The organism is Arthrobacter sp. H35-D1 (genome assembly GCF_030063185.1).
In the GTDB taxonomy this organism is placed as follows: domain Bacteria; phylum Actinomycetota; class Actinomycetes; order Actinomycetales; family Micrococcaceae; genus Specibacter.
This window is the reverse complement of the sequence record NZ_JASISP010000001.1, coordinates 56400-113381: the sequence shown is the minus strand read 5'-3', so window position 1 is coordinate 113381 and position 56982 is coordinate 56400. Positions and strand designations below refer to the sequence as shown.

The 56982-nt window shown below is 63.4% G+C and carries 50 protein-coding genes and 1 pseudogene (1 of these 51 cut by a window edge); 21 read left to right on the top strand and 30 right to left on the bottom strand.

Features of this window, described 5'->3' with window-relative positions:
* Positions 1–409: 409 nt before the first annotated feature.
* The 4 genes from QMG25_RS00525 to QMG25_RS00510 all read right to left on the bottom strand — a co-directional run bounded on the left by QMG25_RS00525 (position 410) and on the right by QMG25_RS00510 (position 4193).
* Positions 410–1099, bottom strand: a complete 690-nt coding sequence (locus tag QMG25_RS00525) for a GNAT family N-acetyltransferase (protein WP_283456251.1) — start codon at positions 1097–1099, stop codon at positions 410–412.
* A gap of 221 nt (positions 1100–1320) precedes the next feature.
* Positions 1321–2592: an ATP-binding protein gene (locus tag QMG25_RS00520; RefSeq protein ID WP_283456249.1), complete on the bottom strand. Its 1272-nt coding sequence runs from the start codon at positions 2590–2592 to the stop codon at positions 1321–1323.
* A gap of 306 nt (positions 2593–2898) precedes the next feature.
* On the bottom strand, positions 2899–3165 hold the full coding sequence (locus tag QMG25_RS00515) for a hypothetical protein (RefSeq protein WP_283456247.1): 267 nt from the start codon (positions 3163–3165) through the stop codon (positions 2899–2901).
* Between the two features lie 77 nt (positions 3166–3242).
* On the bottom strand, positions 3243–4193 hold the full coding sequence (locus QMG25_RS00510; RefSeq protein WP_283456245.1) for a LysR family transcriptional regulator: 951 nt from the start codon (positions 4191–4193) through the stop codon (positions 3243–3245).
* A gap of 71 nt (positions 4194–4264) precedes the next feature.
* Between QMG25_RS00510 and QMG25_RS00505 the strand changes: the two genes are divergently transcribed.
* The gene (locus QMG25_RS00505; RefSeq protein WP_283456243.1) at positions 4265–5215 is read left to right on the top strand and encodes a DMT family transporter; all 951 of its coding nucleotides are present in this window, start codon (positions 4265–4267) and stop codon (positions 5213–5215) included.
* A gap of 621 nt (positions 5216–5836) precedes the next feature.
* Here the strand turns inward: QMG25_RS00505 and QMG25_RS00500 are convergent.
* The gene (locus QMG25_RS00500) at positions 5837–6565 is read right to left on the bottom strand and encodes an IclR family transcriptional regulator (protein WP_283456241.1); all 729 of its coding nucleotides are present in this window, start codon (positions 6563–6565) and stop codon (positions 5837–5839) included.
* A gap of 273 nt (positions 6566–6838) precedes the next feature.
* A complete protein-coding gene (locus QMG25_RS00495) occupies positions 6839–8230 on the bottom strand; it encodes an MFS transporter (RefSeq protein ID WP_283456239.1) in 1392 nt (463 codons plus the stop codon).
* Positions 8231–8385: 155 nt separating this feature from the next.
* Here QMG25_RS00495 and QMG25_RS00490 point away from each other — a divergent pair, with 155 nt between their 5' ends.
* From QMG25_RS00490 to QMG25_RS00480, 3 genes are read left to right on the top strand one after another with little or no spacing between them, the layout of a single operon-like run.
* Positions 8386–9336, top strand: coding sequence for a LysR family transcriptional regulator (locus QMG25_RS00490; protein WP_283456236.1), 951 nt, complete (start codon positions 8386–8388; stop codon positions 9334–9336).
* A 39-nt stretch (positions 9337–9375) separates the two neighbouring features.
* Complete coding sequence (locus tag QMG25_RS00485) at positions 9376–9867, top strand: DUF2127 domain-containing protein (RefSeq protein ID WP_283456234.1); 492 nt, start codon at positions 9376–9378, stop codon at positions 9865–9867.
* Entirely contained in the window at positions 9864–10802 is a 939-nt protein-coding gene (locus QMG25_RS00480) for a ketopantoate reductase family protein (RefSeq protein WP_283456232.1), read from the top strand. The genes QMG25_RS00485 and QMG25_RS00480 overlap by 4 nt, the downstream gene beginning before the upstream one ends.
* 83 nt (positions 10803–10885) lie before the next feature.
* Here QMG25_RS00480 and QMG25_RS00475 read toward each other — a convergent pair whose 3' ends face one another.
* The 4 genes from QMG25_RS00475 to QMG25_RS00460 form a co-directional block, all read right to left on the bottom strand.
* Positions 10886–12667: a plasmid pRiA4b ORF-3 family protein gene (locus QMG25_RS00475; protein WP_283456231.1), complete on the bottom strand. Its 1782-nt coding sequence runs from the start codon at positions 12665–12667 to the stop codon at positions 10886–10888.
* 66 nt (positions 12668–12733) lie between these two features.
* Positions 12734–14044 (bottom strand): hypothetical protein, encoded by a 1311-nt coding sequence (locus QMG25_RS00470; RefSeq protein WP_283456229.1) that lies wholly within the window; start codon positions 14042–14044, stop codon positions 12734–12736.
* Between the two features lie 183 nt (positions 14045–14227).
* Positions 14228–15154 carry an NADP-dependent oxidoreductase gene (locus QMG25_RS00465; RefSeq protein WP_283457331.1) on the bottom strand — a complete coding sequence of 309 codons (927 nt, stop codon included), beginning with the start codon at positions 15152–15154 and terminating at the stop codon, positions 14228–14230.
* Positions 15155–15242: 88 nt separating this feature from the next.
* Positions 15243–16415 carry an alpha/beta hydrolase gene (locus QMG25_RS00460; protein ID WP_283456227.1) on the bottom strand — a complete coding sequence of 391 codons (1173 nt, stop codon included), beginning with the start codon at positions 16413–16415 and terminating at the stop codon, positions 15243–15245.
* Between the two features lie 156 nt (positions 16416–16571).
* Here QMG25_RS00460 and QMG25_RS00455 point away from each other — a divergent pair, with 156 nt between their 5' ends.
* Complete coding sequence (locus tag QMG25_RS00455; protein WP_283456225.1) at positions 16572–17186, top strand: hypothetical protein; 615 nt, start codon at positions 16572–16574, stop codon at positions 17184–17186.
* Positions 17187–17458: 272 nt separating this feature from the next.
* The gene (locus tag QMG25_RS00450) at positions 17459–18178 is read left to right on the top strand and encodes a queuosine precursor transporter (protein ID WP_283456223.1); all 720 of its coding nucleotides are present in this window, start codon (positions 17459–17461) and stop codon (positions 18176–18178) included.
* 48 nt (positions 18179–18226) lie between these two features.
* Here QMG25_RS00450 and tgt read toward each other — a convergent pair whose 3' ends face one another.
* The 4 genes from tgt to QMG25_RS00430 are packed head-to-tail and all read right to left on the bottom strand — an operon-like array spanning position 18227 to position 21708.
* The gene (gene tgt, locus QMG25_RS00445; RefSeq protein WP_283456221.1) at positions 18227–19588 is read right to left on the bottom strand and encodes a tRNA guanosine(34) transglycosylase Tgt; all 1362 of its coding nucleotides are present in this window, start codon (positions 19586–19588) and stop codon (positions 18227–18229) included.
* A gap of 56 nt (positions 19589–19644) precedes the next feature.
* Entirely contained in the window at positions 19645–20361 is a 717-nt protein-coding gene (locus QMG25_RS00440; protein ID WP_283456219.1) for an SRPBCC family protein, read from the bottom strand.
* Between the two features lie 46 nt (positions 20362–20407).
* Positions 20408–20947 carry an NUDIX hydrolase family protein gene (locus QMG25_RS00435; RefSeq protein ID WP_283456217.1) on the bottom strand — a complete coding sequence of 180 codons (540 nt, stop codon included), beginning with the start codon at positions 20945–20947 and terminating at the stop codon, positions 20408–20410.
* A gap of 56 nt (positions 20948–21003) precedes the next feature.
* Positions 21004–21708, bottom strand: coding sequence for a hypothetical protein (locus QMG25_RS00430; RefSeq protein WP_283456215.1), 705 nt, complete (start codon positions 21706–21708; stop codon positions 21004–21006).
* A 47-nt stretch (positions 21709–21755) separates the two neighbouring features.
* On the opposite strand from QMG25_RS00430, the gene QMG25_RS00425 reads away from it, so the two are divergent.
* On the top strand, positions 21756–22343 hold the full coding sequence (locus QMG25_RS00425; RefSeq protein WP_283456213.1) for a YdeI/OmpD-associated family protein: 588 nt from the start codon (positions 21756–21758) through the stop codon (positions 22341–22343).
* A 5-nt stretch (positions 22344–22348) separates the two neighbouring features.
* Here QMG25_RS00425 and QMG25_RS00420 read toward each other — a convergent pair whose 3' ends face one another.
* Positions 22349–22822 carry an Lrp/AsnC family transcriptional regulator gene (locus QMG25_RS00420; RefSeq protein WP_283456211.1) on the bottom strand — a complete coding sequence of 158 codons (474 nt, stop codon included), beginning with the start codon at positions 22820–22822 and terminating at the stop codon, positions 22349–22351.
* Positions 22823–22935: 113 nt separating this feature from the next.
* On the opposite strand from QMG25_RS00420, the gene QMG25_RS00415 reads away from it, so the two are divergent.
* On the top strand, positions 22936–24228 hold the full coding sequence (locus QMG25_RS00415; RefSeq protein WP_283456209.1) for a trans-sulfuration enzyme family protein: 1293 nt from the start codon (positions 22936–22938) through the stop codon (positions 24226–24228).
* A 49-nt stretch (positions 24229–24277) separates the two neighbouring features.
* On the opposite strand, the gene QMG25_RS00410 is transcribed toward QMG25_RS00415, so the two are convergent.
* The gene (locus tag QMG25_RS00410) at positions 24278–25366 is read right to left on the bottom strand and encodes a glycoside hydrolase family 76 protein (protein WP_283456207.1); all 1089 of its coding nucleotides are present in this window, start codon (positions 25364–25366) and stop codon (positions 24278–24280) included.
* A gap of 135 nt (positions 25367–25501) precedes the next feature.
* Between QMG25_RS00410 and QMG25_RS00405 the strand changes: the two genes are divergently transcribed.
* From QMG25_RS00405 to QMG25_RS00390, 4 genes are all read left to right on the top strand, one after another.
* Positions 25502–26281: an SDR family NAD(P)-dependent oxidoreductase gene (locus QMG25_RS00405; RefSeq protein WP_283456205.1), complete on the top strand. Its 780-nt coding sequence runs from the start codon at positions 25502–25504 to the stop codon at positions 26279–26281.
* Complete coding sequence (locus QMG25_RS00400) at positions 26278–27531, top strand: acyl-CoA dehydrogenase family protein (RefSeq protein ID WP_283456203.1); 1254 nt, start codon at positions 26278–26280, stop codon at positions 27529–27531. The genes QMG25_RS00405 and QMG25_RS00400 overlap by 4 nt, the downstream gene beginning before the upstream one ends.
* 80 nt (positions 27532–27611) lie before the next feature.
* The gene (locus tag QMG25_RS00395; protein WP_283456201.1) at positions 27612–29297 is read left to right on the top strand and encodes a thiamine pyrophosphate-binding protein; all 1686 of its coding nucleotides are present in this window, start codon (positions 27612–27614) and stop codon (positions 29295–29297) included.
* Between the two features lie 30 nt (positions 29298–29327).
* Positions 29328–29621, top strand: a complete 294-nt coding sequence (locus QMG25_RS00390; protein ID WP_283456199.1) for a DUF503 domain-containing protein — start codon at positions 29328–29330, stop codon at positions 29619–29621.
* Between the two features lie 189 nt (positions 29622–29810).
* Here the strand turns inward: QMG25_RS00390 and QMG25_RS00385 are convergent, their stop codons facing one another.
* From QMG25_RS00385 to QMG25_RS00370, 4 genes are all read right to left on the bottom strand, one after another.
* Positions 29811–30653: a nucleotidyl transferase AbiEii/AbiGii toxin family protein gene (locus QMG25_RS00385; protein ID WP_283456196.1), complete on the bottom strand. Its 843-nt coding sequence runs from the start codon at positions 30651–30653 to the stop codon at positions 29811–29813.
* On the bottom strand, positions 30650–31186 hold the full coding sequence (locus QMG25_RS00380) for a hypothetical protein (protein WP_283456194.1): 537 nt from the start codon (positions 31184–31186) through the stop codon (positions 30650–30652). The genes QMG25_RS00385 and QMG25_RS00380 overlap by 4 nt, the downstream gene beginning before the upstream one ends.
* A 516-nt stretch (positions 31187–31702) precedes the next feature.
* Entirely contained in the window at positions 31703–32785 is a 1083-nt protein-coding gene (locus QMG25_RS00375; RefSeq protein ID WP_283456192.1) for a HigA family addiction module antitoxin, read from the bottom strand.
* A 13-nt stretch (positions 32786–32798) separates the two neighbouring features.
* A complete protein-coding gene (locus QMG25_RS00370) occupies positions 32799–33098 on the bottom strand; it encodes a type II toxin-antitoxin system RelE/ParE family toxin (protein WP_283456191.1) in 300 nt (99 codons plus the stop codon).
* A 151-nt stretch (positions 33099–33249) separates the two neighbouring features.
* Between QMG25_RS00370 and QMG25_RS00365 the strand changes: the two genes are divergently transcribed.
* A complete protein-coding gene (locus tag QMG25_RS00365; RefSeq protein ID WP_283456189.1) occupies positions 33250–34674 on the top strand; it encodes a hypothetical protein in 1425 nt (474 codons plus the stop codon).
* A 581-nt stretch (positions 34675–35255) separates the two neighbouring features.
* Here the strand turns inward: QMG25_RS00365 and QMG25_RS00360 are convergent.
* Positions 35256–36068, bottom strand: coding sequence for a DUF1684 domain-containing protein (locus QMG25_RS00360; RefSeq protein ID WP_283456187.1), 813 nt, complete (start codon positions 36066–36068; stop codon positions 35256–35258).
* 119 nt (positions 36069–36187) lie between these two features.
* Between QMG25_RS00360 and QMG25_RS00355 the strand changes: the two genes are divergently transcribed.
* From QMG25_RS00355 to QMG25_RS00345, 3 genes are all read left to right on the top strand, one after another.
* Complete coding sequence (locus QMG25_RS00355; RefSeq protein ID WP_283456184.1) at positions 36188–36739, top strand: SRPBCC domain-containing protein; 552 nt, start codon at positions 36188–36190, stop codon at positions 36737–36739.
* 148 nt (positions 36740–36887) lie between these two features.
* Entirely contained in the window at positions 36888–39695 is a 2808-nt protein-coding gene (gene ppc, locus QMG25_RS00350) for a phosphoenolpyruvate carboxylase (RefSeq protein ID WP_502866331.1), read from the top strand.
* A 203-nt stretch (positions 39696–39898) separates the two neighbouring features.
* Positions 39899–40204, top strand: a complete 306-nt coding sequence (locus QMG25_RS00345) for a hypothetical protein (protein ID WP_283456182.1) — start codon at positions 39899–39901, stop codon at positions 40202–40204.
* A 60-nt stretch (positions 40205–40264) separates the two neighbouring features.
* Here QMG25_RS00345 and QMG25_RS00340 read toward each other — a convergent pair whose 3' ends face one another.
* Positions 40265–41191 (bottom strand): pseudouridine synthase, encoded by a 927-nt coding sequence (locus QMG25_RS00340; protein ID WP_283457329.1) that lies wholly within the window; start codon positions 41189–41191, stop codon positions 40265–40267.
* Between the two features lie 210 nt (positions 41192–41401).
* On the opposite strand from QMG25_RS00340, the gene QMG25_RS00335 reads away from it, so the two are divergent.
* Both QMG25_RS00335 and QMG25_RS00330 read left to right on the top strand, forming a co-directional pair.
* Positions 41402–42880: a WXG100 family type VII secretion target gene (locus QMG25_RS00335; RefSeq protein ID WP_283456181.1), complete on the top strand. Its 1479-nt coding sequence runs from the start codon at positions 41402–41404 to the stop codon at positions 42878–42880.
* A complete protein-coding gene (locus QMG25_RS00330; RefSeq protein ID WP_283456179.1) occupies positions 42877–43530 on the top strand; it encodes a hypothetical protein in 654 nt (217 codons plus the stop codon). Before QMG25_RS00335 ends, QMG25_RS00330 begins: the two co-directional genes overlap by 4 nt.
* On the opposite strand, the gene QMG25_RS00325 is transcribed toward QMG25_RS00330, so the two are convergent.
* Both QMG25_RS00325 and QMG25_RS00320 read right to left on the bottom strand, forming a co-directional pair.
* Complete coding sequence (locus tag QMG25_RS00325; RefSeq protein ID WP_283456176.1) at positions 43513–44358, bottom strand: DNA-formamidopyrimidine glycosylase family protein; 846 nt, start codon at positions 44356–44358, stop codon at positions 43513–43515. The two genes, QMG25_RS00330 and QMG25_RS00325, sit on opposite strands and share 18 nt — an antisense overlap.
* Positions 44351–49333: a DNA glycosylase AlkZ-like family protein gene (locus QMG25_RS00320; protein ID WP_283456173.1), complete on the bottom strand. Its 4983-nt coding sequence runs from the start codon at positions 49331–49333 to the stop codon at positions 44351–44353. Before QMG25_RS00320 ends, QMG25_RS00325 begins: the two co-directional genes overlap by 8 nt.
* Positions 49334–49557: 224 nt before the next feature.
* Between QMG25_RS00320 and QMG25_RS00315 the strand changes: the two genes are divergently transcribed.
* On the top strand, positions 49558–50127 hold the full coding sequence (locus QMG25_RS00315; RefSeq protein WP_283456171.1) for a hypothetical protein: 570 nt from the start codon (positions 49558–49560) through the stop codon (positions 50125–50127).
* 20 nt (positions 50128–50147) lie between these two features.
* On the opposite strand, the gene QMG25_RS00310 is transcribed toward QMG25_RS00315, so the two are convergent.
* The 5 genes from QMG25_RS00310 to QMG25_RS00290 form a co-directional block, all read right to left on the bottom strand.
* Entirely contained in the window at positions 50148–50882 is a 735-nt protein-coding gene (locus tag QMG25_RS00310; protein WP_283456168.1) for a DUF4232 domain-containing protein, read from the bottom strand.
* A gap of 165 nt (positions 50883–51047) precedes the next feature.
* On the bottom strand, positions 51048–51755 hold the full coding sequence (locus QMG25_RS00305; protein WP_283456167.1) for a YcnI family copper-binding membrane protein: 708 nt from the start codon (positions 51753–51755) through the stop codon (positions 51048–51050).
* A 72-nt stretch (positions 51756–51827) separates the two neighbouring features.
* Positions 51828–52475 carry a hypothetical protein gene (locus QMG25_RS00300; protein ID WP_283456164.1) on the bottom strand — a complete coding sequence of 216 codons (648 nt, stop codon included), beginning with the start codon at positions 52473–52475 and terminating at the stop codon, positions 51828–51830.
* 71 nt (positions 52476–52546) lie between these two features.
* Positions 52547–54172, bottom strand: a complete 1626-nt coding sequence (locus QMG25_RS00295) for a sensor histidine kinase (RefSeq protein ID WP_283456162.1) — start codon at positions 54170–54172, stop codon at positions 52547–52549.
* Positions 54163–54894 (bottom strand): response regulator transcription factor, encoded by a 732-nt coding sequence (locus tag QMG25_RS00290; RefSeq protein ID WP_283456161.1) that lies wholly within the window; start codon positions 54892–54894, stop codon positions 54163–54165. The genes QMG25_RS00295 and QMG25_RS00290 overlap by 10 nt, the downstream gene beginning before the upstream one ends.
* Positions 54895–55347: 453 nt before the next feature.
* Between QMG25_RS00290 and QMG25_RS00285 the strand changes: the two genes are divergently transcribed.
* Both QMG25_RS00285 and QMG25_RS00280 read left to right on the top strand, forming a co-directional pair.
* A complete protein-coding gene (locus QMG25_RS00285; RefSeq protein ID WP_283456159.1) occupies positions 55348–55695 on the top strand; it encodes a hypothetical protein in 348 nt (115 codons plus the stop codon).
* A 15-nt stretch (positions 55696–55710) separates the two neighbouring features.
* A pseudogene (locus tag QMG25_RS00280) lies at positions 55711–55803 on the top strand (excalibur calcium-binding domain-containing protein); the annotation flags it as partial.
* A gap of 99 nt (positions 55804–55902) precedes the next feature.
* Here QMG25_RS00280 and QMG25_RS00275 read toward each other — a convergent pair.
* Positions 55903–56982, bottom strand: the 3' portion of a protein-coding gene (locus tag QMG25_RS00275) for a M20/M25/M40 family metallo-hydrolase (RefSeq protein WP_283456157.1). 456 nt of this gene lie beyond the right edge of the window; the window shows 1080 of its 1536 coding nt (coding positions 457–1536); its start codon lies off the right edge, out of view — the gene reads right to left on this strand; the stop codon is at positions 55903–55905.

Here is a 56982-nt window from a genome sequence, read left to right as displayed (position 1 = left end):
AATTAGGATCTGGAGTGTAGGGTCCAGGGCTGCCCGTATTCGGTGAAACCCGCAGCTCGTCCGTGATGCAACGGCTCAGATGGCCAAAATTCTCAATTTCGTGTCACTTTCCTGATAGGGGCCGGCATTGCTGGATGCAACGGCCTGCAGGGGGAGGTGCCAAAAGATCCCGGGGACTGCGATCAAGCCGACAGAGACATGCCAGACTCTGACAAACGGCGTTGTGAGGTTTCGTTTGGCTTACAGGGGAGGTCCCTTCGGGCTTGAGAAGTTGTCACGCATTGGGTCCGCCATCCCTTCACCTGGTATTTTTGCGGGCGGGTGTTACCGGAACCTGGTGGTTGCGGAGGCAAACTGGTTTTTGATTGGGAGATTTGTGGTTGCGCTTGAGCAGGTGAGGGACCCCGTCTTACGGGACACTTTGGCTAGGCCTATACGAGGCACCCCTTACGGATACTGCAACGCGGAAAATGTCATTTCCAGAAGGCGTCAGCACTTGCCGTGAACCTTCATCAGAAAGGCGCAGTTCGCCGAGCCTGGCTGCCAGAACCCGCAACATGACCGCTCCGTCTTGGATATATGTAGTCCCGAGATCTTCGAATCCCCACCGTTCGTACATCAGGCGCGCATCCTTGGCCTGGTCGTAGACGCCTAGAACAACGTCAGATTCAACGCGGTTATCGACTGTCATGGCAAGACAGGACTTGGCAATGCCTTGACCCCGATATTCGGAGTCGACAGCAAGCTCGTGGACTACGATCACGTTTCGGGGGCACACGACCATACCCTCAATACGACTATCGGAGCTGGCCATCGATGAGAGAGCCCCCTCCCATGAGTCATCACCCTCAAGACCGTGCACTAGAGCAAAACCCACAACTCTCCCGGCGCATCGGGCTATCGTAAGTCTCCCGCCAACGTGTGCAACTTGCCCTGGGCCCCAGACGACAATTTGAGATAGCTCGTCAGGATCTTCAAAATACGGAGTTGCAGAGAACGATGAACTAAAGACGGCTGCGACCTCCACCCAAACTGGTGAGGGGGCAACATCGTCAAAAGACTCGAACGTTAGCTGCACCGCAGCAGAAATTTCAGGCATGAATTGAGCCTAAAGTTGCGGGGGAAAACTACCAAAAGACTAGGATTGGAAGGGCGAAGATGTCGGCAAATGGACAACATCTTCCGTGTCTCGTTCCAAAAGACAGCGTCCATGCGCCGCATTCGATTGGACTTTGTTCATTCAGCGTTCCGCTCGCGGGCGCGGCACCTCGAACGTCGGCGCGAGCGGCTTCACACCTTTCTGTGCCCGCATGCTGCCATTCAGGCGGTGAGCAACGCGAGCGGGATGACCGCCACGCCATCTTGTCGGCGATAGGCGTGGGCGCCGGTGTTGATGACGACGAGGTCGACGATTTGGTCGGGGAGTGACTCCTTCAGCCAGAGAAGGTGACGAACGTCGTGGTCGGTGATCGAGGACTTTAGCTTCACTTCAAAGCCCACGGCTTCTGCGTGCCCTCGGTGGACAATGAAGTCAATTTCGCGGCGCCCGTCATGGTCGCGGAAGTGGGAGACCTGCGCATCGTTTGCCGCTGCGTAGGTCTGGAGGCTAAGAGCTACGAGTGCCTCGAAGAAGTCGCCGAGGCGAGTTCGGTCCCCATTGTTGGTCGTGGGCTCAGCGGCAGACATCAGTTTAACCTCGTTGAGGTTGAGCAGGCGCGCGGAGAGTGCCGGGTCGGCGAGAAAGTGCTTCGGCGCGAGGGCCGCTCGTGCCAGGAGCTTCCGGCGGGGCGACCAGGCGTCGACTTGATCGAGCAGAGATAGGCTGCTGAGAACGTCGCGGTAGGCGATCGACGTTTTTTTCGTCGGTCCTGCTGGTTCTCCCGGATCGAGACTGGCGCCGATCTTCGCAAACGTGGTTGCGGACGCGGTGGCCGAAGCATACCCTCGCAGCCAACCCCGCAGAAGTTCCGGCCGCCGGATGCGGTGTCCCTGTTCAGTGAAGTCGTGAGTGATGACACGCTCGATGTAATCATCCAGCCAAACTCCACGGGCGCGATCACTCACCTGCCGAGCCTGCGGGAAGCCCGAAGCAACGATTTCGCGGACATAGTCGCGCAGTTCGACGTCGCTTGAACCGTGGATGTCCGGGGTGTTTGCACTGAGCAGATCGCGGACCCGGACGGTGGGCGTTGCCAAGTTGCGTTCCGCGATGGAGAGGGGCCGCATCCGGAATCTGATGATACGGCCGGCTCCGGAGTGGAGGTGGGGGCCCACGGGTGCAGCGCTGCCAGCCAGGATGAATCGTTCGCCGGTCGAGTCACTGTCGACGAGGCGGCGGACACGGTCCCAGACCTCGGGGACATGTTGCCACTCATCAATGAGGACGGGGGTGTCCACCCTGCTCAGATACTTGGGGTCCGCTTGGATTAGCTGCCGCATTTCAGGGAGGTCCAAGTCGAGAATTGTCTTCGCCCGCTCCTTCCCGGTGGAGGTCTTGCCGATCGCACGAGCCCCATCAATGGAGATTGCAGCGAACGAAGGGAAGAGCTCATCGATTGAGTCATCAATGATCCGTCTCTTGTACCCATCCATTGCGATGATTCTCCCGCACTTCTTGACTAGAACACCATATTGAATGCTTCTAAGATACTTTTTTGAGCATCACTAGTCTACCTTATTGAGTGGTTTTGCTCTACCGTTCTGAGGGGTACGGGTTCACTGCTTGGGGGTCCCGCAAGAGGTTCCCGTACGGAGCGCCGTCTCGAGTGGCAGAACATCATGCTGGAGGCCGAAACTACGCGCTTGAAACGCCCCGATGAGACCCCGTTCTCCTCGGGGCTTCTGTTTTGCCCGGAAATCAGATTCGGGACAGACCTAGACATGCACCCCGGCTGAGCCTCATTTGCTCGGGCGGCCCGTCTTGGGTCGATGTAGGCCGAGCACCAGAAGGATGATGCCGACGCCCGCGACGATCAGCCCGATGGAGAGCCACATTCGGTTACCGGTCATGAAACTTCCCGGGATCAGGTTCACTCCCTGCCCGGCGAATACTCCACCGATGATCACAGCGATCAAACCGATGGCGATGAGGGCGATGCGCCCGACACTGCTGTTCACGTTACCTAGTTTACCCTTGACCACTTCGCGCTCATCGGAGAATGTCATCAGATCGGGGCTGCAGCAGCGCACTTGTTGCAATCAGGACGCTTCGTCCAATGGTCCCAAAAGCCATTCCTAGGGCACTAGCTGGGTAGGCGCCGCTCTAGCTTCCCTTCCGAGAGGCGGCGGGTTTCCTCGGCAATCTTGGTGATGCGGTCGATCACGGTGCGGGTGCTCACTCGGGTTCGTGCTTCGGGCCTCGTCAGGATATCGATGTGGCGACCAAGGACAAGGCCCTTGATCGGGCGCAGCACCACGTCCTCCCGAAAATATGGAATCAGTCCGGTGTACCGAGGCAGCAGGCCCACCGTGCGGGTCTCGGCGATAATCGCCGCCACCAAATTGAACTCATTGACACGATGCGTAATCTTGAGCGGGGTGCCCGCAGTGGCAAACATCGCCTGGACAATGAGTGGTTCCAAGGCGAAGCCCTCGTGCGCTGCCACCCAGGTTTCCCCCACCAGATCAGCCAGGGACACCGTCTCGTGCTTGGCCAATGGATGTTCCCGGGGGATGGCCAAGTCGATCGGTTCCTGCAGCACGGGTGTGACATGCACCCTGCGGGTCGGCCAAGGATCTGAGGCTAGCGGACGGTGGGCGATCACCACATCATGGTCGCCGACCAAATCGACGAACCCGTTGATCGATACGTCCTCGTCCCGGCAACGCACCATCGGCCCGTCGGAATCGCTGAGGCTGCTTGCGATGAGCGCCGGGAACCAGGCTAGTCCGGCACTGTGAAAAGCCGTGACCGAAACGGGCTCTCGACGTGCCAGGAGATACTCGGGGACTGAATTCTCGGCGCGCGCGAGGGATTCGAGCACTTCGCTTCCGGCATCTGCAAGGCGTTCCCCCGCGGGTGTGAGCACCAGCACGCGGCCCCTCTGCTCAGTCAGGGGAATCTGGATTCCCCGTTGCAGCGAGGCAAGCTGTTGGGAGACCGCGGACGGGGAGAGGTGCAGCGCCTGAGCCACCGCAGTGACCGAGCCCCGGTCCCTGAGTTCTCGCAACGTTCGAAGATGATGCACTTCCATGAAGCCCAGCTTACGGGATATTGAAGACAGTGCCCGTTGTTCTGTACGAATCGGCTCCCTACAGTAAAAGCATGTCCTTCGCTCCCCCCTCGGCCCGCCGCCTGTTTCCCGACTTAATACTCCTGATCGTCGCAATAATGTGGGGCGGCAGCTATCTGGCAACCCAAGATCTGGCGGTGGCCTCGTCTGCCGCCGCGGTGATGTGTGCCCGCTTCGTACCCGCAGCGGTGATCTTGTTGTGTGTGAACCTCGCCCGACCAAAAGTTCGGCTCCGTGACTCGACACTCCCCGGCATCCTGCTTGGAACCCTCCGCGCGGCGACCATCGCGCTGGAAACGATCGGTGTCACGCTCACAAGTGCCACAAACGCAGGACTCATCATCGCTCTGTCCATTCTCCTCACCCCGATCCTCGAATCCACGCTCACCAAAAGACGGCTTTCACCGTCCCTGATCGCAAGCATCCTGCTTGCCCTCATCGGCATCACGCTCCTCGTGGGCGGGCAAGGCTTCTCCGGGTTCAACCTCGGCGACGGGCTCATGCTCATCGCGGCAGCAACACGAGCCCTGCTCGGTGTTGCCGAGGCACGGTTCACCGTCGGCAGGAACACCGACGTGCTGGGATTGACCACGGTTGAGATCATGTTCGGCGCGGTCATATTCGCTGCGTGGGGCGGAAACTCGCTGCTGGAGCATCTCCCTGGCTTTAGCGTCGCGAATTGGCTCACCATTGCCTATCTGTGTCTCGGCTGCACCATCTTCGCGTTTCTGGGGCAGCTGTGGGCAACGAAGCACACCTCGGCGTCACGTGCAGGCATGCTTCTGGGCACGGAACCAGGATGGGCGCTCCTCGTCGGAGTGCTCCTCGCCGGAGACAAGATTGGCACACTCGGATACATGGGTGCCGCAGTGCTCCTCGTTGCCACTTGGTGGGGTGCACGCGCCGAACAGCGTTGGCGCGGAAGCAATCCGTCTCCCCAAAGGGCCCTAAGGCCGATGGTGCGAGAAACCGCCGACGAATGACCCTTCCATGGGCGGGGAGGGGCGCACCCGGGCATTTCCTGCGTGATACCCGACCCCGCATTACCTGTCACGTTCCGTGGCACGCGGAGGGACGAAGCACCCTCAACATTTCGCTGGCGCTACATCAGCGGAACGAGGGCCCTCACGCAAACGCAATTTTTTCGTTAAGAAAGCACTATCAATTGAGGGTAAATCCATAGGTAATGCAACTCCCGTTTCGTCGGGGTGTTGCAACGATCGCTAGAACTCAAGCTGCTTGAATTACGTGGCCGCCGATGGGCAGTTTGCCATGGCCGCTAACACACCAGCCACCAGAAGACCCCGTTATGGACCTGTCCAGATGAAGCAAAACTGTTATTCGTCGACAGCCACAGTGTCCGTCCAAGGTTCGCTTGCGGAACACAAGCACCAGCTCTATTCCGTATGGCCCCGTCAGATGCGGGTGATGGGCGCTGGTGACATGGCGTCCGGAGGGGTGACACGCAAGTCCGGAGCCTATAGTGGGTGGCTGGCGCGGCAGAAATGCTAAAGACAGCACCGTGGGTATCGCCGGCCCCGTAGTGGCAGCTGCGCTCTTTTAGGGAAACATTCCCGCGGATAGCGGGGGCCGGGCGGCCCCCGCTACTGGAGTTGCGCCTCGATGGCCCGCGCGCTGGCGACCAGTCGGGCGCCTATGGCCGCGGGATCGATGCCATCCCCCAGAAAGACCATGCAGATGGAGGCCGGCATGCTGCCGGGGACATGGATGGGTGCGGCGATGGCAGAGACCCCGGGGAGGACCTCGTCATGGCTCGTGGCGAACCCGGCCGTGCGGGCGGCACGCGCCTCGGGCCGGTAGGGCAGTCCGGGCGCAAGGCGCGCCCATGCGTCCTCGCTGATGGCGGACTGGATGGCGATGCCGGGCGCGCCGGAGCTGAACGAATGGCGCGTTCCCGGTCGCTGGGCGAGGGTGGCGCCGGAACGTCTGGGCTCCACGGTCAACAAAGTAACGGAATCGCGATGGTCCCACACTGCAATAAACGCTGTCATGGACAGCTCGTTGGCCAGCTCCGTCAGTTCCGGGAGGGCAGCGGTTTGCAGGTCTCGGGAAACGCCGCGGGCGAGTGCCGCGAGTCCCGGCCCCGCTTGGACGCGGCCGGCTTCATCCCGCATGAGCAGTGCGTGGTCCTCGAGCGTGCGCAAAATGCGGTAGGCGACAGAGCGGTGCACGCCCAGGGCCGTGGACAGTTCGGCAATGGTCATGGGAGCAGCGGCCTCGGCCAGGATTTCCAGGGCTCGGATGCCGCGGGACAGGGTTTGCGAATGGGCCGGTGTCTTCGCCGGGGCGTCCTCAACTGCGTCTGTGCTCACGTCATCATCCTCTTTAGTCGCCGTCCTCTTCGGTCGCCGGCGACGGGTAGCCAAGCAGCGGTGGGGCTCCGTGTCCTGGAAGAACGAGCGCCCGGTCGGCGGGGTGTGCCCGACGCCACCGAAATAATTGTTCCGTGTTGGGAACTCGTGTTCAAGTATAGAACTCACGGAGAGACGCTGTGGACCGAGACAGCAATGCGACGGCGGCACCCGCACAAGGTGGGTGCCGCCGTCGTCCGTGTTTTAGGGGGGCGGTTACTTTGGAGGCGGGGATCAGGCCTTAGCAGAGGCTGCGCCCTCTGCCGGTGTGCGCTTGTCGAAGATGGTGGCGCCCACTTCCTGCTCCGCCTGGTTGGTGACGCTGAGGTTGATCCCGGGGCGGTCCTTGAGGATGATCACCGCGGCCAGGCCGATAAGTGTCATGAGCAGCAGATATCCGGAGATGGCCAAGCTGGTGCCGGTGGCCTGAAGGAGCGCTTGGGCGATTGTGGGGGCAAAGGCGCCGCCGATGATCGCCCCGATAGCGTAGGAGATCGAAACGCCGGAGAAGCGGACCGAGGCCGGGAAGATCTCGCTGTACCAAGCGGCCTGCGGACCGTAGGTCAGGCCAAGGCCGAACGTGAACAGAAACAAGGCCAGGAACAGCGCCCAGAGTTGGCCGGTGTTGATGAGCAGGAACAGCGGGAACACGGTCAGTGCCTGGGCGATGAAACCGATTACGTAGGTGCGCTTGCGCCCGTATTTGTCGGCCATGCCACCGGCCAGTGCCGTGAAAATGAGCCACGTGGCTGCGGCGAAGGTCATGGCGAGCAGCACGGGGGTCCTTTCCAAGCCCACAATGCCGTCCGGATTGGTGGCGTAGCTGGGGATGAATCCGCCGGTGGCCATGTAGCCGGCAGCGTTGTTGCCGGCGAAGATCAGGGCTGCCAGGACCACCAGGCGCCAGTGTTTGCGGAACAGCTCGATGATGGGAACCTTGGGCTGCTGCTTCATTTCGGCGATCTCCAGGAACACCGGGCTCTCCTCCACTGCCCGGCGCACAAAGTAGCCCACACCGATCAGGACGACGCTGAGCAGGAACGGAATGCGCCAACCCCACTCCAGGAATGCATCCCCCGGGGCGATCACGCCGGTCATCAGCGCCATGACTCCGGAGGCGATCAGCAGGCCCAGCGGCACACCCAGCTGCGGGAAGGAGCCAGCCCGCCCGCGCTTGTCCGCGGGTGCGTGCTCCACGGCCATCAAAACGGCGCCTCCCCATTCGCCGCCCGCGGAGACACCCTGCAGGATGCGCAGGATCAGCAACAGCACGGGTGCCAGCACACCCGCCGTCGCATAGGTGGGCAGCAGGCCGATCAACGTGGTGCACCCGCCCATCAGCAGCAGGGTCAGCACCAGCATGGCCCGGCGGCCTATTCTGTCGCCGTAGTGGCCTGCAAGGAAAGCGCCAAGTGGGCGGAACAGGAAGCTGATGCCTACGGAGGCAAAGGAGAGCAGCAGCCCGATCTGGGGCCCGGCTGGCTCGAAGAACAGCTGCGCAAACACCAAGCCAGCGGCCGTGGCGTAAATGAAGTAGTCGTACCACTCGACGGTGGTGCCGATGAGGGTAGCCATTGCCACGCGACGCTGCGTGCGCCGGGTGTCGGCGAAGGAGTGTGTACTCATGGGTTCATGTCCTTGATCTTGCTCCGGGAAAACTGTCCGACCCGACGGGCGCAGGAGCGCGGCGACGGCGGGGCGGAATCAGTCTGGATGTAACTAGTGTCACACCATGAGAACCCTGCGTAAACTTATAAAAACAGCAAAACATGTTCGGTTTAATGAAAGAAGTCGCTTTGGTCAAGTTCACCTTCCGCCAGTTGGAACTGTTTGTGGCACTCGCGGACTACCCCACATTGAGCGAGGCCGCCGCGTCCCTGCACTTCTCGGAGTCCGCTCTTTCCCAAGCCATTACGCGGCTGGAAAGCTCCGTGGGCGAGCAGCTGTGCATCCGCCGCAAATCCCGCGGCTTGCATCTGACGCCTGCCGGAGAACACTTTGCGGTCCGGGCAAGGACGCTGCTGAAAGATGCCGAAGATCTGCTGGCGGAGATGAGCGGCGCAACGGGGGAGTTGAAGGGGCCGGTGAAGCTGGGCTGCTTCGCCAGTTTCGCCGCCAGCGTGCTGCCAGCCATCTTGGACGGTTTTCCCAAGCGCCATCCAGGCGTCACGGTAGATGTGGTAGTTGGAACGCACGACGAGTTGCTGCCGGCGTTGGAGAGCGGCCGGCTGGACCTGGCGATTGTCTATGACATGGAACTGCCGCCCGGATTTCGACGCCGGACCATCTATGAGACGGAGCTCCAAGCGGTGCTGCCCGTTGACCATCCGTTGGCGCAGCATGAATCCGTGGATTTGGCCGAACTGGTCGCGGAACCGCTGATCATGTACGACTCCAGCCCCAGCACCGCCAACACCCACCGGGCCTTCGCCGAGCGCGGGCTTCGGCCCACCATTGTGGCGCACATGCCACAGGTCATCCTGGTCCAGGCGCTGGTAGCCCGTGGCTTGGGCTACTCGCTCCTGATGTCACGGCCGAACTGTGCGCCAGTCAGCTTGGAGGGGCTTCCCCTGGCTGTTCGCCCGTTGGCACCGCCCAGCAGCCAGACCAGCATGGCGGGCATCTGGCCCGGCCACCTCAGCCTCAGCCCCAGGGCACAGGCCGTCCTTGACTTCGCCGTCGAAGCGTTCGGCACAGCGGATCCGATTGCCGCGCAGCCGTCGCCCGGCTGACGCTGCTACGCTCCAAACAGTTTTCGTTGGGAGAATGCCGTGGCTAAATTGAGGATCACCGACTGGTGGGACAAGCTTTTCGTCGTCGGGATCATCTTCAAGGGCCTTGACGGCGTCCTGGAGCTGGTTGTCGGCGCGCTCCTGCTGTTCGTTCCGCCGGACAAGCTCAAGCAGCTGGCCATTTTGGTGACCCAGCCGGAGCTGACAGAGGACCCGGACGACTTCATCTCCAATCATATTCTCCAGGGTGCGGCCGGGCTCACCGACCACGTGGTGCTGTTCGCGGCGCTCTACCTGCTGGCGCACGGGGTGGTGAAAGTGGTTTTGGTGGTGGCGCTGCTGCGGGACAAATTATGGGCTTATCCGTGGATGATCGCCCTTCTTGCCGTCTTCATCCTGTACCAGCTCTACCAACTGACGCAGACGCCGTCGCTGGGGCTGGCGGCCCTGACCGTGTTCGATATCCTGATAGTGGGGCTCACCTGGCACGAATACGGGCGGCAGCGCCACCGGAGGATAGAGGCGGCATGAAGATTCTGATCGTTGGCGCAGGGGCAACCGGCGCATACTTTGGCGCCCGTCTGGCTGCGGCCGGCCGCGACGTCACATTCCTGGTCCATGAGAAACGGGCCCAGTTCCTGGCAGCACGCGGACTGCGCATCTTAGGCATCGACCCGGAGCTGCGGATCGAGCCGAAGCTTCTCACGGCAGGGCAGCTGCAGGAGACGTTCGACGTCGTCGTCCTCACCGTCAAGGCATCCGCGCTGGCCCGGGCCATTGCCGATCTTGCCCCCGCCGTGGGGCCGAACACCATCATTGTCCCGTTCATCAACGGCATGGCCCACATGGATGCGCTGGCCGCCGCCTTCGGTGCCGAAAAGGTGCTCGGCTCCGTGGTCCATCTTGTGGGCACCATCAATCATGATCGCGACATTGAAGTGTTCAACCCGATCTCCCGTTGGACCATCGGCGAGCAGGACGCCGGGAAAACGGGCGAACTTTCACCGCGAGTGCAGGCGCTCCTGGCTGAAATTACCGTACCCGGCATCACTGCCGTTGCGGTGCCAAACGGGCTTGCCACCATGTGGGAAAAGTGGGTTTTCATTGCGACTGCCGCAACTGTGACGTGCCTGATGCGCGGCCCGGTGGGCGACATTGTGCAGTATCCCGGCGGCAGCGACTTCATCGAGGCGGTGCTTGCGGAGGCTGCCGCAATGTCCGCCGCGTCGGGCTTCCCGGTTTCAGCGGAGGAGCTTGCCGGTTCCCTCGCCTTCCTGACCGCGCCCGGGTCCCTGTTCACGTCCTCGCTGTATCGCGATGTCACAGCCGGGCTGCCGCACGAAGGCGAGCACATTGTTGGCGACTTTGTGCGCCGCGCGCAAGAGCTGGGCGTGGATACTCCGCTGCTCAATCTGGCGCTGTTGCAGCTGCGCGTGCACGACGCCGGAATGGTCCGGCGCGGCTGACGGGCATGAAGTACGACGGCGGCTGGTGCCTTTCACAGGGAAGGCACCAGCCGCCGTCGTACTTCAGGGGAAAAATCGGTGAACTACTGCACTGTCCGCAGCGCTGCCAATCGTTTGTTGACCAGTGCCTTGTCGAATGCGGCCGGGTCGATGTTTTGGCCCTTGCGCAGCCCCAACCAGTCGCGAATGTGCCGGTGCTCAGGATCGCTGGGATCCTGGGAAATGGCAATCTTTTCCATCCAGCCGTGCGGCCCGGCGGAGTCTTCCTGCGGCGGATGCCCGCTGCCGGCAACGCACTGCGGCAGGATTCCCGGCCCGGCCGCGGGCAGAATTTTCGTCAAGGAAACTGTGTGCTGCCAGTCGTCGCCAAAGTCGTAGCTGTAGCTGAAAGTGTCCAGGGCCAAGCCAAGCAGAGTGTCCAACGGCACGCCCTGCTCGTCCAGGGGAGGTTCGCCCCAATGGTCCAGCTCGAGATTGTCCGGGGCGTAGCGGACGCTGGCCGGGTGGGTGCCAATCACGAACTCGTGCAGGTGGGTCTCGTTCCAGGCGAAGAGGCACTGGATGGTTTCGTGGAGCTCATCGAGGCCAAACTCGGCAGGGACGTTCACGCTGCGCCACACGGGCGGGGTGATCCCGTCGATCTGGACCCTCAGCTGGTAGGTGGCCTTCGACGGCATGCGGGAGCCCCTCGAATGCTTCACGATGTGCTCATCAAGGAGGCGCAAAAGCTGCTCCACGGCATGGCGCAGCACCGGCGGAACCACGAGGTGGCTGCCAATTACCACCAGTCCCTCGGCGGCAAGCCGCCGGATTTCTGTTTCCACCAATACAGCTGTGTAGTCCCGGCGGTCGCCTACCGGCGTTTTCCCCAGGACAGTGGAGGTCTCCGGTGGATGCGAGGACGCGGCGGAGGCGAGGATCTCGGCAATTTCGGTCCGCACCGGGCTCTTCGGGTTGTCATCGTCGTACGGGACCAAGACGTCGTATGCAAGGAAGTAGGCCAACATGACGGCGTACCGGGCCCTTTCATCGGGATCGCTTTGAAAAACCCTGCCCAGGCCTGTCACAGTCACCCGTTGCCTCGAAACGTGGATCAGCTCGGCGTCGGCCAGGGCGCGCCAGTAGTCCATCAGGCGTGGCAGCTGGGTCATGGAGGTCATGGGCATCGGGGCGTCATGGCCCGCTCCCGGTGTTGCCGCCCGGGTGGCGGAACCCACAGCATTTTTGTCCACACAGGCGGCCGCCGCTTGGATGTCCTTGCGCTTGAGCAGGCCTGAGGTGGTGACCTCGCGGCCCTCCCCAATCCAAGCCAGCAGGGCCGTGGCCCGGTGGACAAACACCAGCTCCTCGGCGGAGGCGGCGGATTCGCCCGGGGTCAGGAACGGCCGGGACACGCGCTGGGCATACTTCGAATTTGCGGCCAGCGCAGCTTTCGGCTCTGTCATGGTGATCAGCTGCTGCAGCTGGGCCGGGGTGCCCAGCCACGACCCGGTGGTCAGCAGGAACTTCAGGTAGCTGTTGAGCGCCAGCGACACGGCTGCACGCATTTCCGGGTGGAATCCTCCGGCCGAATCCAGAATCCTTGAGGTCAACTCGACGTCCAAGTTGCCGGCCTCCGGGGCTGGAATGCTCTGTGCGTAGTTCTTGAAGAAATTCATGAGCAAGTCGGACAGCCGCTGAATCTCTTCGGCGTCGACACCGGCTTGGCCCATCCATGATGTGAATCCGGGGAGCAACGGCTCCAGTGTGCGCTTGGCCACGGCGTCGGTGAAAGACACCACGTTAGTGGTTGCGGCGGTGTCTGCGGCCGCCTTTGCCGGATTGCCGAAACGGGACTTCTTGGGGGTCTTTGACTTCTTGGCCACCGGGTTCCTTTGGGAAGGGGACGGGAATCAACTACAACCCTAGCCGTGCGGCGGCTGGAGGACGGGTCAGCGGCCGCTCAGCAGCGCATCCAGGTCCGTGGCGGAGCCGGGGCCAACGGTTTGGATGCTGAAATCCGCCCGCAGCATCTCGGCGAGCTCTGGCCGGAAAGCTGCTGGAACTTCCACGTGCGTGCCGACCGAGACCAGACCCTCTTCAGCCCAGTGGGAGATGTTTTGGACCAAGAACAGCAGATCGGCATCCATGGTTTGGGGCTCTGCCACGGCTGCCGCCACAAAGTCTGATCCGGGCGGGGTTGCGGAGGCGCACTCGACCAGCAGCATGGACATGTCAAGGTGCCAGTCCTCGTAAATTCCGTGCTCGGAGCCGTCAAGGGTGACCATGAAAATGAAATGACTTAGCAGGTCGCGCATTTTCTGGACCATGGCTTCGTCGGTGCTCAAGGAGCCGACGACCCCCTCGTTGAGATGGACGTGGGGCGTCTCAATGGTGACGAGTCCGGTGACCTGCAACAACTCCCAATAGACGTTCAGCCTGGCAAGTGCGTGTTCCTTGGAGGGTGTCAGCTTGGCGGCACCGGCCAGGCTTCCCAGACCGCCATGGGTCAACTCGGCGGCGGCCTCGAGGCGTTCCTTCTTGCCCAGGACGCCCTTCGCCGTAACTTTCCTGCCGTCCCCAATCCAATCCAGGAGGGCCAGCGTGTTCTTCCACAGCGGCGCATCCAACATCGTTGCGGTAACAAGCTCGGCCGTCAGCTCGGGAACGAACACGTCGGGAAAATCCATCTCCACGGGGCCCGGATATTCCTCAACAAGGCCTCCCTCAGCCAGGTCTCCCTCAACCAGATCACCGTCTGCCAGGCTGACCTCGGACAGCAGACCTGCAAAATTCAGGTCCCTGCCAGGTTCCAGGCCGGGCAGCGCAGGTTGCGTGAGGATGTTCCGAAGATCCGGCAGGTCACCGGGGCCGCCGGTCCAGAGGGACGCCTGGACCAGATAGTCGACGTAGTCGCGAATACCGTTGCGCAAGGCAAAAGTAGCCTGCGGATTGGCAGCAGTGGACGCCTGCAGGACTTCGCGCACGGCGTTGGGAACCAGTGTCCTGGCATCCGTCTGCGGCTCCAGCATGCGGTACATGTCGAAGAAATCGTCAAGGATCAGCAGGCTGATGTCCACGGATTCTTCGCTGCGGCCACAGGATTGAAGCCACAGCGCAAATCCCGGGGCCAGCGCCTCCATGGCCCGCTCCAACCGAGCGTCGGCCAGCGAGACGGCATGGAGGCGCGCGGCAGAATCTGCCGCAGCCCGTGCAGGATTGCCGAAACGGGACTTTTTGTTGCTCTTGGGCTTCTTGGCCACGGGATTCCTTGAGTTCAGCGGGGCACGACCCCTTAACCGTAGCCGCACCTGCAGCAGGCGCGAGCCCGGTGCCCGCGCCAGGGCATTCAGCTGAAAACCAGGCAGGAACAACTTTCGCCGGACGCACGCCCCGCACGAACGGGGCACGCGAACGGGGCGTGCCGCCGTCGTGCCGTGGGTGGACTAGCTGGTGAACTCCGTCAGGACGATCTTGCCGGTGCCGTGGCCGGACATGCTTTCCTGGAAGGCGCGGGCGGCCTCCTGCAGGGGGAAGGTTTGGGCCACGTCCACGCTGAGGGTGCCGTCCTCCACGAGAAGGCTCAGGCGCTCGAGTTCGGCGGCGTCGGGGCGGACCCAAATGTACTGGCCGCCGTGGTCAACCACACTCGCATCGGCAATGGACGCGTGCCGGCCGCCTTCCTTGAGCAGGGCCAGGGTGTCCTTGAGGACACCGCCGATGAAATCCGCCGCCGCATCGACGCCGTCGGGGGCCAGCGCGCGGACGCGCTCAACGAGCCCGTCCCCGTAGGCGACCGGTTCGGCGCCCAGTTCACGCAGGCGGCTGTGGTTGGCGGGCGATCCTGTGGCAATGACGCGAACACCGGCGTTGGCGGCCAGCTGGATGGCCGTGCGGCCCACACTGCCCGAGCCGTTGTGGACCAGCAGGACGTGGTCCGCCCGCAGGTCAAGGGCATCGAGGGTTCGCTGTGCCGTCAACCCCGTCAGCGGGAGGGCGGCAGCCTGCTCCCAGGAAAGCGTCTGCGGCTTGGGCGTCACAATGGCTGCGGGAAGGGCGACGAGCTCGGCAAAAGTGCCGCCCTGAATGGTGTCGCGGCGGCCATAGGAGTAGACCTCGTCGCCGACCTTGAATTCGGGGGTGTCAAAACCCACAGCTTCAACCACGCCGGCCACATCCCAGCCTGGCGTGACCGGGAAGGCGACATCCATCAATCCGTCAAGACCTCCGGACATGATCTTCCAGTCCACCGGGTTCACGGCTGCCGCCTTGACGCGGATCAACACTGCGCCGGGGGCCACCTTGGGTGTGGGACGGTTTGTTTGTTCCAAGACCTCGGTGCCGCCGTACTGTGCATAGGTCATTGCCTTCATGGTTGAACTCACGGTGCTCTTTCCTTTGGTTGGCATGGTGGTGTCCTCTGCGTCAACCACTAGGATGCGCCTGTCATTCCCCGCGTTCCTAGTGCCTGTTCGCCGGCTTCGCCCGTTCCGCCCGCTCCGTCCAGTGCCGATGCAGGTTTGCGTTGAGTGCGGCTTCCACCCAGCGTCCCATGCCCGAATATGCCTGCACCCTGACGTCGCCGGCGGAGAGGAACACGTCGTGGAAGGCGCCGGGAATCCTTTGCAGGGTGACGAAATTTCCCAAGTCGGTGGCACGGTGGGCCACGACGTCCACATTCAGCACCACGTCGGAGGACAGCGCATCCGAAGACCATTTGGGCTGCAGATAGCTCTTGTCCGAGAGCATGACCAGCACCGGCACCTGCAGGTCCAGTCCGCGAGCCACTTGTGCCTGCCCCTGGAACACCGCGTTGAGGAACGACGGCGTGACGGGAAACCCGCGGTCCGGGCGCCACGCGGAGTTGTAGTCCCACTCGCCGTCGAACTTTTTGGACACGGCTCGGGTGTAGAAGCCGGGATCGATCCCGGGCAGCGGCGCCAACGGCCTGAACCAGGCTTGGGCCTGAATGAGCGGAGCCACCACGTTCCGGCCCACCTCGCTGGCCTGAAACTCCAGCCAGGGGCTGTTGAGCACGATGGCGGTTGCCGCTCCCGGGTGCCGGGCCGCCCACAGGCTCAAAATCAGGCCTCCCGTTGAGTGCCCCAGCAGCACCAGCGGCCGGTGACCCGGAACGGCCGGGACCGCTGGGCGCTCCCGGCCGGCCAAGGCATCAAAGGCAGCACTGAGGCGGTGCCTGGCCTCTTCCAAAAAGGCCGTTTCAAAGCTGTGCTGCTCATCTTCCCCCGGCGCTGCGGCCGGGAGCGCCATGACTGCTTCGGCGGCCGGGCTGCGTCCCATGGCCTCCAGCGCTGCGGCGATGTCGGCGTCGTAGTCGGTGAGGGAAGTGACCTGCCCGGGCAGCATGCCCGGGCGCAGGCTGCGGCCATAGTTGTGCAGGTCGAGAGCGTAAAAGTTGGCCCCGGCACGGTGCCAAAATTCAGCAAGCTCGTGCTGAAAAAAGTAGTCCGACCAGCCGTGGACATAGAGAATGTCTGCCCCGGCAATCGGGGAAGAAGGCCATTCCGGCGCATCACCGACGTAGCGCACCAGGGTTGCCGGCGAACCGGAGGGCAGGTCGAGGGTGAGTTGTTCAAAGTTCGGGCCAAGGACATCCTGCTGCCATGTGGTCATGGCTCGATGCTACCGCCACTGTTTTTGTGATTGGGCTGACAAGCAGCACTTCTTGGCGGGGTTGTGCCTATGCTGGAGAGGCCCACGCGTGCGGCCCGGTTGCCGGATGGCGCGCGGAGGAAACAAGAATTGGTGCGCGGAGAAAAGGATGAGGACATGGCCTTCTGGCAGGATGAATTCAACAACTGGGTCTCTGCATGGGCTGCCCTGCAGGACTTGGTGCCGCAGGTGTCCGGCGACGTTGTCACGATGGGCGCCAGGCAGGTGACGGGTTGGCCGGGGGATGCTGCCTCTGCCCAAGCTGCCCAACTGGGCTCCGGAAGCGAGCTTGTTCTCGTCACCGAGGATCCCGTTGGCGCTGCGGAGTTCGGCCAGTCCCAGGGGTTGCGCGAAACCAATCGAGCCGTACTGCTGCGGGCTGAGACGGAGAACCTTGACCTTGTGCCGCACCTTCCAGCGGATGCGAACCTGGCCGACGCGCCGCTGGAAAACTACGACGTCGTTGAAGTGGCACTTTTTGACCGGCCGGCAGGCAGCGGCCGGTTGCGCCTGGCCGACGGTCTGGCCGTGGTGTCCACCCTGGCAGTGGACGACGGGAACGAGGATCTGCGCCATGCCCTTGAGCTGGCCATGATGGCGGAATTGGGCGAAGAAGCATTCACCCATGGCGCGGACGCGTTGTACTTGATCGCGGGAGCGGAGCAGGCGGAGCGTTTTGCCGGCGTTGACGGCTGGAGCAAGGCAGCAGAAATCCTCAGTTTCAGCAAATAGCTGTGGAGGACGGTTGGCGAGCCTGTGCTTCATCAATCGAACGGGCAGTAGTTGGCAATGTTGTTCCCGAACATTGCCAACTACTGCACACTCGATTTTCGTTTGTGGGCCGCATTGGCCCGGCCGGAAAAGCGCCGGGCAGCTGTTCGTGGCAGAATAGGGGATGGCCCGGGTGCAGACGGGCCCAGTGATAATACAGCCGGCCAGTCGGTCCTCCCAGCGAGGCGGTGGCATGAGCGAACCACTTAGCCAAAGAAATTCGAGACTTTATTATGTCCCCGCTGCAAAGCAACGCTTCGCCAACCCCTGTGAAAACCGGCTCCAGTGCCGCCCCCGCTTTTGCCGCCGTCGGGAGTTCCTATTTTGGGATCCTGTTGGCGTGCATGGCGGTCATCGTGATCCTCTCCAATATTGGGGCATCCAAGGGGGTCCAGTTTGGCCCCATCGTGACCGACGGCGGGTTCTTTCTGTTCCCGTTCGCCTACATTCTCGGTGACGTGATCAGCGAGATTTACGGCTTCAAGGTCACGCGCAAGGCCATTTTCACCACCTTTGCGCTCTCCATTTTCGCGTCCCTGTCCTACTGGGTGATCATTGTGCTGCCCGGATTCGCCGACGACTTTGGCGTGGCCAAGCAACAGGCGCTGGAACTCGCGTTGGGCCCGGTGCCGCAGATTGTGCTGGCCAGCCTGCTGGCATTTTTGGCCGGACAGACCATGAACTCCTGGATCATGGTCAGGCTCAAGGCCCGCCAAGGGGAAAAGAAATTGTGGGCGCGGCTCATGGGTTCCAGCGGGGTCGGTGAATTCATCGACACGTTGATCTTCTGCGCCGTCGCGGCACCGGTGATCGGCATCGTGGGCTTCGGCATGTTCGCCAACTACGTGCTGGTGGGTTTTCTGTACAAGGTGGGGGTCCAGTATTCGCTGATCCCCGTCACCAGCTGGGTGATCGGCTGGTTCAAGCGCCACGAACCGACGTACGGGGCATAACCTGCGCGGCCGGCGGTGTTTGCGGTGCCTGCGTGGCACCCGGTCGGGCTACTTTTTCGGGTAGTACCGGCGCAGCGTCTCGGCCTTGAACGCGAAGAACGTGCCGTCCTCGATGGCGAGGCGGGCGTCGTCGACCATTTTCACCACGAAGCGCTCATTGTGGATGGACACCAACGTCGAGGAGACCATCTCCTTGGCCTTGAACAGGTGGTGGATGTAGGCGCGCGTGTAGTTCGCGCACGTGTAGCAGTCGCACTCGTCGGACAGGGGCGTGAAGTCGCGCTTGTACTTGGCCCCGGTCAGGTTGAAGCGGCCATCCGGCGTGTAGAACGCCGAGGTGCGGGCAACCCTGGTGGGGGAGACGCAGTCAAAGGTGTCCGCACCGTTTTCAATGGCCGTGAAAATGTCGTCCGGTTCGGAAATGCCCAGCAGGTGCCGCGGCTTGTCCTCGGGCAGTTCCTCCGAGCACCAGCGCACAATGGTGCCCAGGTTTTCCTTCTCCAGCGCCCCGCCGATTCCGTAGCCGTCAAAGTCCATCTCCCCCAGGTCGTGGGAGGCCTTGCGGCGCAGGTCCTCGTACTGGGCGCCTTGAATCACGCCAAACAGTGCCTGGTACGGCTTGCCCACACGCTCCTCGGTCAGGCGGAAGTGCTCGGCAATGCAGCGCAGCGCCCACAAGCGGGTCCGTTCAAGGGACATCTCCTGGTAGCCGCGCGAGTTCAACAACGTTGTCAGCTCGTCGAAGGCAAACATGATGTCCGCGCCGATCTGGTGCTGGACCGCCATGGACACTTCCGGGGAGAAGCGGTGCATGTCCCCGTTGAGGTGCGACTTGAACCAGACGCCGTCGTCGTCAATGTGGGCCAACCGTTCCTTGCCCACGGCCACGGAATCGTCGGCGCCGGCGTGCGGGGACGACGCCGCGGCGTCCATGTTGATGACCTTTTTGAAGCCCGAGCCCAGGGACATGACCTGGAAGCCGCCGCTGTCGGTGAACGTTGGGCCGGACCAGTTCATGAACTGTCCCAGCCCCCCGGCGGCATCGAGTATGTCGGCACCGGGTTGCAGGTACAGGTGGTAGGCGTTGGCAAGCAGCGCCTGCGCGCCCAACTCCGCCATGGATTCGGGCAGCACGGCCTTCACCGTGGCCTTGGTGCCGACGGCAATGAACGCCGGGGTTTTGATGGTTCCGTGCGGGGTGGTGATGACCCCGGTACGGCCTTGGAAGGCTCCGCCGTTGCGCTCCACGGCTTCGCTGCTTGGCGCGCACGACTCGTTCAGGCGCGTGGTGACCTCGAAGCCAAATTCACTCTGCGACGCCGGCGACCCGGGAGTGGTGCCGGGCTCCGCCACGGGTGCTGCGGCAGGTGCGGACGCGAGGAGGTCGGTGGTTGATTCGGGGGAAGGCATGCTCCCATTTTGCCAGTCTTTGACGAGGCCAAAGTTCACGCCGGAGCCGTACCGGCCTATTCGCCGGAGAAATGCTCTTCCATGAATGCATCCCATTGGGCGCCGATGGATTCAAAGGCGGCAGCCCCCAAACCATAGGTGGAGGCGATGATTTGGGCTCCCGGATGTTCACGCACGCCAGCCAGCGGCTCCTGCTGGATGAGAATCAGCAGGCCGTCCCCGTGCTCGGCATAGTCCACCACGGTCAAACCCAACTGGGTGTCGCTGCTATACCAAACCTTGCCGGCCAACGTGGCGCCGGTGTTCAACACCAGCTCGTATGGCTCGCCGGGGTCCGGCAGCCAGCCGGTGTCAATACCCAGTGCGTCCCACAGCAAGGCGCGCGCGGAGCTGGTGCCGTCCACAAAGATGGTGTGGCGGGGGGTCCGGGGGTGGCGTTCCAGCGCGAACTTGAGTTGTTGCATGAAGACGGCCCAGCCCTCGGTGATGTCGGGGTCGTGTTGGGCGAGGTCGCCGCTTGCTTGGCCGCGGCTCATCGTCAACAAGGTGCCGTCGGAGCGCGGTTCCAGCGTAAAGACGTCGCCCGTTTCCAGTTCAAGGCGCAGATGATCGGGACTTGCAACGGCATTGGAGTAGTAGATGAGTTCAATTTCATCGGCGAGGTCGTTCGCCTCCCACCCGTGCCATTGCGCAATTTTGGCTGGCTCGCGGAGCATCAGCCACAGCTGTTCAGCATCGGCGTTGACAAGGACAGAGAGCTGGGAGGTCGCCATGGAAGGTAATCTACGCCGGATAGTTGAAACGGGCTAGGGCACCGCCCTAACGGCCCAATCCAGCGAACGAGATCGCTTGGCGCACCAACGCGCCTCGCCCGCCAACGAACTCGGCCTGCACCCCGTCGCTGAGGACTTCCTGCGGCGTCATCCACGTCAATTCCAGGGCGTCCTGGCGGGGCTCGCATTCGCCTGTCACGGGGATCACATAGACCATGGCCACGGCGTGCTGGCGTTCGTCGGTGAAACCGGTCTGCGACGGCGATGGCAGGTACTCGGCCACCGTGAACGGCACGGGGCTGACGGGAAGTTGCGGGAACGCCAGCGGTCCGAGGTCTTTTTCAATGTGGCGGATCAAGGCGGCCCGAATGGTCTCCCGGTACAGCACGCGCCCCGAAACGAAGGTGCGCACCATGGACCCTTCCGCATCGGCCTGGAGCAGCAGCCCCACCTCATTGACGTAGCCAAGCGAGTCAAGGCGCACCGGCACCGCCTCTACATAGACCATGGGAAGCCGGTTGCGGGCCTCGTACAGGTCCTCTTCGGACAGCCAGCCGGGATTCGGGTCGGGGGTGCGCACGCTCATGTCTCAGTTCTACCCCATCTGCGCCCTGCGCGCCGACACCGCTGCCACAAAAGTGCTCACGATTCCTGCCCGGCCGCCACGGCGAGCCTGCCGCCGTCGGGCGTGTTGACCTCCAACACGTCCCCGTCCACGGCCGCAGACACCCCGGCAGCGGCGAGCCGGGCCGCCAAAGTCGAGAGCTCGCCTTCGTACATAAAACCAAGTACGACGCCGGAGCCCTCGCCGCGCGCCGTCGCCACCAGTCCGCCGTTCTTGGCGCGGAACAACGCCCCGCCGCCGGGCAGCTCGCGCACCGGTTTGGCGCCGATGTTGGCCAGCACGGCGTTGGCCTCTTCCGGGTGCGGCGTGCACCACGTCTGGACCACGGTCAGCCGGGACCCGGTGGGTTGGGATTCTGCCGGGCGGGGGAGGCTGAGATCCTCGGAGGCGGTCAGCTCAAAACTGAACCCGTCGGGCGCGGTGACCTGGGCGCCGGGCCCGGTGACGGTGTCGGCCAGCTCCGCAGCCGTGCCGTCGGCGAGGGTGCGCCGGACGAAGATGGCGGCATCACGCAGCTCAAAAGCCAGCTCAATATGGTTCAATTCCGGTGCTTCGCGAAACACCCCGATCTTGCCGTTGCCGGAATCAAACTGTGCCCAGTCGCCGTCGTTCTCCAGGCAGCTCAGGCCCAGAGTGTGGAACTGGGTGAGTGTGGCTTCGAAAGCTGACGTGAAAATGATGGGGCGGACGCGCAGCATGGATTCTCCAGGGGTTGTTGTCACTACAAAATATCAAGTGCCGGCAACCGGCGCGACGCTAGGGTGGAGCCATGGCCGATCTTCCTGAGCTGCTCCTGTCCGACGCGGTTGCTTGGCGGGCATGGCTGGCCGAACACCACGCCACGAGCCCAGGAGTGCACCTTGTGCTGCACAACAAGGGCGGCTCCGTCACGGCACTGACGTATGCGGCGGCGCTGGATGAAGCGTTGTGCTTCGGCTGGATCGACGGTGTGCTTGGCCGTAGGGACAAGGGCAGCCACAAGCGGAGGTTCACGCCCCGGACAAAAACCAGCAAGTGGTCCAAGACCAACACCGACCATTTTGCCAGGCTGCTGGCCGAGGAGCGGATGCAGCCTGCGGGGCTCGCCGCGGCCGACGCTGCCAAGGCCGACGGCCGCTGGGAGGCAGCATACTCGGGGCAGGCACGCGCCGAGCTGCCCACGGATTTGGCGGCTGCCATCGCTGCCAGCCCGCGCGCCCAAGCCATGTTTGAGGTGCTCACGGCTGTCAACCGCTACGCACTGATCCACCGCACCACATCCGTGAAGACGCCTTCGGCCAGGGCGGCGAAGATCGTCCGTTTTGTCCAGCAGCTCGAGGCAGGGGAGACGCCGTACCCACAAAAGCGCAGGCCGTAGGGCGGCTATTGCGCCAAAACTCCCACACCGTCGCGGGCCTCGAAGATCAGTTGGGTCTCGGTTTGCCGGACCACGCGGTTGACGGTGATGTGTTGCAGGACCATGTCACGCAGGGCCTGCGGGCTTTCAACGGCCACATGCAGGTGAAAGTCGTCTTCCCCGGCAACGTGGAAGGCCTGGATGACGCCGGGAACTTGGGTGAGTTTTGTGTAGAGAGTGTTGACGTGTTCGGCGTCGTGGCTTCCCAGCCGCACCTTGATGATGGCCTGGATGGGAAATCCCAGGGCGGAGAGGTTCAACGTGACGCGGTTGCCGAGGATCACGCCGGTGTCGCGCATCATGCGCAGGCGGTAGGCGCAGGTTGACTCCGCGAGGCCCAGGTGCGCGGCGATAGCCTTGTTCGTCAGGGTGCTGTCTGCCACCAAGGCACGCAAAATTCCAAGGTCTGTCGAGTCCAGCGGCGGTTGCGTTTTCGGCAATGTGCTCTCCGTTACATTGGTCCCTCTTGGCGAGAAATGCGGGTTCAGCCAATTTTATTAGTCTTTCACCCAATTATCTAGCTATTTATTGCTGGCTCCTTCATTCTTGGGCCATGACTAGTGAACATCTGAACCATGGGTCCATGAATCTCGATTCGGTCGCGGTGCATGGTGGTCGGGAGGATCTGCAGGCCTTGGGTGTCCACGCTCTGCCCCTGGACCTGTCCACGACCTACCCGCTGCCGGATATTGAGCACGGCGGGGACTCCTACGAGTCCATGGCCCTTGGCGGGCACCCGCTGCCCGAGGGCGGCTCGGTGTATGCCCGCTTGTGGAACCCGACCGTGGCCCGGTTCGAATCCGGCCTCGCGCAACTGGAAAAAGCGGAAGCAGCCGTGGCGTTTGCCTCCGGCATGGCGGCAATGACCGCAGCCATCCTGGCCAGCAAAGACAAGCTGAAAGCAACGGCGAATCCGGCCACAAGGCCCCATGTGGTTGCCGTGCGCCCCCTCTATGGCGGCACCGACCATCTCCTGGCTTCGGGACTGCTGGGCGTGGATGCCACGTTCTGCGGCGAACACGAAGTGGCCGGGGCAGTGCGGGAAGAAACGGTTTTGATAGTGCTCGAAACACCGGGGAACCCGACCCTTGACCTTGTTGACATCAGCAACGTTGTGGCCCAGGCCGGTGATGTTCCAGTACTTGTCGACAACACTTTTGCCACCCCGGTCCTGCAGAACCCCATCAGCCTTGGTGCCGCCATGTCGCTGCATAGCGCCACAAAGTACATCGGCGGACATGGCGACGCCGTGGGTGGCGTCATCGCCTGCAGCGAGGAGACGGCGGAGTCGCTACGCCGCGTCCGGGCCATCACCGGCGCCACCCTGCATCCCCATGGCGCCTACCTGCTGCACAGGGGTCTTGCCACACTCCCTGTCAGGGTTCGCGCGCAGCAGGAAAGCGCAGTTCGGGTCGCCGACTGGCTTGAGCGCCAGCCTGGCGTGGAGAAGGTTCATTATCCCGGCAGCGATGGCGACCCGCGCGGCTTGTTGCAACATCAGATGCGCGGAACCGGTGCCATGGTCTCGATTGGTCTGACCGGCGGTTTCGCGGCGGCCCAGCGACTCACCTCAGCCGTGCGCATCTTTACCCATGCCGTCTCGCTGGGCGGGGTCGACTCGCTGATCCAGCACCCGGCGGCATTGACCCACCGGCCCGTTGCCGCTGAGGCGCGGCCCTTGCCCAACCTGGTGCGGCTGTCGATCGGGCTCGAGTGCGTGGAGGACCTGATCAATGATCTGGCACAGGCGCTCGCTCCTGTTTCCTCCAGCCGTGAAGAGATGGCCCCCGGCAGCGAAACCGCGGACCCGGTTCGCATGGCTGCCTCCGACTCCACCGTGCGCTGACCGTGCCCGGTTTTCTGCGATGTTTTTTTGGCTCACCGGACCAAAAAATTCAGTCGTCGAGTGCGGCAGTAGCCGAGAGTATGGTCCAGCGCTGCACGGCAGTGGAGAGCTGATCCGGAGACTGTCCGGCCACGTGGACTGCCGCGTCCCTGACAAGGGCCGACGCCGTGTGCCGGGCTGTGGCGGGAAGGCGGGAGTCATGTGCGGCGAAGGCCAGGTATCGGCAGAGGATGCCGGTGAAGAGACTGCCGTCGCCGCCTGGTTCGAGCCGGAGGCTCTGCCCTGGCGTGACGAGCCGGCTGCGCACGGACTCGATGAGCGCTTCGGCGTGGGCGAGGTCCTGCGGCCGACCCACCTCCAGCATGGCGGCAAGGACGGGACCCTGATTGTAGGTGTAAATGGTGTTTTCGACGCTGCGCCCGTTTGGGGTGGGGTGGACGCCATCCAGGTACAGTCCCAGCTTCGGCTCAAACAGCTCCACCCGCAGCCAGTCGAGAAGGGATGCCGCCCGGTCCACTTCGCCGATGCGGGCGAAGAGCAGGGCTGCCGGACCGTTGACAGGGGTGTTTTTGAAGTCGCGCTTGCGGGACCAGTAGATGCCCCCGCCCAGCACGTCGTCGTGCCCGCCGTGGAGCTGGTGTGTCAAGGAGATGACGGCGTGCTTTGCGAGGCGCACAGTACGGGCGGTGAGACGCAGCGAGAGTTCGTTGAGTCGGCCGGCTGCGAGCGCCAGCCAGACCATGTCGTCATAGTAGTCGTTGCGGAAAACGCCAAAGTTCCGGATCAGGATGCCGCGCAGCAGTGCTCGTGCCCGTTGGAGTTCGGCGCGGGCCTCGCTTCTGTCGCCGCGGGCCAGAGCCAGGAATCCGGCGTCGAGGACCGCATCAAGATAGTGCGCCTGCCACCAGTAGTGCCATTCCGACCACGGAGCTTGGAACTTGCGGTGCTTGCCGAGCTGCCTTGTAGCGGTGTCGGAGTGCAGCGGCCGTGCGTCCAAGGCGCCGATCCATGTTCCCGGCAGGCCCATGAGCCGGTGGCCAAAGCGGGCGTTGACTTCTGCGCCGGCTTCCCGTGCAAGGGCGGCGAAGTCTGCGGGTTGGCGGTGCCGTGCCGTCGGGCGCCCGGGGCTGGCTGTCATGGTCCAATCTTACTGGCACGGTTGCTGCATCAAGGAGTGGGCCGTGATGCCAGCCACATCTTTCGGTTAGTATGCATTAACGCAATGTTCGCCTTCGGACATGACAAGGCAGCAGCACCTCAACGAGGAGGAACCATGGATATTTCCAACAACGGGACCGTCGCACTCATCACCGGCGGCGCATCGGGACTCGGCGCCGCGACGGCGAGAGCACTGCATGCGGCGGGTGCCGCCGTCGTGCTTGTCGACTTGCCAAGCTCAAACGGTGCCGAACTGGCCGCGGAACTGGGCGAACGGGCGGTGTTTGCCCCGGCGGACGTGACGAACGAGGGCCAGGTGCGCGACGCCATCGCAGCAGCGGCCAAACTGGGAACCCTGCGCCTGGCCGTCAACTGCGCCGGGGTCGCCACACCGGGCAAGGTCTTGGGGCGCGAGGGTGTGTTGCCGCTGGAGCAGTTCAACAAGGTGGTCCAAATCAACCTGGTAGGCACCTTCAACGTGGTCCGGCTGTGCGCCGAGGCCATGGCTGCCGCCGAACCGCTGGAGGGCGAGTTTGGGCCCGAGCGGGGCGTCATTGTGAACACCGCCTCGGTGGCCGCGTTCGACGGTCAGATCGGCCAGCCCGCCTACGCGGCGTCCAAGGGCGCGGTGGCGGCGATGACCCTGCCGCTGGCGCGCGAGCTGGCGCGCTCGCTGATCCGGGTGGCGACCATTGCGCCGGGCATCTTTGAAACGCCCATGCTGGCCGGGCTGCCGCAGGCCGCGCAGGATTCACTCGGCCAGCAGGTGCCGCACCCCTCGCGCTTGGGCAAGCCTGCCGAGTATGCCGCGCTCGTGGAGCACATTGTTGCCAACGCCATGCTCAACGGCGAGACCATCCGCCTTGACGGTGCCATCCGGATGTCGCCCAAGTGAGCCGGCGCGAGAACACCGGGCCGGACCTTGCCAGCCTTCCCAGCGCCGACTTTTATGACGTTGAGGCGTTGCTGAGTGCCGCTGAGAAGGCCAAGCTGGGGCAGCTACGCGAGTTTTTGGCGACGGAGGTGGCCCCGTACGCCATCGAATGGTGGAACGACGCCGAGTTCCCGGCGCACATCCTGCCCAAGATCGCGGCGCTTGGCCTGGCCGCCCCGGACCGTCGCCAGTACAGCCACCTGTTCACGGGATTGGTCGTGGCGGAAATGACCCGCGTGGACACCTCGCTGGCGACGTTTTTCCTGGTCCACCACGACCTGTTTGTGCAGGCGCTGTCCGACTTTGGCTCCGCGGAGCAGAAGGAGCGGCTGCTGCCTGACGCCGTCGCCCTGCGCACCACGGGCGCCTTTGCCCTGACGGAGCCCGATCATGGCAGCGACGTGGCCGGCGGCCTGGTCACCACCGCCTTGAAGGTGGAGGACGACGGCGGCACCCACTGGGTGCTCAACGGCGCCAAGCGCTGGATTGGCAATGGGACGTTTTGCCAAAGGATGCTGCTCTGGGCCAAGGATGCCGAAACGGGGCAGGTGCGCGGCTTCTTCCTCGACGCGTCGCTGCCCGGGGTGGAACGGACGAAAATTGAGCACAAGATTGCGCTGCGGACTGTGCAAAACGCGCACATCATCCTGACCGACGTGCGGGTGGAGGAGCGGGACAGGGTTGCCACTGTCAGCTCCTTCGAGGACACCAACAAGCTGCTGCAGGGCTCACGCATCTCCGTTGCCTGGCAGGCCGTGGGCCAGCAGCTTGCCGCGTTCGACGTTGCCCGGGCCTACGCCGTGGAACGCCAGCAGTTTGGGAAACCGCTGGCATCGTTCCAGATGGTCCAGGCACAACTGGTGAAAATGCTGGGAAACGCCACCTCGTCGTTGACCATGATGGTTCGGCTTGCCGGGCTGCAGGACGCGGCGGAAGCCGCCGAAGTGCAGACGGCGGCAGCCGCAGACAAGCACAAGGCCGGGTCGCCGAGCATGGCCCAAGTGGCGTTGGCAAAAGCCCACACCACTGCCGCCATGCGCGAAACAGTGGCCATGGGCCGTTCCCTGCTGGGCGGAAACGGCATTGTCACGGACTACAAGATGGCCAAGATCTTCGCCGACGCCGAGGCCATCTACACCTACGAGGGCTCGCACGAAATCAACACGCTCATCGCGGGGCGCGCCATTACGGGAATCTCCGCGATCGTGTAAGGCTGCTGCTGCGGCGCTGGTCGGTGGATTGCCGCCCGTGGTTGGAACGGCAACGAACATTTCATGAAAGAAGGAACACCATGAGCACCACTGTGAACGCCGTCTCCGCTGCGGCGGCAAGCGTCTCCACGGCGGTGGCCGACGTCGTCGCGGAGCGGACAGAGCACCTCTTTGGGCTGTTGGGAAATGGCAACGCCCACTTGATCAGCCACCTCACCTCCGCCGGGTTTCCCTTCACTTCGGCCAGGCATGAGGCTGCCACGGTGGCGATGGCGGATGCCTATCACCGTGCCACCGGCAAGGTGGGGGCCGCGACCACAACCTATGGGGCCGGGTTCACCAACGCCTACGCCGCTCTCGCCGAAGCCCGGCTGGCCCGCATTCCATTGGTGCTGGTGACCGGCGATGCCCCCACCACCGGACGGAGGGCCTTCGACGTCGACCAAACCGCCGCGGCTGCCGCGGTGGGGGTCACCACACTGGTCGCCGGTCCGGACAACGCCGCGGCGATCACCCACCGGGCCTTCGACTTGGCAGAACAAACGGTCCAGCCGGTGGTGCTTGCCATCCCCTATGACCATGCCACCGCACCGCTCATCGAACAGATCGCCCTGCCGCCGCTGCCGGGCAAAGCCGCATGGGCCGCCGACACCGCAGAACTGGATGCGGTGGCTGCCTTGCTGCTTAGCGCAAAACGGCCCCTGGTCTTGGCCGGGCGGGGCGTACTGCTGGCCGGGGCAGCGGCGCCGCTGCAGGAACTGGGAGACCGGCTCGGGGCCTTGTTCATGACCTCGGTCATGGCCGCCAACATCATCGATTCCCCGTGGAGCCTCGGCATCGCCGGAGGCTTCACCCGCGACCACCGGCTGGAACTGGCCCAGCAAGCCGATGTGGTGCTGGTGGCCGGGGCCTCGCTCAACGCCTTCCAGTCCCGCTACGGCACTCTCTTTGCCCCCGATACCCAGGTCATCCGCATCGACAACGAACCCGAGTCCGCAATGGTCCACGCGCAGGTGACCGACTACCTGCGGGCCGACCTTGGCCCAGCGCTCATGGCGCTCAACGAACGGATAGCCGCAGTCGACGAGTCCAGCGGCTGGCGTTCGCACGAGCCGGACGTCGCCACCGAATCCTTCCGCTCTGCCGCACCCATCGAAGACCCGGCCGAATTCGGTCTCGACGGCCGGCTGAACCCTCGCGCTGTAGTCGCGGCCCTCGACGGCATCCTGCCCAAGGAACGCTCGCTGGTCATGGATGGAGGCCACTTCATCGGCTGGGCGCCGATGTACCTCTCCGTGCCGGACCCTCAGGCCATGATCTTGGTAGGCACTGCGTTCCAGTCGATTGGGCTCGGCTTCGGATCCGCGTCCGGAGTCTCCGCCGCCCGCCCGGACCGCACCACCGTTTTCGTCACCGGCGACGGCGGCGGGCTCATGGGATTGGCGGACTTCGAGACTTTCCTCCGTGCCACCCGGCGGGGCGTCATCGTGGTGCTCAACGATTCCGCCTACGGGGCCGAACTCCATCAATATGCTTCCAAGGGTCTTGACCCCACGGCGATGCTGATCGAAGAGGTGGACTTCGCCGCCGTCGGCCGCGCGCTCGGAGCCGAAGGAGCGAAGATCCACACCTTGGATGAGCTTCAAGCTCTGACGGAATGGCTGGATACCCATGACGAAGGGGTGTTCGTCCTGGACGTGTCCATCTCGCAAAAGATTGTTGCCGAATTCATGAGCGCATCAATCAACGCCTCCAAGAAGCCCTGATGCCACAGCTTCTTGGAGGAGGATAGAGGCATGTGGATCGGCTGGATTGAATTTGACCTCTTGTTCGGCGATATTCATTCCCTGAAGGAGAAGCGGTCCGTGCTGCGCCCCATACTCGCCGAGATCCGCAAACGCTTCGACGTCTCCATCGCGGAGGTGGACCTGCAGGACCTGCACCGCCGGGCAGCCGTTGGCGCCGGATTGGTGGCCGCGGACCGCGCCCACATCGTTGAAGTGCTGGACGCTGTCGAAAACTATGTGGCGTACCGTCCGGGCATCGACATGCTCAGCGCGCGACGCCGCGTTTTCACCAGCGACGACTGACACAGCCACTTGGAACTCGGCCGATGTCGCGGCGTAGTACCGGAGCGTCCGACGGCACTCCGAGTGCCGTTGTTCATTCTCGTCCGGCCACTCCCGGAGCGCGTTGACGTTTTCGGACACCAGCACGCCGCCGTCTCGGTGCTTCCGGCGGATGGCTGAGTCGTCACGGTCGTGCTCGCCATTTGATCGCTACGCCTGATCGTTTGGCGAGGCCTGGTCGATCCGGGCAATGAACTCACTCAGCCACTCGATGGCGGCAGCGACGTCAGCTGCCACATCCAGGCCCTCGGCGGCCTCCGCGTAGAGGGTCACCCAATCCGAGCCCTCGACCACTGACGGGGGCCAGGCGTGTGCCTTTCGGTAATCGAACAAACGAATACAGGTAGCCCGGACCATCGCTAGGTCGAGCTGCTCGCGGGTGCTTAGGAGTTGCATGTCTATGAGGTCTCGGGCGCGGTCGCTGCCGGATACGGTGGACGCGTGGATTTTCTGGGCGATCTGGTGGGCTGCGGGCATTACGGCCACCGGGCCTGAAGCTGGTAGGCCCACATCGGTGAACATTTCGCTGATGCTGGGCGCCAGGACGAACTCGGGATGGTCAGCGTCACCGATCTCGTTGTGACCGAGTTCGAAGGGCACTGTGCACCAAGGCCTCCCCTCGTAGTCGAGCTTCACGTCGAATGGCTTCATCACGTACGAGGTGGGAATTCCCTTGGGTTTCGGGGGTGTTCGCTCGACAAGACGTCCAGTGAACCCGCCCCACCCTTCCCGAAGGCGCTCCTCGAAGTCGGCGCGGAATGGCGCCAGGTCTCTTGCGCGGGCGGCGTCGAGGTCGAGGGTGAACCGTGTGTTGGAGCCGTACCGCAGCGCCATCGCGCCGCCACCTTTCACGGCAGCCTCGGGAAGCATTTGTCCGACCACCACCAAGGCCATCGTCGTCCGCCGGCGAAAGGCGAGGTATTCGTCTCCCTCTAAGTTCTTCATTCGCTGGGTTAGAGCGCTGAGGTTGCGAGGCGGGGTGTCGTAACTCATGCGGCGAGCTCCTTGCGCACACGGTTCCACTCCGCTGTAGTCAGCAGTCCTTCAGCGCGGGCCTTGACTGCCGCATCTCGTAGCCGCGTTCCGGGGACCCGGCCCAGGCATTCGATGAGCGCTTCGCTGAGCTGCTGGGCGCGGATCCCGTGGTAGCGGGTAACCTTCGTTCCGGACGGCGCCTTGGTGAGCTTCACGTAGGCGGGCATTGCGCGGCGGACACGACGGGCAGTTCCCACGGTGATCTTCTTAGGGTTCACGTCCGCCAGGCCCAGGAGGGCGAGGACGGCTTCTCCGCGAAGGTAGGCGTCGTCTCCTGCGCGCAGGGTCGCCTCGGCGAACTGATCATTGTCGGTCGGCGGGATGTCAGTCATGCGGTAGAGACCGTATCCGACGTGTTCGAGGCCGCCGCGGGCTGCGAGCTTTGGCAATTCTACGGCAGGCACGCCAGCGCTCACTGCGGCCGCGGTGGTGACATAGCCATAGTTGTCGTAGGCCACCTCACGCAGTACGTCTCGATAAGTTGCAGTCATGTCAAAATTCTACGGTTAACGGTATTGTTTTGCCATTATTTTCAAGTGGGGTATGGTCAAAAATATACCGAAAGCGGTATTAGTTTGACATCGTGCCGGAGGGGTCGGTGCCCGACGGGACGATCTATCCCAGTTATAGCCGCGCGAAATGTCGCTACCCGGTAGGGGGCGCGGCACGAGCTGTCCCCACCTGGGCTGCAGAATCCGGGCGTTCTACAGGCGGGGTGCGTGCTATCAAAGGGTAATTTTGAAGCATAGGCGGACGCGTTCTGCACCGCTGGCCGTGGTGGTCAAAAACAACTCTCCGCGCAAAAGTACTGTGTCGGCCATCTTAAATAAGGGCAAACACGGGTGAGCGTGACCGAACTGACGCTTAGCCAAAGCGTCTTAGATCCCATGGGTTTCGAGGCACTTTGGTTACGAGACACCTCGGCTTTTGATTCAGGCGGAAATCCGATGGGAGTGACAACTCGACAAGGATGCACTCCTCGGCACCAGTTTCGTGAAGGCTCTTGGTCACCAAAGCTTGAGTTGAGCATCTACGTTTGGCGCACCGCGAACGAGGGCGGTACGCCAATCAAGTGCGCCCAACTTCTGTAAACGACCAACAAGGACGATCGGGTGCACGCGCTGCGCTTCCGCCACCTGCTGAACCCAGTCGGCCCGTATGCGCGAAGGAAGACTGGGGAGCTCCTCCGGCAGAACCCAGGAAGACGCGAGTTCATCGGCGTCATCTTCAGTGCCAAGAGTGTGCTGCGGATCATCGGGATCATCCAAAATCAGCCCACGCTCTCCTAAATGGTCAAGAACGACATGCGCCACTTCGTGCAGGAGCGTGAAGAGGACCTTGTCGAGACGTTTTCCCCGCCCGGATAGAGCAATTGCGGGCTGGCAGTTCTCCCGGACGAACGAGCATCCATCAATCTTGCTCGCGGGGAAAGATTCAACGAACACAAGTGCGAGTCCACACTCGGCGAACAGTTTGGGTAGTTGACTGAAACCGTCGGCATTACGAACCAATTGAGACAGCTGGGGAGCAAGCATCTCGAGGGCCGGCTTCGAGAATGGGGCGGTCTCTTGCGATTCTGCGCGTGCTTGAGCGCAAGCGGTCCAGGCCAATTGAGTTGGCGTCAGTTGTTCCGATTGGTTCGTGCGACGTGCAGCAATCTGCTGCGCTGGGCAGTCAGTGAGCTTGTCCATCCTATAGAGCTTTCGCAGCTCCTGTGCCTGATCGCGCAGGTCCACCGACTTGATGATTCCGCGTCGAACTAGCACCGAGACAGGCGCAAGTTCCTTCAGTCTCGCTCGCAAACGAACGTCGTCGAGCCTGTCCCGAGTTTGCTCGTCTTGGCTTTGCCTCCAGAGATGGAAGGCATCTTGTAAATTGAGCCACATTTCCGCAGTGGTTCCGAGTGCTGCGCCGATCTGCGCGGCTGAGTCTCGGGTAATCTCCTTTTTGCCTGAGATTATCTCAGAAACAAACTGTGCCGGGCGCTCGAGAATCTCGGCGAACTCGGCTTGCGTCCAGCCACGCTCATATAGCTCGTCTGCGAGAAACTCACCAGCGGGGAACACCTCGGCTCGCATCTTGGTACTCATCTCGGGTCTCCTTTCAGTGGTAATCGACTAATTCAAGAACAACCGCAACGCGACCGCTGTCATCGGTTATGAAATTCAAAATCAATCTGTATTGATCATTCAGGCGGATGGAGGAGGTGCCCGTTCGGTCCCCTTCAAGTTTTTCCAGCCGGAGTGACCTGACAGCGCGAAGATCACGTTCGTCCTGCGCGGCATCGATCAGCTGGATCTTCTTGCGGTAGGCGCGGATGACATCTCGACCCCATTTCCTTGGGTTGAAGTTCGGATCCTCCGCGAGCCGACGAAGTGTCTCGTCATCAAAAACGATCCGCACTTCCACCCCTTCATAGCTAGCCCATGGCTTGACAGAGCCTAGCGCATTTCTGAAACATTGCTCGTCTTCACCTCTTCACCCCTTCACCCCTTCACCCCTTCACCGATATAGTATATCAAGTAGTTTATCACTGAGGGAAGGGAGTCCGCTGATGACCAGGCAAGAGCCGCCTCGCAATCAAAAGGTCTATGCCCGTTCGACAAGCTATCGCCACGGGCCGCCTCCCCCGCCCAATGCTCCTTCGGATGAGGTATGGGATCTCATTGACAGGTTGGTTGCAGATAACCCCGATGTCGCATCATCGACAACTCCTGAAACTGAATTGAAGCAGCGTCGCCGCGGTGACGCGCGGCGACGGCGACGGCGTAGAGACTGGCGGCGAGTGCTCGACGTGTTTGGCTCGGTTGTCTGGGCCTTCATTGTGGTCAAATTGTTCATCGGCGACTTCGACCGGGTTATGCTCGCGGCCATCGCACCTCAAGCCGTATGGATTCTCGACTTCAGATGGCTGCTGGTCCTCGTCTTGGCCGCGCTGCTTCTACTACTTTTCAACTCGCGGAGACTTGGTCTAAGCCTTGCCTATGTCATTGGGTTCCCTCTCGTGCTGTCGGGCTGGAAGCTTCCCAAATTCCTAATCAAGAAGCGCAGCTCCCTTCTGGTGGTAGGTCTCGCTGGAATTTTTACCAGCATCGGAGCAAGGGCACGACCGTTCATTATTGCCCTCGCGATCGCATGCCTCTCAGGTTTCATGATCTCTTCGTCAGAGATGCCATGGGTTGTCGCGGGCACCATTGGAATGGCCCTGACCTTGATTTGGTGGTTGGCTATAACTGCGCTCGACCTGCTCCGCTCGACTGCTTTCATACGGGCTCAGAAGAAGTTCATCGACTGGGCTTTGCAGAGAAGAATCATCGACCAGATCACGACACCAACGTTGCCGAACCGCGTTACGATCCGGTCCTGGACCGTCGAAGACGCGAAAAAGTTCAGGGATAGTGCCGGATACAGCGTGCTTCTGACACATCTGCTACAATTCTGGGCCGAATGTCTGGACCAGTACCGCAAAGGGCCTTCGGTTATAGTCCTGAACATGCTGGCCGCCGTCAGCCTGACGCTCCAAGTCATACTCGCTTTTACGTTTATCAACCTTGGGGTGCATACCCTCGTGCCTACTCAGTTCTCCAGTGCCGGAAACCCGAGTTGGTGGACCTTCGCCTACTACTCGTCAGTTGGGACGTACTTTGGAGAGATCGGCGCACTTGCGCCAGTTGGAGTTTTTGCCATCGTCGCGAAGCTGGCCAATGGTATTTTCGGTGTGGTGGTGGTTGGGACCGCCATAGTCTCGATTTCGCTAAACTACAGAAGCGTTCGAACTGAGGCTGACGGCGAAGGCGTGATCCGCACGCTGACTGGAAAGGCGGCAGAGATCAGGGAAGTCTCATCCCAACAGCACCAAATGTCCTTTCGAGATCTCGAGAACCGTCTTCTCGCTACAGGGTGGGGGCTGCTCGGGGTTACGCGCTGGCTCGCGGCTCAACTAGAAGGACAACCTCGCCGCAGTACGACAAGTGAGTGAGAGTTATTGTACGGCTTGGGAAATCTGATCCAGTCATGCTGAAGCGGACGAGGGCTCGGCTTTGAATTGTCTTGCAACCCTAGTCATGCGAGACGTCTCACCGCTCACGTTGCCGCTGCGGCCGAGTAATCCGAGCATTTCGCCGCATCGTGCGCATTCTTTGGTAATCGGCGATTCTCGCAACCATGTCTCGAAACCTTTCGGCTGAATCGATGTACCCACTGTCAGTTGTGAGACACAACTGAGTAGCCCATTGTGACATTGATCGGATATGCACGTGGTGCGATTCGACGCCGGTTCACTGGCCGCCGAGAGCGGGAGTGTCCGGCCGTTGATATCAGATGCGACGAAGTTTACGCGGGTCAAACTGTATCCGGGCACAGGCACCTCGACTCGAATTCGAACGAGCGATCGACGCCTCATTGGAAGTCAATACCTGCCTGATCACCTACGTGGATTGACCGGGCGAAGTCCGCAGAATCCGCCGCTCAGCTTGCAGGTGATTTCGAAATATCACGCGACAGAGAACAATCACAGAACACCACCAAAGCGACATCAAATCCAGGCCCGCGGCGGGGCAGCTATTTCCGCGGGTCGCGCTCACCGGCTTCGACGGCCACGGGCAGGGTGTTGCCAGTCGCGGGCGCAGGGCATGTACCGAAATCACTGAAGGCGCTGGGGTAATTGATGGCCCGGTTGAAATCAACCACCAGCGTGCCGTCCGGGCGAGGCTTCGTCAGCTCAATTTTGCGCCAAGGGGAGGTACTCACATTGTTGCTTGCATCGGAGAAGGTGATCTTCAACGAACCCAACGCGCCCTCCTCGGCAGCCAGGGAGTAGCGCGTGCCGTCCAGCTCAAAGGACACCTTGCCCACCAGCGTGGCCAGGCCAGGGACCTCTGGGTTGGCTGTCTCGATGACCGTGGTCCGCGGCTCGGCGTAAGACTCAAAATGTCCCGTCAGGACAAGCTCGGAGTTGTAGTCATAAACCGGTACGCCGCTGAAGGACGTCAACGTTGCTGCCTGGGCATCGCGGGTGCGGATCATGTACCGATTGGCGCGCCTGCCCAGCTCAACGACCACCGAACCGCTGGAAACCCACAGCAGGGACTGCTCGTCGGCCAGCTCCACAGTGATGGTGCCCGCCAACGGTTCGCCGCTTTCCACCAGCGTCAGGTGGTCCTCCACGCTCGCAGTAAGTGACGCCGTCGTGCCTTCAAAACTCCACAATCCTGGGACGCCCGCCAAAGGGGACGGGGTCGGGGGAAGCCACTGGAAGGATGTCAGCGAGAGCCAGCCGTGCGCATCGGTCAGCGAGGCGTTGCGTCCGGTGCGAAAACGCTCCCATCGGGCAGTGAGGCGCTCGAGTTCTACGGTGTTTGTGCTGGTACTCATGCTGCTCCTGGGAAACGTAGGCGGGGTGTCCACGGTAGGCACAACGGCCACGCGCGGGTGGCTATTCCGGTGGTCGGGACGATTCCGGCGAGCCAGCGCGCCGGTGAGAGAATGGCTGCATGGCAACAAACGCGCAAATGAACAGGGACATGGCCCGATTTCCGCTCGGCACCGCCACCGTGCTGGACGATGAGCGCACGGAGCTGGTGTTCACCCGCCACTACCCGGTGGCCCCGGACGTGCTGTGGGAGATGCTCACCCATCCCGAGAAGACGCCCATGTGGTGGGCCAAGGTGCGCGGACAGGCAAAGTCCGGCTCGTCCTTTGATCTGAAGTGGATGAACATCAAGGACGAGGGGCACGGGATCGAAAGCGAGTGGTGGAACGGGCGGGTCATGGAAGCCGAAGAGCCGCGGCTGTTTGAAATTTCCAACGCCATGCATGGCCGGATCCGCATGGAGCTGACGCCGGTAGGGGATGGCACCGACCTGATCTTCGGCAATGTGGTCTCGCTGCCTGAGGAAGTGGTGTTGATGTCGCTGGCCGGATGGCACGTGCACTTGGATCATTTGCAGGAAGCGCTAGACGGCAAAAGCGTCGACTGGCAGCACTGGTGGGATGACTTTTACCCATGCTGGGAGCAGGCGCACGCGCTGTACGCCGCTGCCTGAGCGCGTCATTATTTGAGACGGATTGGCACCCGCCAACCATCCGCACGTAGGATCCAAAAGGCCCTGTCCCGGGGCGCACCGTATTCAACGTCGCATACGAGCACTACAGAATCACAGACCGTAAGGATGATGACTCATGAGCTTAGACATGCAACCAAACCCCCAGGGTGCTGCCCAGGATGCGGAACCGGACACAGACTTGCGCCGCGATGTGCGCCGCGTCAGCACCCTGCTGGGCGAGTCGCTGGTGCGCCAGCACGGCCCGGAACTGCTCGCCATGGTGGAGCAGGTGCGACTGCTGACCAAGGAATCCAAGGAGGCCGCACGCGGGGAAACCGGCACCGGCCCGTGGAGCGCGAACGACGTCGCAGAGCAGGTCCGCGAAGTTCTCGCCTCCCTGCCGCTGGACCAGGCGACCGATCTGGTCCGCGCCTTTGCGTTTTACTTCCACTTGGCCAATGCCGCTGAGCAGGTGCACCGGGTGCGCAGCCTGCGCGGCCGCAGTGAAAAGGACGGCTGGCTGGCCAAGGCCGTCTCCGAGATCGCTGAAAAGGCTGGCAAGGACGCCCTGCAGGAGGTTGTCAACGACCTCGACGTGCGCCCCATCTTCACTGCCCACCCCACCGAAGCCTCACGGCGCTCCGTGCTGGACAAGGTCCGCAAGCTCTCCGATATTCTCTCCACCGAGTCTGAGGAGGGGAGCACGGCCCGCGCCCGCCAGGACCGCAAGCTCGCGGAAATTATCGACCAGATGTGGCAGACCGATGAACTGCGCAAGGTCCGTCCCACACCCATGGACGAGGCCCGCAACGCCATCTACTACCTGAACAACATTCTCACCGACGCCATGCCTGAGGTGCTGACCGAACTCAGCGAGCTGCTCGCCGGCCACGGCGTGTCGCTGCCCTCGGACGCCGCACCCCTGCGCTTCGGTTCCTGGATCGGTGGCGACCGCGACGGCAACCCCAACGTCACCTCTGACGTGACGCGCGAAGTCCTGGTGCTGCAAAACCAGAACGCCATCAAGATCGCCACCGTGCTGATCGACGAGCTGCTGAGCGTTCTGTCCAACTCCAGCTCCCTGTACGGTGCCGATGCGGCACTGACCGATTCCATCGCCGCGGACGTGGCGCACCTGCCGGGCCTGGACGCCCGCCTCCTTGAGCTGAACGCCGACGAACCCTACCGCCTGAAGCTCGCCTGCATCAAGGGCAAGCTGGAAAACACCCAAAAGCGGGTCGCTGCCGACGCTTACCACGTGCCCGGCCGGGACTACAGCACCACGGCCGAGCTGTTGGCGGACCTGCAACTGCTGGAGGATTCGCTGCGCAACAACTCGGCCGCCCTGGTGGCCGACGGCGCCCTCGCCACGGTGCGCCGCGCCATCGCCTCCTTCGGGCTGCACCTTGCCACCCTGGACATCCGCGAACACGCCGACTACCACCATGACGCCGTCGGCCAGCTGATCGACCGCGTCGGCGAGCTGGGCAAGCCTTACGCAGAGCTGGACCGTGCCGAGCGCATGGGCGTGCTCAGCGCCGAATTGGCCAGCCAGCGCCCCTTGTCCGGCCACCCGATCAAGCTCGACGGCGCCGCCAACGGCACCTACGACGTCTTCCGGGTGGTGCGGCGCGCCTTGCGCACGTACGGCCCGGACGTCATCGAAACGTACATCATCTCGATGACCCGCGGCGCCGACGACGTGCTGGCACCGGCCGTTCTGGCTCGCGAAGCCGGACTGGTGGAGCTCACGGGCGAGAACCGCTACGCCAAGATCGGCTTCGCGCCGCTGCTTGAAACCGTTGACGAGCTGCGCGCGTCCGCGGAAATCGTGGACCAGCTGCTCTCCGACCCGACCTACCGCGAACTGGTCCGCCTGCGCGGCAACGTGCAGGAAATCATGCTCGGCTACTCGGACTCCAACAAGGAATCCGGCGTGCTGACTTCGCAGTGGGAGATCCACAAGACCCAGCGCAAGCTGCGCGACGTGGCCATCAAGCACGGCGTGAATGTGCGGATGTTCCACGGCCGCGGCGGCTCCGTGGGCCGTGGCGGCGGGCCCACCTACGAAGCCATCCTGGCCCAGCCCAACGGCGTCCTGGAAGGCGCCATCAAGTTCACCGAGCAGGGCGAGGTCATCTCCGACAAGTACTCCCTGCCGGAACTGGCCCGCGAAAACCTTGAACTCTCGCTGGCTGCCACCATGCAGGGCTCGGCGCTGCACCAGGCCCCGCGCCACTCGGAGGATGACCTGCGCCGCTTTGGCGACATCATGGAAACCATGTCCGACGCCGCCTTCGGCACCTACCGGACCCTGATCGACCACGATGATTTGCCGGCCTACTTCCTGGCCTCCACCCCGGTGGAACAGCTGGGCAGCCTGAACATTGGCTCACGCCCGTCCAAGCGTCCCGACTCCGGTTCGGGTCTTGGCGGCCTGCGCGCCATCCCGTGGGTGTTTGGCTGGACGCAGTCGCGGCAGATCGTGCCCGGCTGGTTTGGCGTGGGCTCCGGACTGAAGGCTGCCCGCGAGGCAGGCCGCGCGGATGAACTGAAGGAGATGCTGGAAAACTGGCAATTCTTCTCCTCCACCATCTCCAATGTGGAAATGACGTTGGCCAAGACGGACATGGACATCGCCGCCCATTACGTGCGCACCCTGGTGCCGGAACCGCTGCAGCACCTCTTCGCCACCATCCGCACCGAATACGACCTCACAGTTGCCGAACTTCAGCTGCTGACGGGCGAGACCGAGTTGCTGGACAACCAGCCGCTGCTCAAGCGCTCACTGAACGTCCGCGACCAGTACCTCGACCCGATTTCCTACCTGCAGGTTGAACTGCTGCGCCGGGTCCGGGAAGCGGACATCACCAAGGAAGACGTCGACGAGCGGTTGCAGCGGGCCATGCTGATCACCATCAACGGCGTGGCCGCCGGCCTGCGCAACACGGGATAGGCAGCGCGTGAGCGTTGGGCCCGGTGTGCTCGTAGGCTGCGTCAGGGAGACCGGAGGCCGCCCGCGGCCGAGGATCGGAAAGCAGCCGAGAGCATGCCGGGCCCAACGCTGAAAGTTTCCGCAACGCCGGACTTTCAAAAAACGCCGGCTCCACCGCCCATGATCTACCCTCCCGGTGGGCAACCTTCATTTAGGCTGGAGCAATGCCTTCCTTCCGCGCCACCCTCCAAATCACCGGCCTGCGCCCCGGCCACGCCCCTGAAGAAGTCATGGACATGGCCGTCTCCGCAGTGGGGGCAGCCCACGTGGTGGAAGCCAACCAGCTGGACATTGTCGCCGGAACCCCGCGCATCACCGTGCGCTTCATGGTGGAGGCCAGCGAGTACGACGCCGAGAACCAGCAAGCGCGCAACGCAGCGGTTTCCATGGCCCATGGCGTGAACACCGTGGCCAACACGGGTGCGCTGGGCACCTTCCGCCGTTCCGCCGGAAAGTGGCTCGTGCTCTGACCAGCCGTGCCGGGCTCACATGTGCCGGACTCAGGCCTGTCAGGTTCAGTCGTGTCCGGTTCAGGCGTGGTTCGGGAACGCGGCGAGTTCCAGCTTGGACGAATAGCGGCGTGGTTCGTGCGTCAGCGGGTCGACGAAGGAAATGCTCCGGGCCAGCAGCTGCAGGGGTTTCGTGTAGTCGTCCGGGGCCTGGTCTTGCAGGACCGGGTAGAACGTGTCGTTGAGGATGCCGATCCCCTGTGCAGCCAGGTGCACCCGCAGCTGGTGGGTTTTGCCGGTGTGCGGCTGCAGGTCGTAGAGGCCAAAGGTTTGCCCTGATGGCGCGTCAACCCGCGTGTCCATGAGCTCGATCCTGGTCTCGGCGTTCGGTTCGCCGGCCACCTCCTGCGCCAGCAGATAGGTGCGCGACTTGACCATGCGGCTGCGCACCACCAGCGGGAACTCCAGCTCTTCGCGCACCGGCGCCACGGCGCGGTAGGTCTTCTCGACACGCCGTTTTTCAAAAAGCAGCTGGTACTTGCCGCGGGTTTCCGGATTGGCTGAAAACAACAGCACGCCCGCCGTCATGCGATCCAGCCGGTGGATCGGCACCAGGTCCGGCAAATCCAGCAGCACACGCAACCGCACCAATGCCGATTCCTGGACGTACATGCCCCCGGGGGTGGTCGGCAGGAAGTGCGGCTTGTCCACCACTACAAGATTTTCGTCCTGGTGCAGGATAGAGAGCTCCACTGGCAGCCGATCTTCCACCGGAAGTTCGCGGTAGTACCAAATGAACAGGTGCTCGCTCAACGGGGTGGTGGGGGTGAGGACTTCCCCGCCCAGCGCCTTGACTTCCCCGCGTTCAAACCTGTCCACAATGCCCGCGGGGTCCACGTGGCCGAACTTCTCCAGCACGTAGTCCATGGCCGTTGCCCACGGGCCCTCTTCAGGCATGCGCATGCGAGTGGCATTGACGCCGTTGCGGACGGGAAGGGGAGATTTCATCACCTTTAAATAGTACCGAGGCCCGGGGGAAGTCCCGAACACGGCCGGGACGTCCCCTCCCCGCGGCAATGGAGGTGTGGGGAGTCCTTCCCATGGGCAGAGTTGCTGGGCATTGCTAGTGTTGGTGTTTTCAGGCCGGTGCCCAGCCGGCAAACACTGCATCGACATTGCTCCGGTGCCGGGAATCCATTGACCACGAGGGGGCCTTGCATGCCGGGAGAATTTCTTGGCTCCGACCCGGTGGATTTGCGCGCCCTGGCCAAGGACTTTCAAGGTGCGTCGGCATCGCTGCGCCGGATCCAGTTCACCCTGACATCAGTGGCGGGCAGCGTGGCGTGGCACGGGCCCGACGCCGAGCACTTCCGCCAGACGTGGTCATCGCACAAGAAGGTCATCACCTCGGTGTGCCAGGGGCTGGAGAACGCCTCGAAGGACTTGGCGAGAAACGCCGATGAACAAGACCAGGCCAGCTCTGTCGGCAGCCTCTCCGGGAAGGTACAGTGCGCGGGGACTGGCGGGACGCCGTCGAAATCCCAGCTGGACAAGCTCGACGCCATGACACCGGAAGAACGGCTGAAGTACCTGGGCAGCGCGGAATTCAAGAAGTGGGCGGCCCAAAACCCCGATGATGCGAAGGCGACCATGGACGCCGCGGTGGCGTCGGGGCTGATACCGGTGAAGTCGGAAGAGTACAAGGATTTCCTCAGCGGCTACTGGAACAACATGGCCATGGAGCGCATGGGCATTGGCCCCGCCACGTGGGACACGTCCAAGGGGACAGCCGCCAACTGGGACACGATCAAAAAGGTCTACGACTTCTATGGCCAGCAATTCCTGGCCAACCCGGACCTGCAATGGGCCGGGATGGCCAACATGATTGGGCCCTCCTTTGCAGGAGGCTTCAAGGACATGGACATGATTCGCAGCATCGCCCGGGAGATTGTCAACGGGCCGATCAAGAACATTCCGCTGGCGGACCTGCAAATGCTTCGGGCAGCGGCGGCGATGACCGATCAAGATGTCAAGTTCTACGAAACTGCCATGCTGGACATGAATAAGGAGATTTTCCTTGACCAGGCGAGACAGCACATGGCCTATGAAAACGGCGGAATGACGGAGATCAACAGGCTTGCTGCTTCCGGTGCCATCACCCCTGAAACCGCCAAGGCCTGGGAATACATTGACAGCAAGGATCCGGCGAAGGTGCAGATGGGCAACACGATGCTGCTGGACCGGGAACAAAACAAGATCATCGCCAACGACTACGACAACATGTACAAACACCCCGTCACAGGTCCTGCCGTGACATACATGGTGACACTGGTCGGGGAACCTTCGATCCCCGGCGCCAAGAGCTACCCGGAGGTGTTCCCGCTGATAGTTCCGGTTGAAACACCTGGCACCACCAACATTCCCTTCACGCCGTGGGACAACCCGCTCCAGGGGACCGTGGAAATCACCACGCCGCTGCCTGATGGCAACATTGCCAACGCGGACCAGCGCTGGGATCTCATCAAGCAGGCCACGCTTCCGGCGTACCAGCGGCTGCTGGCCGAGGACCCGGAGAGGGCCCGGGAGATCGTTGCCTCGGACTTCAACGGACGGGTTGAGCAGGCACGCCCCACCAACAACATCGGACCCATCACCACGCGGATCGTGACTGGATTTGAGATCGGATTCAAGCAATGACGGACTTTCACAGCGGCACAGCGGCTGCCATGCGCCGGGTGGGCCATGCCGCAACGGCCACCGTGCTGGTGTGCGGACTTGCGGCCTGCGGCATCACCATCGGCGAGCCCACCAAGACAACCCAGGAGAGCACCATGCAGGACACTGAATTTTCGCAGCTGGACGCCGACGGGGTGGCCCGGATCAAGGAAAGCGGCGTCATGCGCCTCGACTTCACCGGGGATGCCATTGCCAAGGCGGACGTTGGCCTGTCCGGCTCAGCCATTGCCCCGGACGTGGTGGCTCCGGACGGCACCAAGCTTGCACTGTCCGTCCAAGGCAGCAACGGCATCCTCTCAGCGGAAACCGACCATGTCCGCTTCACCTCCACGAGCTCCCTGCCGGACATTTACGTCATGTATTACTTCTTGACCGCCACGAACCTACCGGATTATGCACAGCTGGTCCAGGACGGCGTTGCCGCCTACGGCATGGACAGCGACGCTGCCGAGCGGTGGCTGGACTCGACCGAAGCCGATCCGGGCCGCAAGAGCGACTACTCGCTGGGCAGCGGCGACAAGCTCGGCTTCGATGTGGGCTACGAGCTTTCCTATGACGGAAGCAAGGACGTCCAGGTCATTGTCGTCACGGTCTCAAAGCCCCTGCCCTGACGGGTTCTGGCCTGTTGGGTCCTGCGGCTGGCAGCGCGGGCACCAGTAGATGTCCCGGGCCGCTTGGGTGGGATAAAGCGGGTCTGCCAAGGTGCCGTACCTGATGAGCGACCCGCACCTTTTGCAGGGTTTCCCGGCAAGACCGTAAACCCACGCGGCCGCCTCGCCCCTAGCCGGCCCGCCCGTGGTGGAGCGCTTTGACCGGTCCTTGTTGGCCTCCAAGAGTCGCTTGGACAGATCCACCATCCGCGGCAGAGCGGCCACCTCCCCGATGGGTGTGGCCGGATGCACCCCGCCGAGGAAACACAGGTCGTTGCGGTACACATTGCCTATCCCGGCAAGATTGCGTTGGTCCAAAAGTGCCAACCCCACAGCCCGTCCGGGAGCGAGGAGCAGCCGTCGCAGGGCTTCGCCAGCGTCCCAGTCCGGCCCCAACAGGTCCGGCCCCAGATGCCCGACGACGTCTTCCAGGTGCGCTGCCGGCACCACTTCCAGCAGTCCCAGCGAGAAGCCGACTGCCGAGACGAACTCGGTTTGCAGCACCACCCGTGCCGTAAACGCCGGACGGCGCCAGCGGCCAGCCCGGCCACCGGCGGCCAGCGGATAAATGTCCCAGTGCCCTTCCATGGACAGGTGCGAATGGATGACGTGCCCGCCTGCGTGCATGAGCAGGTGCTTGCCGCGCGATTCAACGGCTGAGACGGTCTTGCCACTGAGATCCAACGTGGCGAAGGCAGGAACCCTGAAGTCGCTCGAGGCCAGCATCTGCCCCTCAAGCACTGCGCGCAGATCACGGGCCTGCCGCCAGACGGTGTCGCCTTCAGGCACGAATCCGCACTCCCCGCGGGGAACTGTAGGCACCGTGTTCCAGCAATGCCCGAGCCAGCGGTGTCCCCAGCACGTCGGCGCCGTTCACTTTCTCGATGGCCATTTTGTCGATGGCCCCGCGCTTGACCACCCGCACCAGGGCCGCAGCAGCCAGCCCGATGGTTGTTTCGTCGTCGTTGAAGCACAGCAGCGTGCGGCCGCCGCGCTCCACATACAGGACCAGGGCGCCGTGGACCATGACCACCAGGGCGCCGGCCTTCCTCCCCGGGCGGTGGCCGGAATCCAACGGCGGCCAAGGCAGCGCGGCGCCGTAGGGGTTGGCGGGGTCCGTGGCCGCCAAGGCCAACGCTTGGGGAGCCTTGGCCTGCAAGGCGGCGTCCTCACCAAAGGTTCGCAAACGGTCAACGGTGGCGGAAACGGCGAATTGGGCGGCGCCAAGGTGCTCAATAAAGTAGCCGCGGCGGCACTTTCCGCTTTCCTCCAAGCGGGCCAGCACCTTGTACATGAGCCCGAAACCACCGGGAATGCCTTGGTTCATGACCGAACCGCGCGTCACCACCCCGTACCGGTCCAGGAACAGTTCGGCCAAGGCGTGGCTGCGCAGGGTGGCCTGTGTGGTGGACACGGCGGCGGCCTCGCCGACGGTCCCTGCACCGGCATCGGCAACAGGCAGCAGGCTCCAACGCCCGGCGCCCATGGGAGGTGCGCCGCGTTGGGCACCTGCGGCCCGGCCCGGCAAACGGCCGTAGCGCCCGGCCCGTGCCGGACGGAGCCGCGACGGGGCGGGTTTTTGCTTGTGTGCAGTGTGTCCGCCCGCCAGCAACGCCCGGACCGGAGAAAACGTATCGTTGCCCACCCTCCCGGCCCAGAGCAGATCCCACAGGGCTGTGGTCAACTCCGCATCCGAGGCAACAAGGTCGGGTCCGTCGGAAGTCATTTCGCGCAGCTGATGGAAAAAATACGCACCCCCGGTGCGCAAGGCTCCCAGGATGCGGTGGTGGAATTCAGTGGGCGTGAACTCGGTGGATGCTTGAAGCGTCAGGTCTGCCGAGTCCGCAATGTGCAGGCTCAACCATCCATCGTTGGAACCCAGCGATCCGGCCCCCGACACCAGTACTTCGCCCGTGGCGATGAGCTCGTCCAGCATGGCGGGGGCGTAGTCGGCCACGCGGGCAGCCAGTACCAGGGACTCCCAGGCCGACGCCGGAATGGGCACGCCGGCGAGCTGGTCCACCACCGTCAACACTCCGTCCAATCCACGCAGTGCTGGGGAGTTGGATGCTGCGGTGACGTGCTGCCAGGCCGGCAGGAAACGTCCAAAGGTGCCGGCGTCAACCGGCTCCACTTCGGCTCGCAAGGCAGCCAGGGAGCGGCTGCGCAACTGCCGCAGGACTTGGACATCGCACCATTCGGATGCCCCGTTTTCGGCGCGCTGGGGCAAAAATTCGCCCTCGGTGACGCGCCTGTCCACCGCCAACCGCGCCAACCCTGACAGCACGACGGCGACACCCAGTCCCAGCCTGACGGCGACTTCCGGAGCCGTGAAGGGTCCGTGGGTGCGGGCATGGCGACCCAGCAAGTCGCTCAGCGGATCCGCCACCGGTTCAATGAACGCCAGCGGCACGCCCATGGGCAGCGGGATGCCGAGTGCGTCCCGCAACCGCGCCGCGTCTTCAATGGCGGCAAAGCGGGGCTCGCCCGCCATATTCACGCGCAGCACGCGGTTGGCGGCGACCAGCTCGCTCAAGTGCGCACTCGCCTCCGCCAGATTGTCCGTAGGCGCAGAATCTGCGGTGGGGATGACCACCGGTTGCAGCCGGGCGGCAACTTCGTCCTCGGTGAGCGGGCCGAGCAAGCGCAGCAGGTCTGCCACGCCTTCCATTCCGCGGGCGCGGCGATCGGGGGCGATGCGCTGCAGCTGGGACTCGGTAGTGGCAATGACGTCAGGGTCCAGAAGCTCGCGCAACTCGGCCCGGCCCAGCAGCTCGTCAAGAAGGGCGGGGTCCAAGGACAGTGCGGCGGCGCGGCGCTCGGCCAGCGGGGAGTCGCCTTCGTACAGGAAGCTGGCCACGTAGCCAAAGAGCAGCGAGCGGGCGAAGGGCGACGGCTCGTTGGTGGTGGTTTCCACGATGCGCAGTTCGCGGCGTTCAATGCTCGCGGCAATGGATTTCAGGGCAGGGAGATCGTAGACGTCCTGCAGGCATTCACGCACCGTTTCCAGCACGATGGGGAACTGCGGGTACTTCCGGGCCACGTCAAGCAACTGGGAGGAGCGCTGGCGCTGCTGCCACAAGGGGGAGCGCTTGCCGGGATTTTGCCGGGGAAGGAGCAACGCCCGGGAGGCGCATTCGCGGAAACGGCTGGCAAAAAGTGCCGAACCGCCCACCTCGGCGGTCACAATTCCGTCCAGTTCCTCGGGATCAAAGAGAAAAAGGTCGGCACCGGGCGGTTCGTCGTCCATGAGTGGAACCCGCAGCACGATGCCGTCGTCGGATGCCATTGCTGAGCCGTCCAGCCCGTAGCGTTCATGCAGGCGTGCGGCGATGGCCAAGGCCCACGGCGCGTGGACCGGCATGCCGAAAGGGCTGTGCAGCACCACCCGCCAGTCGCCCAATTCGTCGTGGAAGCGCTCCACCATGAGGGTCTTGTCATCGGGGACTTGGGTGGTGGAGGCTTTTTGCTCATCCAGGTAACCCAGAAGGTTGTTGGCCGCCCACTCGTCCAAGCCCGTGGCGGTGCACCGGGCGAGTGCTTTTTTACGCGGGGCTGCGCTGATTTCACGAATGAACGCGCCCAGCGCCCGGCCCAGTTCCACCGGACGGCCCAGGGAGTCGCCCTTCCAAAACGGAAGTTTTCCGGGCTGGCCAAAAGCGGGGGAGACCAGCACACGGTCAAAGGTGATGTCCTCAATTTTCCAACTCGTGGCGCCGAGCGCAAAGACGTCGCCCACCCGCGATTCGTAGACCATCTCCTCGTCGAGTTCGCCGACGCGGCGCCCGCCCTTGTTCGCCGCGGCCGTCCCCGGCGACGCTGCCGTGTCTTCGGATGGGCCCACGCCGGCGAGGGGCCCGGGCCGAGCTTGCGAGGCCTGGGAGCCGGTGGGGACGATAAACACGCCGAAGAGACCGCGGTCGGGGATGGTTCCGCCCGAGGTGACGGCCAGCCGCTGGGCCCCGGGGCGGCCTGCAATGGTGCCGGCGGTCCTGTCCCAAATGATGCGGGGGCGCAGTTCGGCAAACTCGTCCGAGGGGTAGCGTCCGGCCAGCAGATCCAAGGTGGCGTCAAACGCCGAGCGGGGCAGGGCCAGAAACGGTGCACTGCGCCGCACCGTTTCAAACCATTCATCAACGTCCAATGGTTCCAGGGCGGTGGCCGCCACCGTCTGTTGAGCCAGGATGTCCAGCGGATTGGCGGGAATGGACAGCGATTCGATTTTTCCTGCCAGCATCCGTTCCACCGTGACGGCCGAATGCAACAGGTCCGCACGATGCTTGGGGAAAAGGATGCCTTGTGAAATCTCTCCGACTTGGTGGCCGGCTCGGCCCACGCGCTGCAGCCCGCTGGCCACCGACGGCGGCGACTCCACCTGGATCACCAAATCCACGGCCCCCATGTCGATGCCCAGTTCCAGGGATGAGGTGGCCACCACGGCGCGCAGCCGCCCGGATTTCAGATCGTCCTCAATCAGCGCCCGCTGGTCTTTGGACACCGAGCCATGGTGTGCCTTGGCCAGCACAGGGGGAGCCCCGGCCACGGACCCGGCCTGCGCCATCATTTCCGCCGGCAGCCGGGTGGGAGGCTTTTCGCCGGGGGAGCTGTCCCCGGGCGGCTTTTCCGCCGGGGACGGAGCGGTGGCCCGCCACCCGGCGCCGGCGGGTGCGGTGCGGTGCGTGGCTGCGGCGAGGTGCGCGTCGTCGCCGTCGTCGGTGCCAGCGGATGCCTCGAGGGCCGCCAGCTCCAGGCGTTCTGCATAGATCTCGTTGAGCCGGCCGGTGAGCCGCTCGGCCAGGCGTCGGGAGTTGGCGAAGATGATGGTGGACTTTTTGGCCAGCACCGCGTCCACGATCTTTTCTTCCACGTGTGGCCAGATGGAGACGTTGGGTTGCAGGCCGGAAGCGGGCGCTGCGCCGGGGTCGACGCCGGAGGCCGAGGGCAGCGGGGGCAACTCCGTCATGTCCGCAACGGGGACGGTGACGGCCAGGTTCCAGTTCTTGGTGCTTGCCGGGGCCACCACGGTCACCGGCGCATTGCCGCCGAGGAAGCGTGCCACCGTTGAATGCGGCTCCACTGTGGCCGAAAGGCCAATGCGCTGGGCGGGAGTTTCCAGCAGGGCGTCGAGACGCTCCAAGGAAAGCGCCAAATGGGCGCCGCGCTTGGAACCGGCCACCGCGTGCACTTCATCGATGATGATCGTATGGACGTCGGTGAGGGTTTCGCGAGCCTTGGCGGTCAGCATCAGGTACAGCGACTCTGGCGTGGTGATCAGAATATCCGGCGGATGGCTGAGCAGGCGCCGGCGTTCATTGGCAGGGGTGTCGCCGGAGCGCACGCCGACGCTGACCTGCGGGGCGTCCAAACCCAGGCGTGTGGCGGTCTGTGTGATGCCTATCAGCGGCGCGCGCAGGTTTCGTTCCACGTCCACGCCGAGCGCCTTCAGCGGGGAGATGTACAAGACGCGGGTGCCACGTTTTGCATCCCCTTCTTTTTCTTTAGTGTCCCCTTGTTTAGCGGCCAGGGGCGTGCCTGCCCTGGCAATGAGCCCGTCCAAGGCCCACAGGAAGGCGGCGAGCGTCTTGCCGGATCCCGTCGGTGCCACAACCAATGAATGTGCCCCGCCGGCAATGGCCGCCCAGGCGCCTGCCTGCGCCGGAGTGGGAGCGCCAAAGGCACCAAGAAACCATTCGCGCGTGGGTGCTGCGAACTCATTCATGGCGGCGTGGGACGTGGTTTCCTGCACGGATCCATCATGCCGCATGGCACCAACATTGTGGCACTGCGATGGGTCCCAATCGCTTGGGGGAGACGTTTCGTTGCATGAAAGGATGAATCGGAGCGTGATCGGGCGAGTGCAGTCAACGAGTGGCGGTGGCGGGCGGTAATCTAGCTGTAGGAGTGGCAAGGGATGCCGTTGCCGGTCCGATGCCTTGTGCATGCCCGGTAGCGCCTCCAACACAGGGAACGGCAAGGACGGCAAACGCAGTGAAGACACGGCACATTGGAAACAACTGGGTTCCCTTGCTTGGATTGTCGCTGCTCTTTTTGGTTGCCGGCGCCATCAGCATGGTCGCTGAACGCGGCAACGGCGCCGATGCGCGGTTCTTCGTGGTGGGTTCGCTGCTGGTTGGCGCCGTGAGCGCCGTCTGGCTGTGGCGAAATCCCTCATGGTTTATCGAGCCGCGCAACCACTATTTGTACCTTCTGGGCGGCACGTTGCTGGGCATCGTGTTGAGCGCCCTCATACCGTTCCTGCACGGAGCCGGCCCCTGGCTGGTTCTGGGCGCCGGGATTGGCGTGTATGGCTATTTTGAACGGCTGCGACTGCTCATGACCGTCGGCGGCGCCGTGGCCTTCACCGCTGTCCTGACCATGCTTATCCACGCCGATGTGTGGGGAGGGGCCATGCACCTGGCGACCACGGCAGTGTTGGCCTTTGCAGCGAACAAACTCTACGTGCTGCGCCACGGCAAACGTCGCGAAGCCCAGGACAGCGAACCGGACTTCATTGGCGTCTTTGAAGAGTTCGATCCCGAAGAAGCGCTTCGACCCTAGACCCGGGCCCGGGTCTAGCGCTAGGGCTGGAAAGCACCAATGGTCAGCAGTTCGATGTTCGCGTTGCTGCAGGCCGTCAGCGGGTGGGGGATTTCCAAGCTGTCAAAGGCACTGGGCGGATAGACAAGGACTGAGCCCGCCTGAACCTGCTGGCACCCCTGGTAATTCCCTGCCTGCGAGTAGCTCAGGACGGCGGACGCGCTCTGTCCGGGCGCCAAGGGGATGGGGCCGTTGGAGGGCGCTTGGGGGTCGCGCACGGCCGGTGCGCCGATGGGGTCGATGGTGCCCGCCCTGACCATGGACACCCCGGGGTAGCCGTCCAAGATGCAGTCGGTGCCCGAGGAGTTGGCGAGAATCAGTTTCATGTAAATATGCCCCGCTGCACCGCCCCCGGTGTCGTCCAAGGAGCCTGTCAACTCGGCTGCCGTGCACAATTCCGTCGCCTGGCTTGCCGGCGCACTGCTGGGAGGCGGCGGCGGGCTTGCCGGGGCCGACGTCGCTGCACCCGTTGCGCCGGCAGTCGCGCCGGCAGTCGAACTGGGGGAAGCGTCGGGGGTTGCGCCGGCGGTGGGGCTGGCGCTGGCGGATGAACTGGGGCCGCCCGCCGAGGTGGTCGCCGTTTCCTCGGGGCTTTTCGGAGTGCAAGCGGCCAAGGAGCCGCCCAACGCCAGCACAGCGGCCAGGGCGAGCAACTTCGTTCCATGCAGTTTGGTGGAATGGCTTCGCTTGGCAAGGTCCCGCGGTGCAGTAATCATGCCACCACTTTTTCGCGCATGGATTTCAGAGTCAACCGGCCCCGCCGCCAAGGCGAAGAACGATGGTCAAAATGTGACTTCGCTGCGGGTGGCGCCCGCAGCGAAGTCACACCGTGCGCAGGGCGGCTGACCCGTGCGAGGGAAGGCTATCGGCGCTCAGGCAGGTTACGCCTTGCGGCCGGTGCGCAGGAACGCCAAGCCACCGAGGATCAGCCCGGCCAGCCCTGCACCCAGACCCACCCAGACAGCCCAGGAGGTGCCGGCGTCGTTCGTGAGAGATGCAGCGGTTTCGGTGGAAGCGGCGGCGTCGTGGCCTCCGTGCCCGTCGTCGGCCACAGCCTCCGTGACGGCGAAGGCAGGGGCGGGGGCCTCAACAGAGTCGTGGTCGGCACCCTCGGCGGGGATTTCCTTCCAGTCGGTCTGGCCCGATTCGCACTTTTGCAGGGTGGGGAAATTCAAGGTGGTGCCGGCGGCGTCGGGCAGCTTCACGGACAGCGTGAAGGTGTCTCGCTCGTGGTCCACCAGCGGGGTTTTGGCAGTGTAGGTGATGGACTCCGTGCGGTCGCTGACCTTGCTGCCATTTTCCAGCGTGCGCGGGGTGTCAAGCTTCTGCATCTTCTTGCTGATGGTCCAGTTCGGGTTGACAGTGGGCGTGGCGTCGTCGAGCCCTTGGGGCAGTGTGATGGTCATGGCCGTGGTGGGTGAGCCGTCGCAGCCGTGGCTCGTCGAGAAGGTGGCCAAGGAGTAGGCGCCGGCGGCCGTGTCATTGGGGGTGACGCTGACATGGGCCGACGCGGCACCGAGGCCCAGCATCATGAGGCCGGCGGTGGTGCCGATGGCGGCGGTGGACTTGAGGGTACGGGAAAAACGCATGGGTGAAACCTTTCGAAAGCGCGCAAGCGCATGAAGACAGGGAGGGGCACCCCGCGACGAGTTCGAAGGGTGCTATGCGGGAACGACTGCCGAAAGAGGCGGACCGCGCCGGGTGTCGGGCGGTTGATTGCGCCACGGCACGCAGGGCAGCGGGCGCATGATGATGCTGGGGAGCGTTGGCCGCGCCGGCAGCACTCGGACGACGGCGGCGCGCTTGTACAGCGGTCGCAGCCAGCCGGCGAGGGACCAGAGGGCGTTTTCGCCGTAGGCCAGCAAGCCGGCGGCGGTCAGGGTGGCGGCGACGTGTGCCAGGCCCATCCAGACCGACATGTGTGCTGCTTGGCCGATGCTTTCCATGCCCTGGGCACCGACTGCGGTGGTTGAGGCCATCATGGCCGAAGCATGCGCCTCGGGAGACATTGCTTGATGGTCCATTGCCGCCACGCCGGGAGCGGGGTTTGCCGCGCTGCCGTGGGAGAGCATTTCAAAGCCCTGGTGCAGGACAAGCTGACTGCTGGCCAGCAACGCGACCATGGCGGCCGGTGTCAGCCGGAAATTGGTGGCAATGCTTGAGCACAGGATGTGCAGCGCCAAGATGGCGGCCATGATGGCCGGAGCCGGCAGGGTTCCGCCGCCCACAAGGTGCGCGCCGGCAGCCAGGCCGAGGACTGTGGCCCCCACCAAGGTGGTTCGAAGCAGCCTGAAAGGAGAGTGCGGCACACTGCTCCCTTCGATTTGACCAACCTCGCCAGTTTATCCGGGAAGGGCCGCGTTTTGCATCTTTTGTTGCGTCAATCTGCTGCGCCGGGTTGCGTGGCAGGGGTTGCGCTCGAGTCCGCACCAAGTTCCGCGCCCGGGCATGCGCCAGCGGCTGTGCCCGGCAGGTACACGGAAAAAACCGTGTGTCCCGGCGTGCTGGCAACGGCCACGCTTCCGCCATGGGACCGCACGATCGCCTGCACAATGCTCAGGCCCAGCCCCGTGCTGCCCGCGGTGCAGGTGCGGGCCTGGTCTGCCCGCGAAAACCTGTCAAAGATGATCTCTTGGAAGGCGGGGTCGATGCCGGGGCCGGTGTCGTTGACCTCCATGAGGCACCCGCCGTCGGGCGCCTGGGACAGTGCCGCATGGACGGCAGTTCCGGCCGGGGTGTGCTTGGCGGCGTTCCCCAGCAGGTTCACGATTATCTGGCGCAGGGCGGTTTCGTCGCAGAGGGCTTCGACAGGTTCGTCGGGCACCGTGAAGCTCCAACGGTGGTCCGGCGTGGCCACCTGGATGTCGCGGACGGCCTCCATGACCAACGGGCTCATGTTGACGGGGTTCGGCACAGCCTTCACAGTCCCGTTTGCGGAGACGCCACCGTTGGCGGCGGGATGGCCGGTCTGTTGCGCCTCGTCCAGCCGGGCCAGCGTCAGCAGGTCCTCGACAAGGCGGCTCATGCGCACCGATTGGTCCTGCACTCGTCCCAGGGCTGTTTGGCCGTCGGCACTCAGCGGCTCGGTCATCGAGAGGAGTTCGGCGTAGCCGCGAATCGCCGTCAGTGGCGTGCGCAGCTCGTGGCTGGCGTCGGCAACGAAGCGCCGCAGCTTGGTTTCGCTGAGCTGGCGGGCTTCCAAGGCATTCGACACGTTCTCCAACATGGCGTTGAACGCGTTGCCCACATTGCCCACTTCGGTGCCCGGGTGGGACACCGCGTCCGGGACGCGCGCGCTCAAGGCGACCTCACCGGCGTCGAGCCTCAACACGGCGACCTTCGTGGCCGTGTCCGAGAGTTGCTCCAGGGGCCGCAAGTTGCGCCGGATGATGGTGGTGCCGGCCCATCCGAGCGCCATGAGCCCGGCGAGCGAGACCAGCACGATCGCGAGCACCAGGGCGGACAGGGTTTGCTGGGTGGAGGTCATCGGCAGGCCGGTGATGAGGGTGTCGCCGTTGGGGGCCGACTCGGCCTGGAGCCGGTATTTGCCGAGGGAGAGGCTTGCGCTGCTGAGCGCGCCGTTGGCAGGCAGGGAGGCGAGGGCATCGGCGTCGGACGTGGTGAGCTGCTGGCGCGTGCCGGTGCTGGAAAGGATGCCGGCATAGTGCACGACGCCGTTGCTCAAGACCGCGCTGAGCTGGCCGGCGCTGGTGGCGCGGGCATCGAGGGGGTCCGGCTGCGAGCCGTTCGGGGTGGGGCTGGTGTAAAACGCGATGGTGCGCACCGTGGCCTGCTGCAGCGAAGTGTCCAGTTGGGTGTTGATTGTCAGGCTCAAGGTGGTGTAGCTGACGAAGCCCACCAGGGCGCAGATCACTGTCAGCAGAGCAAGCATGACGGCGACCAGGCGGGTGCTCAGTTGCCAGCTGCGCGGGTGCAAGCTCTTTCTTGGCCCGGCAAATTTTTTCCCTGCGGGCCCTGTCCCGTCGACGGCGGGGTTCAGGGGCATGGCTTGATCACGTAGCCGGAGCCCCTGACAGTGTGAATCATGGGTTCCCGGTCGGCATCGATTTTCTTGCGGAGGTAGGAAATGTACAGCTCCACAATGTTGCTTTGGCCGCCAAAATCGTAATCCCACACCCGCTCAAGGATGCGCGCCTTGCTCAGGACATGGCGGGGGTTTTCCATGAGGAATTTCAACAGCTCAAATTCGGTGGAAGTCAGCGGGATGTCCACGCCGTTGCGCTGAACTGACTTGGTGTCCTTGTCAAGGGCAAGGTCCCCGACGGTGAGCAAGGCGAACTGCGGGGCGGTGACGCCGGAGCGTTGCACGATCCGGTGCAGGCGCAGCAGCACTTCCTTCATGCTGAAGGGCTTGCTGACGTAGTCGTCGCCCCCGGCCTGCAAACCGACGACCTTGTCGGCGACGGCGTCCTTGGCAGTCAGGAACAGGGCCGGCACGTCCGGGTGGATGGTGCGGATGCGTCCCAGCAGCTCCACCCCGTCCATGCCAGGCATCATGATGTCCAGGACCAGCACATCGGGGGTGAATTCGCGGGCAAGCCTCAGCGCGGCAACGCCGTCATGGGCCACCGCCACATCCCAGCCACTGATTTCCAGGCCCCTGCGCATGAGGTCGGCCAGCTCCGGTTCGTCGTCGACCACCAAGGCGCGGATGGGCCCGCCGTCGGCCCGGGTGAGCTTGGGGAGTGCTGAAGCGGGAGATGCCATGACCCCATTATCTGACATTCGTCATATAGCAGGCTGGGTGGCCCCTGTATGTAGTCTGTGATTTACAAAAAACGGACACCGTTCTGCGGCCTTCCGTTCAAAATCCGCGTGTTGAGGAAAAACATGTCATACAACTCGTCTGTCGGGACCAGCAAAGCCACTTGGCGCCCAACGAAATCATGGGGGATTACGGCGACGATTTGGTGCGTGGCTGGTGTTGTTTGCGCTCTTTCTGATTCTCTCCACCGTTTACTCATTCATTTCGGCCGCCGGTCCTGGCTTGGGGCATTGGTTTTGCCGCCTGCAGATACTGTTCCTGCCGAGGCGGCAGCGCTTGAAGGCGCGGCTGCATTGGCGGCCCGGAGCCCAACTCCGACACCGAGCCCATCGCCCAGCCCAACGCCCACGCCGGTGAGCGTTTTGCTAACGGAATGTGCCGAGGATGGCGAATCCATGCTTGAACAAGACGAGACACTCGTGTGCGTTGTGGACCATGAAGGCGTGCTGGTGTGGATGCTTGCGAAGAAGGCCAAGGCATTGCTTGCGAAGCGGGCAGCGGTGAAGCGGCTTGCCGACGAAAAGGCCTCCGCCGAGTACGCCGAGAAGGTCCGGGCCGAAGCCGAGAAGGCTGCCGCTGAAAAGGTTGCAGCGGGAAAAGCAGCCACGGCGAAGGCGGCCGCAGAGAAAGCTGCGGAGAAGGCAGCCGCTGAGGACGCCGCCCGCGTGGCCGCTGAACAGGCCACACAGCAGCCGGTGCCCGAGCCGGCCCCCGTTGTCCCGGCTCCGGCTGCTGCCCATTAGCCCAACTGTGCTGCGGCAAGAGCCGCCGGTGAGTCACCGCTGTATGTGGACCAGCCCGGATACCGAGGCGGTCTGGACCGTGACAAGGACGGCGACGCCTGCGAGTAAGACGTACGAGCTTGGGTTTGTCGGCACTGCAAGCCGAGGAAAGACGCAAAAAAGTTCCGGCCCGCTACAAGTGCAGCGGGCCGGATCCGAACCAATAACCTATCGAACGAGGCTGCTGCCCGAGTAGGGGAAGTCGTCCACGGAAATCTGCGGACGTGGAGCCATCCTGCTGCCGTCTTCGAAGAACCCGGACTTGGTCATCGCCAGCGTCATTACGGCGTGAGCCGTTGCGTCGCCGAGCTCGAACAATGCCGCGGTGCTTAGATTGTTCATATCGTCACAGGCCTGGTGATAGCACGAGTCATACGGAGCACCCGCGGTTCCGCCATAGACGGCTGCCTCCGCTTCGGTCTTGATTCCCTCTGCTCCGCTGAACAGCCCGCCTGCGGGAATGCCTGCAGCGATGAACGGACCATAGTCGGAGCGACCGTCGAAGGACGTTGGCGAGCTGGCGAGCCCTTGACCTGCGAAGTAGTTTTCGAAGATCGATTCGATCTGGGCGGACCCGGGAGGACCTGCCAAGCCATTCGGGTCATCCGAGCCGTCTCCGTCGTAGACGAATCGGACGTAGTTGGGGGAACCGACCATGTCGAAGTTCAAGTTCGCGTAGATCTTGGACAGCTTGGGATTGCTGAGACTGTCCACATAGTGCGTGGATCCCAACAGCCCCGACTCTTCAGCTCCCCAGAACGCGAACCGCACCTGCTGGCGCGGCTTGATCTTCAACTTCTGCATCTGAATGGCGGTCTCAAGGATCACGCTCGTTCCGCTGCCGTTGTCGTTGATCCCTGCGCCGGCAAGCACGGAATCAAGGTGTGCCCCCACCACCACTGTCTTGTTGCGATTGCCTTTGGGGGAGTCAGCGATGATGTTTTTGGTGGTGCGCATTTCAGTAATGGTGTCAGTGCTGACAGCGACGCTCACAGGACCGGACTGGGTGGCCTGGTACAGTGCGACTCCATCGTCGTAGCTGATGCCGACGACGGGGATGGCTGCCGGATCTCCAAGCGTGACGCCGGTGAGAAGCTCGGTGCGACCGGGGTTGCCCTCATTGAAAATCACCGCGGCGTCATACCCGGCCGCAACAGCGTTGGCAACTTTGTCGGCAAAGGCGCACGTGCCACGCTGAATTAGCGCAACCTCTGGTTCAGTTGCCGAGGCCGGGACGAAGTCCGCAAC

Excerpts from the sequence above, each read along its gene's own strand:
- QMG25_RS00525 (WP_283456251.1), bottom strand. The coding sequence starts at position 1,099 with ATGCCTGAAATTTCTGCTGCGGTGCAGCTAACGTTCGAGTCTTTTGAC.
- QMG25_RS00520 (WP_283456249.1), bottom strand. The coding sequence starts at position 2,592 with ATGGATGGGTACAAGAGACGGATCATTGATGACTCAATCGATGAGCTC.
- QMG25_RS00515 (WP_283456247.1), bottom strand. The coding sequence starts at position 3,165 with ATGACATTCTCCGATGAGCGCGAAGTGGTCAAGGGTAAACTAGGTAAC.
- QMG25_RS00510 (WP_283456245.1), bottom strand. The coding sequence starts at position 4,193 with ATGGAAGTGCATCATCTTCGAACGTTGCGAGAACTCAGGGACCGGGGC.
- QMG25_RS00505 (WP_283456243.1), top strand. The coding sequence starts at position 4,265 with ATGTCCTTCGCTCCCCCCTCGGCCCGCCGCCTGTTTCCCGACTTAATA.
- QMG25_RS00495 (WP_283456239.1), bottom strand. The coding sequence starts at position 8,230 with ATGAGTACACACTCCTTCGCCGACACCCGGCGCACGCAGCGTCGCGTG.
- QMG25_RS00490 (WP_283456236.1), top strand. The coding sequence starts at position 8,386 with ATGAAAGAAGTCGCTTTGGTCAAGTTCACCTTCCGCCAGTTGGAACTG.
- QMG25_RS00480 (WP_283456232.1), top strand. The coding sequence starts at position 9,864 with ATGAAGATTCTGATCGTTGGCGCAGGGGCAACCGGCGCATACTTTGGC.
- QMG25_RS00465 (WP_283457331.1), bottom strand. The coding sequence starts at position 15,154 with ATGAAGGCAATGACCTATGCACAGTACGGCGGCACCGAGGTCTTGGAA.
- QMG25_RS00460 (WP_283456227.1), bottom strand. The coding sequence starts at position 16,415 with ATGACCACATGGCAGCAGGATGTCCTTGGCCCGAACTTTGAACAACTC.
- QMG25_RS00455 (WP_283456225.1), top strand. The coding sequence starts at position 16,572 with ATGGCCTTCTGGCAGGATGAATTCAACAACTGGGTCTCTGCATGGGCT.
- QMG25_RS00450 (WP_283456223.1), top strand. The coding sequence starts at position 17,459 with ATGTCCCCGCTGCAAAGCAACGCTTCGCCAACCCCTGTGAAAACCGGC.
- tgt (WP_283456221.1), bottom strand. The coding sequence starts at position 19,588 with ATGCCTTCCCCCGAATCAACCACCGACCTCCTCGCGTCCGCACCTGCC.
- QMG25_RS00440 (WP_283456219.1), bottom strand. The coding sequence starts at position 20,361 with ATGGCGACCTCCCAGCTCTCTGTCCTTGTCAACGCCGATGCTGAACAG.
- QMG25_RS00435 (WP_283456217.1), bottom strand. The coding sequence starts at position 20,947 with ATGAGCGTGCGCACCCCCGACCCGAATCCCGGCTGGCTGTCCGAAGAG.
- QMG25_RS00425 (WP_283456213.1), top strand. The coding sequence starts at position 21,756 with ATGGCCGATCTTCCTGAGCTGCTCCTGTCCGACGCGGTTGCTTGGCGG.
- QMG25_RS00415 (WP_283456209.1), top strand. The coding sequence starts at position 22,936 with ATGACTAGTGAACATCTGAACCATGGGTCCATGAATCTCGATTCGGTC.
- QMG25_RS00410 (WP_283456207.1), bottom strand. The coding sequence starts at position 25,366 with ATGACAGCCAGCCCCGGGCGCCCGACGGCACGGCACCGCCAACCCGCA.
- QMG25_RS00405 (WP_283456205.1), top strand. The coding sequence starts at position 25,502 with ATGGATATTTCCAACAACGGGACCGTCGCACTCATCACCGGCGGCGCA.
- QMG25_RS00395 (WP_283456201.1), top strand. The coding sequence starts at position 27,612 with ATGAGCACCACTGTGAACGCCGTCTCCGCTGCGGCGGCAAGCGTCTCC.
- QMG25_RS00390 (WP_283456199.1), top strand. The coding sequence starts at position 29,328 with ATGTGGATCGGCTGGATTGAATTTGACCTCTTGTTCGGCGATATTCAT.
- QMG25_RS00385 (WP_283456196.1), bottom strand. The coding sequence starts at position 30,653 with ATGAGTTACGACACCCCGCCTCGCAACCTCAGCGCTCTAACCCAGCGA.
- QMG25_RS00380 (WP_283456194.1), bottom strand. The coding sequence starts at position 31,186 with ATGACTGCAACTTATCGAGACGTACTGCGTGAGGTGGCCTACGACAAC.
- QMG25_RS00375 (WP_283456192.1), bottom strand. The coding sequence starts at position 32,785 with ATGAGTACCAAGATGCGAGCCGAGGTGTTCCCCGCTGGTGAGTTTCTC.
- QMG25_RS00365 (WP_283456189.1), top strand. The coding sequence starts at position 33,250 with ATGACCAGGCAAGAGCCGCCTCGCAATCAAAAGGTCTATGCCCGTTCG.
- QMG25_RS00360 (WP_283456187.1), bottom strand. The coding sequence starts at position 36,068 with ATGAGTACCAGCACAAACACCGTAGAACTCGAGCGCCTCACTGCCCGA.
- QMG25_RS00355 (WP_283456184.1), top strand. The coding sequence starts at position 36,188 with ATGGCAACAAACGCGCAAATGAACAGGGACATGGCCCGATTTCCGCTC.
- ppc (WP_502866331.1), top strand. The coding sequence starts at position 36,888 with ATGCAACCAAACCCCCAGGGTGCTGCCCAGGATGCGGAACCGGACACA.
- QMG25_RS00345 (WP_283456182.1), top strand. The coding sequence starts at position 39,899 with ATGCCTTCCTTCCGCGCCACCCTCCAAATCACCGGCCTGCGCCCCGGC.
- QMG25_RS00340 (WP_283457329.1), bottom strand. The coding sequence starts at position 41,191 with ATGAAATCTCCCCTTCCCGTCCGCAACGGCGTCAATGCCACTCGCATG.
- QMG25_RS00335 (WP_283456181.1), top strand. The coding sequence starts at position 41,402 with ATGCCGGGAGAATTTCTTGGCTCCGACCCGGTGGATTTGCGCGCCCTG.
- QMG25_RS00330 (WP_283456179.1), top strand. The coding sequence starts at position 42,877 with ATGACGGACTTTCACAGCGGCACAGCGGCTGCCATGCGCCGGGTGGGC.
- QMG25_RS00320 (WP_283456173.1), bottom strand. The coding sequence starts at position 49,333 with ATGCGGCATGATGGATCCGTGCAGGAAACCACGTCCCACGCCGCCATG.
- QMG25_RS00310 (WP_283456168.1), bottom strand. The coding sequence starts at position 50,882 with ATGATTACTGCACCGCGGGACCTTGCCAAGCGAAGCCATTCCACCAAA.
- QMG25_RS00305 (WP_283456167.1), bottom strand. The coding sequence starts at position 51,755 with ATGCGTTTTTCCCGTACCCTCAAGTCCACCGCCGCCATCGGCACCACC.
- QMG25_RS00295 (WP_283456162.1), bottom strand. The coding sequence starts at position 54,172 with ATGCCCCTGAACCCCGCCGTCGACGGGACAGGGCCCGCAGGGAAAAAA.
- QMG25_RS00290 (WP_283456161.1), bottom strand. The coding sequence starts at position 54,894 with ATGGCATCTCCCGCTTCAGCACTCCCCAAGCTCACCCGGGCCGACGGC.
- QMG25_RS00285 (WP_283456159.1), top strand. The coding sequence starts at position 55,348 with ATGCTTGAACAAGACGAGACACTCGTGTGCGTTGTGGACCATGAAGGC.